The organism is Streptomyces sp. NBC_01410, from assembly GCF_045040195.1.
Taxonomy (GTDB): Bacteria; Actinomycetota; Actinomycetes; order Streptomycetales; family Streptomycetaceae; genus Streptomyces.
This window is the reverse complement of the sequence record NZ_CP109530.1, coordinates 454,851-512,521: the sequence shown is the minus strand read 5'-3', so window position 1 is coordinate 512,521 and position 57,671 is coordinate 454,851. Positions and strand designations below refer to the sequence as shown.

General features: G+C 69.0%; 43 protein-coding genes and 1 pseudogene (1 of these 44 only partly in view). 14 read left to right on the top strand and 30 right to left on the bottom strand.

Annotation, left to right across the window (positions count from 1 at the left end):
* The 5 genes in view from OG741_RS02380 to OG741_RS02360 are tightly spaced (at most 47 nt apart) and all read right to left on the bottom strand, a layout consistent with a single transcriptional unit that may run on beyond the window.
* Nucleotides 1-570: the beginning of a condensation domain-containing protein gene (locus tag OG741_RS02380; protein ID WP_405594586.1), read on the bottom strand. It extends 1,041 nt beyond the left edge of the window; the window shows 570 of its 1,611 coding nt (coding positions 1-570); the start codon lies at nt 568-570; the stop codon falls past the left edge of the window.
* Nucleotides 560-1,324: a thioesterase II family protein gene (locus OG741_RS02375; RefSeq protein WP_405594584.1), complete on the bottom strand. Its 765-nt coding sequence runs from the start codon at nt 1,322-1,324 to the stop codon at nt 560-562. Before OG741_RS02375 ends, OG741_RS02380 begins: the two co-directional genes overlap by 11 nt.
* 40 nt (nt 1,325-1,364) lie before the next feature.
* Nucleotides 1,365-2,009, bottom strand: a complete 645-nt coding sequence (locus OG741_RS02370) for an FMN-binding negative transcriptional regulator (protein ID WP_405594582.1) — start codon at nt 2,007-2,009, stop codon at nt 1,365-1,367.
* Between the two features lie 19 nt (nt 2,010-2,028).
* Nucleotides 2,029-3,387, bottom strand: a complete 1,359-nt coding sequence (locus OG741_RS02365) for a lysine N(6)-hydroxylase/L-ornithine N(5)-oxygenase family protein (protein ID WP_405594580.1) — start codon at nt 3,385-3,387, stop codon at nt 2,029-2,031.
* Between the two features lie 47 nt (nt 3,388-3,434).
* Entirely contained in the window at nt 3,435-4,922 is a 1,488-nt protein-coding gene (locus OG741_RS02360) for a condensation domain-containing protein (RefSeq protein ID WP_405594578.1), read from the bottom strand.
* 156 nt (nt 4,923-5,078) lie between these two features.
* On the opposite strand from OG741_RS02360, the gene OG741_RS02355 reads away from it, so the two are divergent.
* Nucleotides 5,079-5,282, top strand: coding sequence for an MbtH family protein (locus tag OG741_RS02355; RefSeq protein ID WP_405594576.1), 204 nt, complete (start codon nt 5,079-5,081; stop codon nt 5,280-5,282).
* Nucleotides 5,283-5,362: 80 nt separating this feature from the next.
* On the opposite strand, the gene OG741_RS02350 is transcribed toward OG741_RS02355, so the two are convergent.
* The 12 genes from OG741_RS02350 to OG741_RS02295 form a co-directional block, all read right to left on the bottom strand.
* Nucleotides 5,363-8,602 carry a non-ribosomal peptide synthetase gene (locus OG741_RS02350; RefSeq protein WP_405594574.1) on the bottom strand — a complete coding sequence of 1,080 codons (3,240 nt, stop codon included), beginning with the start codon at nt 8,600-8,602 and terminating at the stop codon, nt 5,363-5,365.
* A complete protein-coding gene (locus OG741_RS02345) occupies nt 8,599-10,419 on the bottom strand; it encodes a non-ribosomal peptide synthetase (RefSeq protein WP_405594572.1) in 1,821 nt (606 codons plus the stop codon). Before OG741_RS02345 ends, OG741_RS02350 begins: the two co-directional genes overlap by 4 nt.
* 37 nt (nt 10,420-10,456) lie before the next feature.
* Nucleotides 10,457-11,671 (bottom strand): cytochrome P450, encoded by a 1,215-nt coding sequence (locus OG741_RS02340; protein ID WP_405594570.1) that lies wholly within the window; start codon nt 11,669-11,671, stop codon nt 10,457-10,459.
* 29 nt (nt 11,672-11,700) lie between these two features.
* Nucleotides 11,701-12,474, bottom strand: a complete 774-nt coding sequence (locus tag OG741_RS02335) for a thioesterase II family protein (RefSeq protein ID WP_405594568.1) — start codon at nt 12,472-12,474, stop codon at nt 11,701-11,703.
* Nucleotides 12,471-13,763, bottom strand: a complete 1,293-nt coding sequence (locus OG741_RS02330; RefSeq protein WP_405594566.1) for a cytochrome P450 — start codon at nt 13,761-13,763, stop codon at nt 12,471-12,473. Before OG741_RS02330 ends, OG741_RS02335 begins: the two co-directional genes overlap by 4 nt.
* On the bottom strand, nt 13,760-15,571 hold the full coding sequence (locus OG741_RS02325; RefSeq protein WP_405594564.1) for an amino acid adenylation domain-containing protein: 1,812 nt from the start codon (nt 15,569-15,571) through the stop codon (nt 13,760-13,762). The genes OG741_RS02330 and OG741_RS02325 overlap by 4 nt, the downstream gene beginning before the upstream one ends.
* On the bottom strand, nt 15,568-16,329 hold the full coding sequence (locus OG741_RS02320; RefSeq protein ID WP_405594562.1) for a hypothetical protein: 762 nt from the start codon (nt 16,327-16,329) through the stop codon (nt 15,568-15,570). The genes OG741_RS02325 and OG741_RS02320 overlap by 4 nt, the downstream gene beginning before the upstream one ends.
* The gene (locus tag OG741_RS02315) at nt 16,322-18,145 is read right to left on the bottom strand and encodes a non-ribosomal peptide synthetase (protein WP_405594560.1); all 1,824 of its coding nucleotides are present in this window, start codon (nt 18,143-18,145) and stop codon (nt 16,322-16,324) included. Before OG741_RS02315 ends, OG741_RS02320 begins: the two co-directional genes overlap by 8 nt.
* A gap of 47 nt (nt 18,146-18,192) precedes the next feature.
* On the bottom strand, nt 18,193-19,488 hold the full coding sequence (locus OG741_RS02310; protein ID WP_405594558.1) for an MFS transporter: 1,296 nt from the start codon (nt 19,486-19,488) through the stop codon (nt 18,193-18,195).
* Between the two features lie 805 nt (nt 19,489-20,293).
* Nucleotides 20,294-20,824 (bottom strand): trypco2 family protein, encoded by a 531-nt coding sequence (locus tag OG741_RS02305; RefSeq protein ID WP_405594555.1) that lies wholly within the window; start codon nt 20,822-20,824, stop codon nt 20,294-20,296.
* A gap of 11 nt (nt 20,825-20,835) precedes the next feature.
* On the bottom strand, nt 20,836-23,340 hold the full coding sequence (locus OG741_RS02300) for a CHAT domain-containing protein (RefSeq protein ID WP_405594553.1): 2,505 nt from the start codon (nt 23,338-23,340) through the stop codon (nt 20,836-20,838).
* Between the two features lie 492 nt (nt 23,341-23,832).
* Nucleotides 23,833-25,980: a hypothetical protein gene (locus tag OG741_RS02295; protein ID WP_405594551.1), complete on the bottom strand. Its 2,148-nt coding sequence runs from the start codon at nt 25,978-25,980 to the stop codon at nt 23,833-23,835.
* Between the two features lie 461 nt (nt 25,981-26,441).
* Here OG741_RS02295 and OG741_RS02290 point away from each other — a divergent pair, with 461 nt between their 5' ends.
* Nucleotides 26,442-27,296: a GNAT family N-acetyltransferase gene (locus OG741_RS02290; RefSeq protein ID WP_405594549.1), complete on the top strand. Its 855-nt coding sequence runs from the start codon at nt 26,442-26,444 to the stop codon at nt 27,294-27,296.
* 53 nt (nt 27,297-27,349) lie between these two features.
* Nucleotides 27,350-27,778, top strand: a complete 429-nt coding sequence (gene tpg / locus OG741_RS02285) for a telomere-protecting terminal protein Tpg (protein WP_405594547.1) — start codon at nt 27,350-27,352, stop codon at nt 27,776-27,778.
* A gap of 359 nt (nt 27,779-28,137) precedes the next feature.
* Here the strand turns inward: tpg and OG741_RS02280 are convergent, their stop codons facing one another.
* The 4 genes from OG741_RS02280 to OG741_RS02265 form a co-directional block, all read right to left on the bottom strand.
* On the bottom strand, nt 28,138-28,680 hold the full coding sequence (locus tag OG741_RS02280) for a GNAT family N-acetyltransferase (RefSeq protein ID WP_405605355.1): 543 nt from the start codon (nt 28,678-28,680) through the stop codon (nt 28,138-28,140).
* Between the two features lie 450 nt (nt 28,681-29,130).
* Nucleotides 29,131-31,188: a phosphocholine-specific phospholipase C gene (locus OG741_RS02275; protein ID WP_405594545.1), complete on the bottom strand. Its 2,058-nt coding sequence runs from the start codon at nt 31,186-31,188 to the stop codon at nt 29,131-29,133.
* 521 nt (nt 31,189-31,709) lie between these two features.
* Nucleotides 31,710-32,054: a hypothetical protein gene (locus tag OG741_RS02270; protein WP_405594543.1), complete on the bottom strand. Its 345-nt coding sequence runs from the start codon at nt 32,052-32,054 to the stop codon at nt 31,710-31,712.
* Nucleotides 32,055-32,333: 279 nt separating this feature from the next.
* Nucleotides 32,334-32,735 carry a hypothetical protein gene (locus OG741_RS02265; RefSeq protein ID WP_405594541.1) on the bottom strand — a complete coding sequence of 134 codons (402 nt, stop codon included), beginning with the start codon at nt 32,733-32,735 and terminating at the stop codon, nt 32,334-32,336.
* A gap of 165 nt (nt 32,736-32,900) precedes the next feature.
* Between OG741_RS02265 and OG741_RS02260 the strand changes: the two genes are divergently transcribed.
* A complete protein-coding gene (locus OG741_RS02260) occupies nt 32,901-35,072 on the top strand; it encodes a hypothetical protein (protein ID WP_405594538.1) in 2,172 nt (723 codons plus the stop codon).
* A 173-nt stretch (nt 35,073-35,245) separates the two neighbouring features.
* Here the strand turns inward: OG741_RS02260 and OG741_RS02255 are convergent, their stop codons facing one another.
* Both OG741_RS02255 and OG741_RS02250 read right to left on the bottom strand, forming a co-directional pair.
* The gene (locus OG741_RS02255; RefSeq protein ID WP_405594536.1) at nt 35,246-36,274 is read right to left on the bottom strand and encodes a TolB family protein; all 1,029 of its coding nucleotides are present in this window, start codon (nt 36,272-36,274) and stop codon (nt 35,246-35,248) included.
* A gap of 100 nt (nt 36,275-36,374) precedes the next feature.
* Complete coding sequence (locus tag OG741_RS02250; protein WP_405594534.1) at nt 36,375-37,655, bottom strand: MFS transporter; 1,281 nt, start codon at nt 37,653-37,655, stop codon at nt 36,375-36,377.
* An 893-nt stretch (nt 37,656-38,548) separates the two neighbouring features.
* Between OG741_RS02250 and OG741_RS02245 the strand changes: the two genes are divergently transcribed.
* A complete protein-coding gene (locus OG741_RS02245; protein WP_405594532.1) occupies nt 38,549-40,045 on the top strand; it encodes an alkaline phosphatase family protein in 1,497 nt (498 codons plus the stop codon).
* 119 nt (nt 40,046-40,164) lie between these two features.
* The gene (locus OG741_RS02240) at nt 40,165-40,302 is read left to right on the top strand and encodes a hypothetical protein (protein ID WP_405594530.1); all 138 of its coding nucleotides are present in this window, start codon (nt 40,165-40,167) and stop codon (nt 40,300-40,302) included.
* Between the two features lie 128 nt (nt 40,303-40,430).
* Here OG741_RS02240 and OG741_RS02235 read toward each other — a convergent pair whose 3' ends face one another.
* From OG741_RS02235 to OG741_RS02225, 3 genes are all read right to left on the bottom strand, one after another.
* On the bottom strand, nt 40,431-40,979 hold the full coding sequence (locus OG741_RS02235) for a hypothetical protein (RefSeq protein WP_405594528.1): 549 nt from the start codon (nt 40,977-40,979) through the stop codon (nt 40,431-40,433).
* Between the two features lie 42 nt (nt 40,980-41,021).
* Nucleotides 41,022-42,590: a PucR family transcriptional regulator gene (locus tag OG741_RS02230; protein WP_405594526.1), complete on the bottom strand. Its 1,569-nt coding sequence runs from the start codon at nt 42,588-42,590 to the stop codon at nt 41,022-41,024.
* Nucleotides 42,591-43,454: 864 nt separating this feature from the next.
* On the bottom strand, nt 43,455-45,059 hold the full coding sequence (locus tag OG741_RS02225; RefSeq protein ID WP_405594524.1) for an FAD-binding oxidoreductase: 1,605 nt from the start codon (nt 45,057-45,059) through the stop codon (nt 43,455-43,457).
* 65 nt (nt 45,060-45,124) lie between these two features.
* On the opposite strand from OG741_RS02225, the gene OG741_RS02220 reads away from it, so the two are divergent.
* Both OG741_RS02220 and OG741_RS02215 read left to right on the top strand, forming a co-directional pair.
* The gene (locus OG741_RS02220; RefSeq protein WP_405594522.1) at nt 45,125-45,763 is read left to right on the top strand and encodes a TetR/AcrR family transcriptional regulator; all 639 of its coding nucleotides are present in this window, start codon (nt 45,125-45,127) and stop codon (nt 45,761-45,763) included.
* 69 nt (nt 45,764-45,832) lie between these two features.
* The gene (locus OG741_RS02215) at nt 45,833-46,009 is read left to right on the top strand and encodes a hypothetical protein (protein ID WP_405594519.1); all 177 of its coding nucleotides are present in this window, start codon (nt 45,833-45,835) and stop codon (nt 46,007-46,009) included.
* Nucleotides 46,010-46,129: 120 nt separating this feature from the next.
* Here OG741_RS02215 and OG741_RS02210 read toward each other — a convergent pair whose 3' ends face one another.
* Complete coding sequence (locus OG741_RS02210) at nt 46,130-46,528, bottom strand: DUF6221 family protein (protein ID WP_405594517.1); 399 nt, start codon at nt 46,526-46,528, stop codon at nt 46,130-46,132.
* Nucleotides 46,529-47,004: 476 nt separating this feature from the next.
* Here OG741_RS02210 and OG741_RS02205 point away from each other — a divergent pair, with 476 nt between their 5' ends.
* A complete protein-coding gene (locus tag OG741_RS02205) occupies nt 47,005-48,537 on the top strand; it encodes a M28 family metallopeptidase (RefSeq protein WP_405605353.1) in 1,533 nt (510 codons plus the stop codon).
* A gap of 67 nt (nt 48,538-48,604) precedes the next feature.
* Here OG741_RS02205 and OG741_RS02200 read toward each other — a convergent pair whose 3' ends face one another.
* The gene (locus OG741_RS02200; protein ID WP_405594515.1) at nt 48,605-50,185 is read right to left on the bottom strand and encodes an alpha/beta fold hydrolase; all 1,581 of its coding nucleotides are present in this window, start codon (nt 50,183-50,185) and stop codon (nt 48,605-48,607) included.
* Nucleotides 50,186-50,366: 181 nt separating this feature from the next.
* Between OG741_RS02200 and OG741_RS02195 the strand changes: the two are divergent.
* Both OG741_RS02195 and OG741_RS02190 read left to right on the top strand, forming a co-directional pair.
* Nucleotides 50,367-50,565: pseudogene (locus OG741_RS02195) on the top strand (response regulator transcription factor); the annotation flags it as partial.
* 181 nt (nt 50,566-50,746) lie between these two features.
* Nucleotides 50,747-52,102 carry an FAD-dependent oxidoreductase gene (locus OG741_RS02190; protein ID WP_405594513.1) on the top strand — a complete coding sequence of 452 codons (1,356 nt, stop codon included), beginning with the start codon at nt 50,747-50,749 and terminating at the stop codon, nt 52,100-52,102.
* Nucleotides 52,103-52,153: 51 nt separating this feature from the next.
* Here the strand turns inward: OG741_RS02190 and OG741_RS02185 are convergent, their stop codons facing one another.
* Both OG741_RS02185 and OG741_RS02180 read right to left on the bottom strand, forming a co-directional pair.
* Nucleotides 52,154-53,389, bottom strand: a complete 1,236-nt coding sequence (locus OG741_RS02185; RefSeq protein WP_405594511.1) for an ATP-binding protein — start codon at nt 53,387-53,389, stop codon at nt 52,154-52,156.
* 539 nt (nt 53,390-53,928) lie between these two features.
* Nucleotides 53,929-54,522 carry a CGNR zinc finger domain-containing protein gene (locus OG741_RS02180; RefSeq protein ID WP_405594509.1) on the bottom strand — a complete coding sequence of 198 codons (594 nt, stop codon included), beginning with the start codon at nt 54,520-54,522 and terminating at the stop codon, nt 53,929-53,931.
* Nucleotides 54,523-54,608: 86 nt separating this feature from the next.
* On the opposite strand from OG741_RS02180, the gene OG741_RS02175 reads away from it, so the two are divergent.
* The 3 genes from OG741_RS02175 (at nt 54,609) to OG741_RS02165 (ending at nt 56,780) form a co-directional block, all read left to right on the top strand.
* Entirely contained in the window at nt 54,609-55,400 is a 792-nt protein-coding gene (locus tag OG741_RS02175) for an MBL fold metallo-hydrolase (RefSeq protein WP_405594507.1), read from the top strand.
* A 189-nt stretch (nt 55,401-55,589) separates the two neighbouring features.
* Nucleotides 55,590-56,429, top strand: coding sequence for an NADP-dependent oxidoreductase (locus OG741_RS02170; protein ID WP_405594505.1), 840 nt, complete (start codon nt 55,590-55,592; stop codon nt 56,427-56,429).
* A gap of 120 nt (nt 56,430-56,549) precedes the next feature.
* Nucleotides 56,550-56,780: a hypothetical protein gene (locus OG741_RS02165; RefSeq protein ID WP_405605351.1), complete on the top strand. Its 231-nt coding sequence runs from the start codon at nt 56,550-56,552 to the stop codon at nt 56,778-56,780.
* The last annotated feature ends 891 nt before the right edge of the window (nt 56,781-57,671 follow it).

Here is a 57,671-nt window from a genome sequence, read left to right as displayed (position 1 = left end):
CTCCAGCGGCTCGACGACATCGCCCCAGAACAGCTGCATCGACTCCGAGTAGCCGCCCAGGTCGAAGGAGCTGCGCAAAGCTGGGTGACGTTCCATCAACTCCTGTAGTGCCGAACGGAAGAGGCCCTCGTCGTAGGGCGCCGCCACCCGGAGTCCGATCAGGTCGTGGTAGAGGCCCGGGTCCTCGGCCATCTCGCACTGGAAGATCAATCCCGTCTGGAGCGCCGACGCGGGCAGCGCGGCCAGCACCCCGGCGGGCATGGCCGCCTGGTCCTCGGGATCCACCAGGCCGCCTTCTGCGTGCGCACCGGCCTCGCCCGTCTCCTCCGGGTCCCGGCCGTCCGTGGCCGCTGAGCGCACATGTTCCACGAGCTCCTCGACCGACGGGTTCATCAGCAGGTCGATCAGGCGCAGCGGCATGCCCTGCGTCGTGGCCCGCGCCACCACCCGTACGGCGGTGAGGGAGTCCCCGCCAACCGCGTAGAAGTCGTCGTCCGGCTGGATCTGCTCGGAGCCGATCTCCTCACGGAAGATCGCGAGGAGTGCGCTGGTCGCCAGTTCAGGATCCATGGACCGGCTTCCTTCCTGCCAGAGATTCGGTGACGGCCTCCTGCACGGCCGCCAGGACAGCGTCGCGGTGCTGTCGCAGGTAGAAGTGGCCGCCCGGGAACATACGGATGCGGACAGGCGCGGTGAAGTGGTCCTGCCAGGCGGCCAGCCGGGACTCGGTCACGTCGTCCTCGGTGCCGCCCAGGGCGAGCAACGGCACGGACAGGCGGCCGAACGTCGGCACATAGTCGCGCAGGAGCCGCATGTCGGTGCGGATCGTCCCCAGGAAGAGCTCGCGCAGTTCGGGGTCCTCCAGCAGTCCGGCGGGGGTCCCGCCCATGTCCAGCACACGCCGCACCAGCCACTCGTCCTCGGACTCGTCGGGCTCGGGCCGTGCCTGATTCACCGGCGGCCGAGCCGAGACGACCAGCAACTCGGGCACCGGGTACCCGCCGTGTTCCAGCCAGGCGGTCACCTCGGCTGCGATCGCACCGCCCATGCTGTGTCCGAAGAGCACGAAGGGCTGCGGAGCCATGGCGGCGATCAGCTTTGCGACCAGGGAGACGAGTTCGGGCATCCGATCGATCCCGGGCATGCCGATCAGCTGCTCGCGCCCTGGCAGTTGGACGGGCTGGACGTCAAGCGTGGTGGAGGCCCTGACCCAGTCCCGGTAGGCCGAGGCACCCCCGCCCGCGTGCGGGAGGCAGAACATGGTGGCCCGGGCGCCCGGTAGTCGGTCGTCCCAGAAGGGCAGGAGGGGGTGAGCGGTCTTCATCGGCAGTGTCCTTGTCGGCGTGCGGTCTGGGGACCTGCGGTCAGGTGTAGTGCCGCATGGCGGCGGCGACGTCGCGCCCCGGTCCACTGTTCGAGCAGCCGAATGCGTCGGCCACGCGGTCGCGGATCTCGTTAGGCTTCTCCTGGCTGAGCTTGAACATCGCGTCGGCCTTCGTGACGTCGAGGCGGAAGGCGCCCACACCGGGCAGGATCCGCTCGAAGTACGGGACGGACGCGGTCATGTCCCAGCCGGTTCCGTGATCGCGTTCGTACGTCCGGACGGTCGCCCGGATCACGTCGAGGGTCTCGTCGGTACCGGTCAGAGGAGTGATCGTGCCGCGCACGTGCACGGCAACGAAGTTCCAGGTGGGGGCGGCGGGGCCGGCGTCGTAGACGGTGGGGGACACGTAGGCGCCCGGCCCCCGGAAGACCAGCAGGGCGCGAGGTGCCGAGGCAAGGGCGGCCCAGTGCGGGTTGCTCCGGTTCAGATGGCCGTGGAAGCGGATCCCCACCAGACCGGTGTCGCCGGTGCCCTGGCCGAGGGTGGATTCCACCGGGATGATCGGAAGGTGCGTGGCCAGTGGACCGTCGGGGCCATTGCTCACCAGTGTGGCCAGCGGATTGCCGCGGATCACGTCGAGCACCCAGGCGGGGTCCTTGGGTCGGTAGTCGTTGGGAACGTACATAGGGGGATTCCTTCCGCGCTCAGGGGCGGTGGGATGCGGCGAGCCGCCGTCCGGCGGCGATCGACTCGGTGATCTCCCAGGCCCGCCCGGAGATGTTCGACAGCAGAGAGGCGGAGATCCCGTGGGTGTGCTCCGTACCGCCCTGGAGATAGATGCCGGCCCGTACCCGGGGTGCCGTCTCCACGCGGTGGTCGCGGGCGACGCGCAGGGTGCCGGAGCTGGTCCGCTTGCACAGGTCACCAACCGGCCCCAGGGCGGCCGTCGGGTCCATCGGGTCGTAACCGGTCGCGAACACTGCCACGTCCACGGCGAGTTCCTCGGTACGGTCGGCCATCTCCCGGGTGATGCGCAGCAGTACGCCGTCCCGGGTCTCGGTCGCCTCCATGACCCGGCTCATCGGGAGCATCGTCAGACGGCGTCGGCCGCGCACCGACTCGCGGTACATGCGCCGGTACAGGTCATTGATCAGAGTCAGGTCCACGACCGCGTAGTTGGTGTTGGCGTGGTAGGCATAAAACTTGTCCTTCACACCGGGCGGGGAGTCGTAGAAGTCGTCCACTGCGTCCGGATCGAAGACCTGGTTGGCGAACGGCGAATCGTCGGCGGGGCTGTAGCCGTACTGCGGAACCACCCCCGTGACCTCGGCCCCGGGGTAGACGGAGTGCAGATGTGCGACGATTTCGGCCGCGCTCTGCCCGGCGCCCACCACCGCGAAGCGCCCGGGCTCCCGACCGTCCAGCCCGGCGAGCCGGTGCAGCAACTCGGAGCTGTGCCAGATCCGGTCCGAAGCGGTGATTCCCGGAGGCATCCGCGGCACCAGGCCGGTCGCAACCACGAGGTTACGGGTCCGCAGGGTGGTGGCGCGGCCGGTGGCCACCTCGCGGGCGGTCACGTCGAAGGCACGGACCTCGTCGCCGTCCTGGACGGGTGTGGCACCGACCACTTCGGTGCCGTACGTGACCATGTCGGTGAACTTGGCGGCGGCCCACTCCAGGTAGTCGTGGTACTCGAGCCGGGTAGGGAAGAAGTCTTTCTGGTTGATGAAGGAGACCAGCCGGCCTCGCTCGTGCAGATAGCTCAGGAAGCCGTACGGGCTGACTGGATTGCGCAGGGTTGCCAGGTCCTTCAGGAAGCTCACCTGCATGGTGGCGTCCTCGATGAGCATCCCCGGGTGCCAGCCGAAGCGCGGCTGGCGTTCGATGAAGGCCGTCTTCGCGTCCTCCCACGGAGTTTCGCGCAGCGCGACGGCGAGGGCGAGGTTGGCCGGGCCGAAGCCGACGCCCATGACGTCGTACGCCGCCTCGTCAGATGCGTCCTGCTCGCCCGGCCCTGCCGTATCCGTATGCCCCACGGTCCGTACCGCTCCCGCAGTTCCCACCGCAGCCTCCGTTCTTGCCTTGATCGATTTCCGAACCGTCCGGCGTGTCAACCGGTGCCGGCGCTCCAGTCGTCCAGCAGGGTGGCCAGTTGGCGCGCCGAGAAGATCGGCACGCGCGACAGCCGCATCCCCGGGTCGGCTGCCACCGCCGCCAGGAAGTTCGTGTAGTGCTCGGAGAACGCGTCCGCCGTCGCCGCCTCGAACAGGTCCTGCGCGTACAGCAGCCGTCCCGTGACCGTCCCGTCGGCCCGCTCGCTGAGGTGCATCTCGGCGTCGAAACGGGTCCGCACCCGGCCCTCGGCGAAGTACTCGGCGCTCACTCCCGTCAGGTCGAGGAGGTCCGCCGCGGTGCCGGTGCCGCTCGCGTCCAGGTCGAACCAGACCTGGACCAGTGGATTGCGGCTGAGGTCGCGGAGGGGGGACAGCTCCCGCACGATCCGGTCGAACGGCACGCTCTGGTGTGCGTGTGCTGAGAGCAGGGCCTCCCGCGCCCGGTCCACCATGGTGCCGAACGCCGGGTTGTCACCGAGCCTGACGCCGATCGGCAGGGAGTTGGCGAAGAACCCGATGAGTCCCTCGTATACGACCTTCGCCCGTCCGTTGACCGGGCAGCCAACCGCGAGGTCGGGCACGCCCGTGTAGCGCGACAGCAATCCCTGGAAGGCGGCCAGACAGGTCATGAAGAGGGAGGCACCGCGCTCGGCGGACAGCGTCCGCAGCCGGTCCGCGGTCTCCGCATCGATCAGGATTGCCGCCTCGCCCGCCCGGTAGGTCGGCTCCTTCGGCCGCTCGTGATCGGCGGGCAGCTCCAGTACAGGCGCCAGGCCGCGCAGCGTCTCCCGCCAGAAGCCGAGCTCCCGCTCGTACCCCGCTGTGTCCGTCAGCCCGCTCTGCCAGGCGGCGAAGTCCGCGTACTGGGTTTCGAGCGGGGGCAGTCCGGGTGTCTCGGCACCGGCCTCGCCCCGGTAGGCCGCGGAGACCTCACCCGCCAGGATCGCCAGGGACTCCCGGTCGAAGGCGATGTGGTGCACCACGATGCCCAGCACATGGTCGTCCGGCCCCAGCCGGGCCAGCCACACCCGCAGTGGGGCCTCGTCGTCGAGCCGGAACCGGTGGTCGGCCTCCTCTCCGGCGAGTCGCAGGGCGGCGTCGACCGGGGAGGGCGCCGAGCCGAGGTCGTGCCGCGCCACCAGCGTTTGCCTGTCGGCGGCATCGGCGTCCAGCACCCGCTGGAACGGCTCGTTGTCATTGTCGGTCGGGTAGCAGGTGCGCAGCACCTCGTGCCGCCGTACTACGAGCCGGACCGCGCGCTCCAGCGCCTCGGTGTCCAGCGGGCCGCGTAACCGGTAGGCGGTCGGCACGTTGTAGGCCAGGCTGCCCCGGCTGAGCTGGTGGATGAACCACAGCCGGCGCTGGGCCGGTGCGAGCGGCGGGCGCTCGGGTCGTGGGTCCGGTGCCTCCCGGGCGGGCGCCGCCAGCCCGGCCAGCCGCTGCTCCATGAGCACACGGGCGGCGTCAGAAAGATTTCCCGTCACGTTCCGCTCCACTTCCGCTCGGCAATTCGGCAAGCTGGACGCTACGCCACTCGAACAAGCGGTGCAAGAGATTTTATACCCCTCGACAATTATTCGCCCGGCTGACTACAATCGCTTGCTGGAGATGTCCGGCATGATTTGTTCTGGAGGTTTGAAATGGCCGACGACCGCGTCTACCAGGTTGTCGTCAACCACGAGGAGCAGTACTCGATCTGGGACTCCGAGATGGACGTCCCAGCAGGCTGGAGCCCTGTTGGAGTGTCCGGAAGCAGGGCGGAGTGCCTCGCTCACATCGACCGGACCTGGACCGATATCACCCCTCTGAGCGTGCGGACGAAGTATTCTCAGATGTCTTCCTGAGGCAGCTTTATGGCATTTCAAGGGCCGCCGCGGCACAATGCCGCGGCGGTCCCTTTCCGTGCTCCGCCCTGTGTTTCGCGCTAGGAATTCAGGGCTGCATTGATCTCGCTCTCGGTCATGTTTGAAATTGATTCAAGCACGAGATGTTCGATTTCAGCGCATTGCTCGGTGACCGTGCGGAAATCGAATACGGCGCGCACCGGGAAGTCGATCCCGAAGACCTCCCGGACCCGTACCGACAGCCGGGCCGCCGACAGGGAGGTACCGCCCGAGGCGAAGAAGTCGTCCTCGACGCCGGGCTCGTGCCCAGGGAGCACCTCCCGCCACAGGCTGTGCACTGCCGACTCGGCCGGGGTCCGTGGTGGCACCGCCGTGCGTGGCCCGGCCTCCGACGGCGCGGGCAGTGCCATGCGGTCGATCTTGCCGGTGGCCGTGAGCGGCAGGCCGTCCAGACGGACGAAGACGGAGGGCACCAGGTACGAGGGAACCTCCCGGCGCAGCCGGGATCGCAGCTCCGCGTCGGTCGGACCGGGAGATCCGCACACCAGGTAGGCCGCCAACACCGGGCCTCCGTCTGCGCCCGCCGCCGAGGTCACCACCGCCTCCCGGACCCTGGGGCAGCGCAGGAGTACGACCTCCACCTCGGCCGGCTCCACCCGATAGCCGCTGATCTTCAGCTGCCCGTCCGCCCGGCCCCGGAACTCCAGAGTGCCGTCGGTCAACCACCGCACCAGGTCCCCGGTGCGGTACATCCGCGCTCCCGGCTCCGTAGTGAACAGGTCGGGCACGAACCGCTCGGCGGTCAGCGCGGCCCGGCCCAGGTAGCCGCGCGACACCAGGTCCCCGCCGAGCCAGAGCTCGCCGCGCACCCCGCGGGGCACCAGGTTCAGCCGGCCGTCGAGCACATAGGCCCTCACCCCCGCGATCGGCCGGCCAATAGAGCGGTCCGGCCAGGGCTGCGCGAGTGCATCAGTGGCGGTGGCGACCACGGTGTTCTCGGTCGGGCCGTAGTGGTTGAACACCGGGACGCCGGGGGAGTCACCAGTGCGCGGCCGGAACACATCGCCGCCGGTCAGCAGCCGCCGCAGCCGGGTCCGCCTGCCGAGCGGCTCCCGGATCAGATGTTCCGCCAGCGGTGTGGGGACGAAGGCCGTGCCAGTGCCCGAGTCGGCCAGCCGGTCGAGCAGGCGGGACGGCGTGCGTACCTCGTCCGCCGAGCACACTTCCAGCCGCGAACCGCTCGCCAAGGCCGGCCAGATCTCCCAGGCTGCGGCGTCGAAGGAGGTGCCGGCGGTCTGTGCCGTGGCCTCTCCCGGGGCCACCGGGTACCGGTCCAGGTGCCAGTCCAGTAGCCGGGTGAAGGTCCGGTGGGTGACGCCGACGCCCTTCGGCAGGCCGGTCGAGCCTGAGGTGTAGACGACGTACAGCAGCCGGTCGGGATCCGCCGCCGTGGCCGGGTCCTCGACCAGGTCCTCGGCCGTCGGTTCCTCCGCCCTGCCGTCGGGGCCGCCGCTTGGGCCGTCCGCGCGGAGGAACTCGTCGACGCGCACCAGGCGGTCCCGGGTCACCCCCGTCAGTTCCTCGGCCCCGGCGTCCCCGAGCACGGCCGTCGCGCCGGAGTCGCGCAGCAGATATGCGATCCGCTCGACCGGCAACTCCGGATCCACCGGCAGGTAGGCCGCTCCCGACCGGACGACGGCCAGCAGGGCGCAGACCAGCTCGGGCCCGCGCGGCAGACAGACCGCGACCACCCGTTCCGGACCGGCCCCGCGCTCCCTGAGTACCTGGGCGATCCGCCGTGACCGCTCGCTGAGCTGACGGTAGGTCAGCCGTCGTCCGTCCTGGGCGACGGCTACCTCGTCCGGGATCCGGGCCACCGTCCGGTCCACGTACGCGCCCACCGTCGTCGGACCGCGCCGCACGGTCGGGCCGGTGCCCAGGTCCAGCAGTTCCGCACGCTCGGCCCCGGCCTCCGTGAGCGGGATCGAGTCCAGCGGGCGGCCCGGGTCCGCCGCCGCTGCGGCGAGCAGTGCGACATAGTGCCCCGCCAGCCGCTCGGCCGCCGCCTCGTCGAACAGGTCCGCCGCGTACAGCAGCCGCCCCGTAACCCCCGTCCCCGAGAGCAGCAGATGGAGTTCGGTGTCGAATCGGGTGGTGGTCTCAGCGACTGGGACCGGCCGGACCCGGACACCCGGCAGGATCAGCGCCGACCGGTTCAGTTCCGGATCCGCCAGGTCGAACCAGTGCTGGAACAGCGGATTGCGGTTGGCCTCGCGGGCCGCCCCGAGCCCGTCCACGAGCTGGTCCAGCGGCAGTTCCTGATGGTCCAGCGCCTCCAGCACCCGGTCCCTGGCCTGCCGGGTCAGGTCGTCGAGCGACGGTGACCCGCCGAGCTCCCCACGCAGCGGCACGGAGTGCGTGAAGAACCCGATGACCGACTCCACCGCCGGGTCTTCGCGGCCCGCGAACGGCACGCCCACCAATACGTCCCGGACATCGGCATACCGGCCCAGCAGGTGCTGGTAGGCAGCAAGACCGACACAGAACAGGGTGGTTCGGTGCGCTTCCGCGACCCCGTACAGGGCCTCGGTGACCTCCTTGGGGATTCGGAAGTCGACCCGCCCCGCCCGAGGGCTGAGCCGGGAAGGACGCGGACGGTCCGACGGCAGTTCCAGCACCTGCGGTACGCCGTCCAGCGTGCTCCGCCAGTGAGCCAGCAGCCGTTCCCGCTCGGCGGCCCCGAGCCCGGTCCGCTGCCGGGCCGCGTGGGTGGCATAGTCCGGGCCGGGCGGGAGCGCCGGCGCTGGGCGGCCGCCCGCCAACGCCCGGTACCGCACCGAGAGTTCCCGCTCGAAGATGCCCCGTGATACCCCGTCGAAGGCGATGTGGTGCACCTGGACGTGGAAGAGGAAGCGGCCCTCGCCAAGCCGGAACAGCGCAGCCCGCAGCCACGGTGCCACCGTCAGGTCCATGGGGGTGTCCAGCATCGTCCGTACGGCGTCCTCGGCGGCCCGCTGTGGCTCCGGCTCACCGCTGAAGTCTCCACGCTCCAGCCGCACCGTCGTGGTGACCTCGACGACCGGAACCGGCCGCCCTCCGGCGGCGTCGATCCGCGACCGCAGCACCGGATGCCGCTCCGCCACCGCCCGCAGCGCACGCTCCAGCAGGTCCGCGTCCACCGGGCCGTCCAGTAGACGGCTGAACGGTGTCAGATAGCCGACCTCGCCGGGGGAGAGCTGGTCCAGGAACCAGAGCCGTTCCTGAGCGAAGGACAGGACGGGCTTCCCGGCCGGCTCGTCGACCGCCGTCCGTATGGTCATCCGCGCTCCTCACGCAGCCGTCGTATTTCCTCCGCCAGTCCGGCAGCGGTCGGCCGCTCGAAGACCGCCCGCAATGAGAGTGGCACCCCCAGCGCGGCGCGCAGCCGGTGCACCACCTGGGTGACCAGCAGCGAATGCCCGCCCAGCCGGAAGAAGTCGTCGGTGACCCCGATCCGGTCCCGGCCCAGGACCTGGGCCAGCACCTCCGCGGCGGTCCGTTCGGTCTCGTCGCGTGGCGCGGTCCACTGCGGCCCGCCGCTGTCCGGGAGCGGCAGCGCCTTGCGGTCCACCTTTCCGGTGTCAGTCAGCGGGAACTCCGGCAGGAAGAGGAAGGTGCTCGGCACCATCGGCGCCGGAAGCCGCAGCCCGAGGTACTCCCGCAGTTCGCCCGGGGGCGGCGGCTCGCCGATGGCGATCAGGTACGCCGCCAGGAAGGCACCCTGGCCCTCACCGATCCGGAGCACGACGGCCCGTTCCACATCCGCGCGCTCGCGCAGCAGGGACTCGATCTCTCCCGGCTCGATGCGGTAGCCGTGCAGCTTGATCTGGAAGTCGGCTCGGCCCAGGTACTCCAGCACCCCACCGGGCCGCCATCGCCCCAGGTCCCCGGTGCGGTACATCCGAGCACCGGGAACCACGGCGTACGGGTCGGGCCGGAACGCGCTGGCCGTCAGGCCCGGCCGTCCCGCGTAGCCCCGGGCCGGCGGGCCCCCGCCGACATAGATTTCCCCCTGCACGTTCGGCGGTACTGGCGAGAGGTTCGCGTCGAGTACGTAGATCCGCGCGGCGGACATGGGTCGTCCGGTCAACGGGTGGTCGGGCCACTCGGCGCCCGGCGCGGTCAGTCGGGGAGCGGTGACCACGTTCACCTCGGTCGAGCCGTAGTGGTTGTCGAGGAACATCCCGGGGGACTGGTCGCACAGTTCACGGATCGCCGGAGTGATCACCTGCCGGTCGCCGGTGGTGATCAACTCGCGGAGGGTGGCCACCTGGTCGGGTGCGGCCCTGGTGTGCCGGGCGAGTTCGTCCAGCGCCACCACCGGCAGCAGGACCTTGGTCACGGCGTGCTGCTCGATCAGGCCGGCGAGCGCTGCTGTGTCGTACCGCTCCAGCTCGGTGGCGATCACCGCACAACCGCCCAGCCACCAGGTGGACATGAGCTCCAAAAAGGCGACGTCGGCGGTGACGGGGAAGTACTGCAGGGCGACCGGACGCTCGGCGTAGTGTTCCCGGCACCAATCGAGCAGGGTGATCTGCGGCCCGCTCTGCATGGCGATGCCCTTGGGCCGTCCGGTGGACCCCGAGGTGTAGATGACGTACAGCAGTTGGTCCGCCTCGCCCGCCGGACCTGCGACGGCCGAACCACTTGGATTTGCAGCGGCCGGCACCGGGCGCTCGCCGTCCAGCTCGTACACCAGGGCCTGCCCCCAGCCCTCGGCGTCCAGCCCCGCTGACACCGACCGGTCCGTCACCACCAGCCGCGCCCCAGCGTCGGCCAGCGCCGACCGGGACCGCTCAGCCGGGTGCGCGGGGTCCAGCGGCAGGTACGCCGCGCCCGCCTTGACCACACCCAGCACCGCGACGGCCATGCCGGTCCCGCGCTGTACGCACAGCCCCACCACGGTCTCGGGCCCGGCCCTCAGCGCCCGTAGGTCACGCGCCAGGGCCTCGGCCGCCTCGTCCAGCTCGCGATAGCTGAGCGCTGTGCCGCCCGAAATGACGGCGGGCTCGTCCGGGGCCTTGGCGGCCCAGATGTCGAAGCCCTCCAAGACCGTACGGGCCGTCCGGCCCAGGTCCGCGTGCTGCTCTCCTGCCATGGCGCACTCCAGATCTACGTCTGTCATTGTCGGGGGGTCAGCGAGCTGCGGTGGTGGGCAGCGACACCGGCAGCGCACGCGGCCCTCGCAGCATGGGCCCGTACGTCCACACCACGTCGTCGAAGGGGACGGCCAGCTCGATCCCGTCGAGTCGGCGGAAGAGGATGTCGAGGGCGATCTCGCCCTCCAGCCGGGCCAGATGAGCGCCCAGGCATAGGTGGGCCCCGTGGCCGAAGCCGAGGTGACCGGGGCTCTCGCGGTCTGCGCGGAAGACGTCCGGGTCGGGGAACCGGGCCGGGTCGCGGTTGGCCGCGGCCAGCGAAACCAGCAGCGCGTCCCCCTTGCCGATCCGCACTCCGCCGAGGTCCATGTCCTCCATCGCGTAGCGGTACACCGTGGACTGGACCGGGGCGTCATAGCGCAGCAGCTCGTTCACGGCGGACTGCCAGCCGATCCTCCCCGCGCGGATCGCCGCGAGCTGGTCGGGGTGCTGGAGCAGCCGGTAGACCGCCGTACCCAGGAACTGAACGGTCGTCACATGTCCGGCGCCCAGTACTGAAAGGATCATCGCCGCGAGTTCGTTCTCGTCGTGCAGTGCCCCCGACTCCAGGCCTCGGACCAGATGGGTGCCAATGTCGGGCCCCGGGTGAGTCCGCTTGTACGCGGCCAGTCCGGCCGTGTACTCCAGCAGTTGGGCCAGCTTGTCCACGTCCAGCGGGTCGGTCAGGCCCGCGTGGTAGAAGAGGTCCAGGCAGTGTGCCGGGGACTCGCGCTGCTCCGGCGGGATCCCCAGCACCTCGTGGATGATCGCCACCGGGACCGGCAGCGAGAAGTGCTCGACGAGGTCGCAGGCGCCGAGGCCGACCATGGCGTCGACGGCCTCATGAGTGATGCGGGCCATCATCTCCCGCATCCGCTCGACCGCGCCGGCGCTGAACGCTCCCGCCACCAGCCGCCGCAGCCGGGCGTGTTCGGGCCGGTCCAGGTCGAGCAGTCCGCGTGCCGGATCCCATTGACCGCTGCCGAAGGAGGCCGGGGCGCCCACCGAGTTGCGGTCGTCGTTGCTGAGCCGCGGGTCCACCAGGCAGGCACGGGCCAGCTCGTACGTGGTGACCAGCCAGGTGGTGCCTTCGCGGTGCGGGGTGTACACCTCGCTGACCGGGGCGTGCTCGCGCAGCCAGGCGTAGTTGGCGTACGGGTCGGGGTCGCCGGTCTCCTTGAGCGAGCCGGATACATAGGGGTTGGGAGCCACGGGTTCCTCTCCTCTTGTCCTCTCGGTGTTCAACGGGGTGCCGCGGCGGCCACGGCGCCGGCCATGCCGTCGGCGAGCTCGTCGACCAGTGGGCCGGGGGCGCGCAGGAACGCGTGGTGGTCTCCCGGCAGCACTCTGCGCTCGCACTGCCCGGCCGGGGCGCACGCCGCCCAGCCGGTCATGCGCTCCGGCTGGATCTCCTGGTCGTCGCGCCAGCCGAGCAGGCGGATACGGGTGGGCAGAACGACCGGCCCGGGGGTCCGGTACGCGCGGTTCGCCGCCAGGTCTGCCGTCATGACGTTCAGTCCCAGGTCGATCAGATCCGGCACCGGCTCCGAGCCCATCAGCCGTGTGAGACCTTCCAGTTCGGTCCGCAGCTCCGTCTCGTCCATTGCCAGGTAGCGGCCATAGGGGCCCTCTTGCGGGGCCACTTGAGAGGAGACGAAGAGCAGGTTGGGGACGGGCAGGCTGAGTTCGGCCAGTCGGTGCGCGGTCGCGAAGGCCGCGAGGGCGCCCCCGCAGTGGCCGAAGAAGCCGAACGGTCGGTCGAGGTGGGGCAGGAGGGCCTGGGCGAGCTGGTCGGCCATTGCCTCGTAGGTGCCGAAGTGTTCCTCCCGCACCCGGTTCTCGCGGCCCGGCAACTGGATGCGGCAGATCTCGGCCGGCCCCACCCGGTCGGGCCACCTGTTGTACATCGACGCGCCGACCCCGGAGTACGGGAAGCAGAACAACCGGGCCGCGGCGTCCACTCTCGGTGTGCGCAGCAGCCATTTCTTCTTCGGCGGGTTCTGCCGGGGGGTCATGCGAGTACCTCCGGACGGGGCAGCGGCGCACGGGCTGCCAGGGCTTCGACCGCGCCGTCGCGCAGCACGGCTGTCACGGGCAGGGAGCTGATGCCGGCCACGAAGTTGGACTTCAGATGCCGGACCGGCCCGGCGGGCCGGAACTCGGCCACATGCCGGACGATCTCTTCGAGCATCACGCGCAGGGCGATACGGGCAAGCGGCGCCCCGATGCAGTAGTGCGGCCCGAAGCCGAAGGCCACATGCCGGTTCGGGCTGCGGTCGATGGTGAAGCGGTAGGGGTCGGGGAAGACCGAGGCGTCCCGGTTCGCCGAACCCAGCCAGGCCACCACGGCGTCGCCGCGAGCGATCCGTACGCCGTTCTGCTCGGTGTCCTCGACGGCGTGCCGCATGAAGTGGTTGGCGGGTGAAGACCAGCGCAGCCCCTCCTCCACCGCACTGGTCACCAGCGTCGGCTCGGCCTGTAGCCGACGGTACTGGTCAGGGTGCTCCATCAGCGCCACCACGGTCGCCGCGAGGGCATGCGGGGTGGTGACGTTCGCCCCCAGCAGCAGGCTGTAGCAGTTGTAGACCAGCTCGTCCTGGCGCAGCGGGCGCCCGTCCGCCTTCATCCGGAGCAGGAAGCCGGTGAGGTCGTCGCCGGGCGCGGCCGAGACGGCGCGTACCCGTTCCGCGAAGTACTCGAACAGCTCGTGGTGGGCGGAGACCAGGGTCGTGTGCCCCGCGCCCTCCTGGAACGCCGGGTCTTCGGGGGCGATCGCCATGGTGGTCAGCCGGGCGAGCCGGGCCCAGTCCTTCTCGGGCAGACCCATCAGCGACCCGGTGAACGCCATGGGGAAGGCCATACCCGCCTCCGCCAGGTCCAGCGCGCCGTCGGCGAGCGGCGCCAGAAGCCGCAGCACCACTTCGCGGATGCGCGGTTCCCAGTGCCTGAGGGCGCGGGCCGACAGGGCCTTGCCCATCGGCTCGCGCAACGCGGTGTGCACGGGCGGGTCGCTGGCCGCCATCATCCGGCCGCCGGCCGGGTCCGTCGACCCCAGGATGGACAGCAGCGTGCCGCGCTCCGATGTGTACCGGGTGTGGTCGCGCAGCACGTCGTTGACATCGCGGTACGAGGTCACTGACCAGAAGGACCGGCCGTCGGGCAGGGGCTGTCGGTGAACCGGGGCCCGTTCGCGCAGCGCGTGCCAGAGGCGGTGCGGGTCACCCGAGGCGTACAGCTCGGGGTCGACCAGGTCGATGGTGTCCAGGTCGATGTCCGCGGTATGTGCCGGGCGGCCGATCCTCATCGGGTCACTTCTCCCAGTTCCTCGATCAGTGTGGCGAGTTCGGCGATCGTGGGGTTCTCGTAGAAGGACCGGGCAGTGAGGAACACGCCCTGGACCTTGCTGATCTCCCCGGTGATGGCGGCGGCGACGAGGGAGTGTCCGCCCAGGTCGAAGAAGTCGTCATCCACACCGACCTGGTTGATCTCCAGCAGGTCGCACCAGAGCTGGGCCAGCCACTGCTCCAGCTCGCTCTCTGGCAGTCGTAGCGGCGTGTCGGTCTCGGGCCTGGCACTCTCCTCTCGTGCGGCGAGGGCGCGCCGGTCCACCTTGCCGGTGGCGCCGAGCGGCAGCTCGTCCAGCTGGACGAAGGAGCTGGGCACCAGATGGGCGGGCAGCCGTTTGGCCAGGGCACGTCGCACGCCGGGCAGGTGCAGTGGCTGGTCCCCCGTCAGATATGCGATGAGGGCGCGTTCTCCGGCCGACCCGGTTCGGGCGACGACGGCGCTGTCACCGACGTCGGGCAGCGCGCGCAGCGCTGCCTCCACCTCGCCGGGTTCCACCCTGAATCCCCGGATCTTGACCTGCTCGTCCACCCGCCCGTGGAACTCCAGCACCCCGTCCGGCCGCCGCAGGGCCAGGTCGCCGGTGCGGTACAGGCGAGCGCCTGGGGTGTCCGAGAAGGGGTCGGGGACGAATCGTACGGCGGTGGCCGCCGGCCGACCCAGATAGCCGTGGGCCACACCGCTGCCGCCCGCATACACTTCGCCCACGGTGCCGTCGGCCACGGGGCGCAGCCGTTCGTCGAGCAGATGCACCTCGGTACCGGGGATCGGGCGTCCGATGGGCACCGGACCGGGCGAGACCGCCTCCGTCATGGCGTGGCAGCAGGTGAACGTGGTGTTCTCAGTGGGGCCGTAACCGTTCACCAGCGTCATTCCGGGGAAGGTCGCGAGCATCGCGTCCACGTGCCGGGGCGAAAGGACATCGCCGCCCGCGAGCAGCCTGCGGACCCCCGCCAGCCGGGTGTCGGGCCGTTCCGCCACCAGGTGGAACAGGCCGGCGGTCAGCCACAGCGCGGTGACACCCTCCGCCTCGACCACCTCGGCGAGCCGATCCGGGGTCACCTCGCCGGCCGGGAACACCGCCAGCCGTGCGCCGTTGAGCAGTGGCGCCCACAGCTCCAGCGTCGACGCGTCGAACGCGGCAGGCGCCAGGTGCAGCACCACGTCTCCTGGCCCGACCGGCAGCACGTCGCTGTCCTGGACCAGGCGCAGTACCGCGCCGTGCGGCACCATCACGCCTTTGGGCTCCCCGGTGGTGCCCGAGGTGTAGGCGAGGTACGCCGGGTCCCGGTCGCCACCCGCGGGGGCGGCCGTCAGCGCGGCGGCGGTGTCGGCCAACGGGCCCGCGGCGTCGAGGGAGTCCACGTACACCGGCTTCACCTCGGCGAGCAGTTCGGCGGGCGCCTCCGGTCGAGTGACCAGCAGTCCGGCGCCGGAGTCCCGCAGCAGCGACGCTGCCCGTACGGCAGGCTCGCTCGGGTCGAGTGCCACGTGGAAGCTGCCGGTCTTCAGCACAGCGAGCAGGGCGACGACCAGCTCCGGCGAGCGCTCCAGCCGGACGGCCACGGGGTGGGCCGGCCCGGCGCCGAGGCCGCGGAGCCGGGCGGCCAGCGCGTCGGCCATGGCGTCCAGCTGTGCGTACGTCAGGACGGTGCCGGCGCAGCTGAGTGCGGGGCTCCGGGGGGTCGTTCGGGCCTGGGCCGAGAAGCGGCCGTGCACGGTGGCCCGGCCGTCGTCGCGGATCACGGGGGCCTGGTACTGGTTCATGCCGTGTCCCTTCCTGGCGGGTTCGAGACGTAGGTGCCGGGGCGGGCGAGCGCGGTCCAGGTGGCGGTCGCGCTCGCCAGCAGCTCCCCGGCGGCGTCGTAGAGGGCGCTGTTCACCCGGAGCAGCCGGCCGCTGATGTCAGCGCGCCGGGCCATCACCACGCACGGTTCACCGGCCCGCGGCGGGCGCAGCACGACGGCTGTCATCCGGTTCAGCAGCCGGGGACGGGACAGCGGGTCGTCTGTCCAGCCGCCGGGACAGTCGAGTGCACTCCACACGAGCTCAGCTGGGACTGGGGCGCCGTCGGCCCCGTCCTCGGCGGCCGGGATCCAGGGGCTGGCCACGGTGCCCGGCAGCCCGTCCACCGGGCCGGGTGCCAGCCCCAGGCCGTCCTGTGCGGGGCGGCTGTCCCCGCACGCGAAGCAGGTGGGGAAGGGGTGGTCGGCCCGGCCCATGAAGCGGGCCGAGGCGCGTTGTGCGGTGGCCGGGTCCACGGCGGGCGGCGGATCGGCGGGGGTGCGGCCGGGCGCGACCGTGGCGACCAGCCGGGTGCCATGCGTCACCGTCGACCGGCGGGTGCCGGCAACGAAGGCCAGCGGCTCCTCCAGAGGGACGGGTTCTGCGAGGGTCACGGTGGCGATCGCGCCCTGGTGCGCGGCCGCGAGAGCGGCAAAGCAGCCGGATACGTACCCGCCGTGCCCGGAGTCGGGCGGCCCGTTGTACCGGGCCGGGACCCGGAGCTTCCGTTGCTCAGCCAACGCCGGCCCCTTCCTGCTCGGCCACCGCCACGTCGACGACGGCGGAGAACCGCGCCACGGTCGGCGCGTCGAACACCGTCCGGGCCGACAGCCGTACGTTGAACCCGGCCCGGACCCGCGCGATCATCCGCATGGCGAGCAGTGACTGTCCGCCCAGCGAGAGGAAGTCGGAGTCGCGTCCGACGCGTTCCACCTGGAGCAGGTCCTGCCAGATCCGGGCGACAGCCCGCTCGGTCTCGGTGCGCGGGGCCTGGTACGGGGGCTCGCTGGGTTCGGTCGGCGGAGCCTGGGCGGCCTGCCGGGCCAGCTCCAGACGGTCGATCTTCCCGCTGGTCAGCCGGGGCAGAGCCGGGTGCTGCCGATAGGTTTCGGGGATGGCGGCGGAGACCAGGCGCTGTGCGAGGAAGCTGCGCAGCGCGGCGTCGTCGGGTGACTCCTCGCCGGTCACCAGGTGGGCGATGAGGCGGACACCGCCGTGCTGCGGGTCCTCCACCGCGACCACGGCCGCCTGGCCGACCTCGGGGTGCAGCAGCAGGGCGTGTTCGACGTTGGAGGGTTCCACCCGGACCCCTCGGATCTTCACCTGATGGTCCACCCGCCCCAGGAACTCGAGCGCTCCGTCCGGCCGTTCGCGCACCAGGTCACCAGTCCGGTAGAGCCGGCCGCCGGGGGCGCCGTACGGGTCGGGCACGAAGCGCGCGGCGGTTGCGGCGGCCGCCCCCGCGTACCCCCAGGCCACGCTGGCACCGCCGATCAGGAGCTCACCTGGGGTACCGACCGGGACCGGAACACCAGCGTCGTCGGCGATCACGGCATGCACGCCGTCGAGGGGGCGGCCGATGGGAATGGCGTCCAGCGCCTCGTCCCCGGGGCCGATCTCGTGGGTGAGGACATCGATGCAGGTCTCGGTGGGGCCGTACTGGTTGAAGATCCGGGCACCCGTCAGGTCCAGCACCCGGCGGATCAGGTCGCCGGGCAGCCGCTCGCCCGCGATCAGCAGATAGCGCAGGGCCGCCAGGGCGGAAGCCCCGCCTTGGGCTGTGAACTCCCGTAGCAGGGAGGGGACGGAGTGCATCACGGTGACCCGGTGGTGGTCGAACAGGGCTGCCAGTTCCCGGGGTTCGGCCTCGGCGCCGTCGGGGGCGACGAGCAGGGTGGCGCCGAAGCAGAGGGGCGCGAGCACTACCCAGAACGAGCAGTCGAAGACCAGCGATCCCCAGTGGACGACTGTGTCGTCGGAGCCGATGGGGTAACGGGTCTGCCCCCAGAGAAAGCGGTTCTGCACAGCGTTGTGCGGCACTTGCACGGGCTTTGGCCGTCCCGAGGAACCGGAGGTGTGCAGGACGTACGCGAGGTCCGTCGGCCCCGGACCGGGCGGTATGGCCGGCTCCGGTGTCCGGTCCTCCGACAGCAGGTCGTCGATGCGCAGTGCGTCGGGGAAGAGAGCCGCTCCCTCGGCATCGGCGAGGACAGCGGCGGGCGCGAGCCGCGCCACGTTCTCGCGTACGGCCGTGGCGGCCTGGCGTACGTCGAAGGGCGCCACGGCGGCGCCGGACGCAAGGACGCCGACCAGGGCAAGCACCTGGTCCGTAGACCGGACGGAGCACAGCGCCACTGTGTCTCCCGGGCGGATGCCCGCGCCGCGCAGGACATGCGCGGCGCGGGCGGCCGCCGCGGTCAGTTCCGCATAGGTGAACCGACGAATTCCGTCGGTCAGGGCTAGCGCGTCGGGTTGGTGCGCATTCGTCTCACATATCAGATCCCAGACTGTTGCCTTTGAATGGGCATGGCAAAGAGAACTCTGTGCACTCACCATGGTCCCCGTTTCGGGAAGCTGTGGCGGAAAGGAGAAGAGGGAATGGGTCAGGTTGTCGTTGTGTCGAATGTAGTGGGATCAGCGGATTCGGTCGGATTCGCCGTGGAGCTCTCCTCCGGACCGAAAATCGGCGCATGCAGATTTCGTACGGCCGGCAACATCAGTACGACGGAATTCGCAAGAATTTGCCAGCCGACACCGACGGCCAATACCAGGCCGATGCTGGTGAATTCGGCCAGCGGACCTGCGAGGGCGAGTCCGATCGGTCCCACCGAATAGGCGCCGAAGGTCACGTACGACATCACCCGGGACAGGCTGTCCGCGGGGACGTGCTGCTGGATCGTTGTCATCCAGAGACTGTTGAACACCGCGCTCGACACACCGGCCGCGAGCGCCGCAGCGCACACCGTCCACAGAGGGGCGCGGACCGCGAGGGCTGCTGAGGGCGCCGCCCACAGGAAGGTGATCAGGGTGGTCACGACCAGCGGACGGGACGGCCGCCGACCGAGCAGCAGCAGGCCACCGAGCAACGAACCGCCGCCGAAAGTTCCGACGATCAGGCCCCATGCCTCGGGTCCGCCGTAGTCGCGGTCTGCCGAGACGGGGCCGAGCACCAGATAGGGCGCCCAGACGATCAGGTTGAACAGGGTGAACTGGAGCGTGACGGTCCACAGCCAGGTGTGGGCCGAGAAGGCCTGCCATCCGGCCCGTAGTTCGGCCAACATGGAGCTGTTGCCGAGGTCAGGAACCCGGTTACCGACCCGCAACATGAGCAGGGCGCCGATGCTGATCAGGTAACTGAGTGCGTCCACCAGCAGGACGGTGGCTGCCGACGTGACCGCAACCAGTGCGCCCGCGAGGGCCGGCCCGGCCACACTCGCCACCGAATAGGCCATCCCGAGCAGCGAGTTGGCCTCGGACAGCCGCTCCTTCGGGGCGATCTCCGGGACCAGACCGTCGAACGAGGGCCGGAACAGGGCCTCGCCGACCCCACCGCAGGCGGCGAGGGCGAGGACTGCCCATAGCGGCGCGGACCCGGCCAGGAACAGCACCGCCAGGGTGCCCTGACTGAGGGCGCGGACAGAGTCGGCCATCAGCATCACCCGGCGTCGCGGCAACCGGTCGCCGAGCACGCCGGCACCCAGAAGGAACAGCACCATCGGGACAATGCGGGCGGCGAGTACGAGGCTCAGATCGGTGAGCGACCCCCCGTTGTGCAGAACCGCGAAGGCGAGCGCAACGGACGCCATGGAGGTGCCGAGGTTGGATGTGACATAGCCGATGAAAAAGACAGAGAACTCACGCTCGCGAAAAACAACGAAACGCTGCCGGAACCCCGTCAACGGCCGACACCGGCCGTCATGGGAAAGGAACTCTGCCGGGCAACTGTATGCGCTAACACAACAGTCCTTTCGCGAGGAAACACTGGCGATCTTGCTTCGACGACGGGAGCGTATGCAGCCCTAACAACCAACGTCAACTGGCCTTCGTGCACAGCGTGTCGCTTGGCTTCCTCTTCCGTGAACCAGGGCGAAAATCGGCCACAGTGGTGCCGTCACGCTCCGTCGTCGACCGACCGGTTTGCAGTCCAATTTCAGGCTGCATTGACCGAATACGCCCTCCGGTCGGTCTCGGGCGTGTGCGGAGAAGTCGTCGCCCTGACACCCGGTGGCGAAGAAGGCACCTTGGCTTGAATTGCGAGGATGGGAGTGTCTGGGGCGTATCCTTGACAGCGGTCAAGGTGGCCTTTGTGGTGAGCGAGACCGCAGACTACGAGGAACATCCTCTGCCATCCCGGCGCTCAGTTGCGCTTCGCCGACGCCGAGTCCGACACCTGTGGCTGAACTGCTCCGCGGCCAGCACCTGGCACGTGCCGATCACCGCACTAAGGACCGGAGAGGATTCGAAGTGTCGTCGCCGCACGTCGAGTTGACAGACTCGAAACCCTGGCGGAGGAGATCGGAGGGCGAGCGGTTCGGCTGGATGTCACAGACGCCCAGTCGGTTGCGGGGTTAGCCGAGGCGGTGCCCTTCTGCAGAGTGGTGGATGGCTTCGTACGCCCGGGCGTGCGCCTGACAGGCTGTCTGCAGCCGGATGGTGCGGGGCACTGATGCGAACAGGATCTTGCGTGGAGCGCGGGGACGCGCTTCAGGCATCCGGCTGGAGCACCAATGCCGGGGGAGCCACCGTAATGAGCAGAGTGTGCGTCACTTCCTCGTGCAGCGTGCCGTCCAAGCCGAGAGAGACGTTCCCGTCCTCAGTGATCGCGAACTCGAGGCTGACCGTGCTGTCTTGGAGCTGGAACGGGTCCTCGCCCGCACCGGCCGAAGCCATGACGCGGCGGATCATCGTGATCGCATCGACCAGCACACTGTCCACGGTTCCGTCACGAAGCTCGTGCTGCTGTGCCAGATCAGGGGGGACAAGGGTCATTTCGATGAGGTGGGTGTCCCGCTTACTCACCGAGCGCCCGATCTTGAGTTTCATGCCGAGAAACGGCAGACGAAAGTTCCATGAGCTGCCCGCCGTCGCGGCGGCAACGGCATGAAGGGTGAGTCGCACCGAGGTGATGCGCAGATCTCTCTCGGTGTCTGTGACCGACATGTTCGACTGCGTCACCGCACTCTTGACCGCGGCCACCATGTCCTCCACGGGGACGCCGTCGTCAGTTACGTTCATGCTTCCTCGCATCAGGTGTGGGTGGGCACGACCGCGGCGGGGTTGCCGTAGACCGTGTACGCCAGCCAGGTGGGATCCGCGGCATCGTGTCCGGCGTGACAGCGTGCCTGGTGTGCCGCAGCACCGAGCGGCTCGCCCGCGGAGAGAGACGCGTAGAAGGCTTCTGCGAACCGCTGGGCGCTGTCACTGCGAACCGCCCACAGCGTGCCCACAAAGGCACCGGCACCGGCTCCCATGAACTGCTGCGCCCACCCGAGCATCTGGGTGTATTGCGGGACCACTCCGGCGGCCCGGCATGCGTTGATGAAGACAAGCGGGCTGCTGCGTTCCAGGGCGCGGCGTGCGACCGCGCTGTTCAGCAGGGCCGGGACGAACGGGCCGCCCTCCAGGGCGATCGATGAACCACTTCCGCCGGTGTCGAAGGTGTTGTGGCAGGTGAAGTGCAGTGGCCCCGTCGTGCCGGCATCGATCACCGCGAGAATGTCGTCCAGTGTGTTGACGATCTTTCCGTTGCCGAGGATCCGGCTGATCGACTCGATCTCGCTCGAGCCGTTGACGGGTACCCGCGAGGAGATGACGTAGTGCGGCTCGTCGATGGGCAGTGCGGGCGAGCGTGGCTGACCCAGGCTGTTTCTCAGGACCGGAAACTGTTCGACCATGAACCCTTCGTCGCGCCCCGGCGCGATGGGGTAGAGCAGCTCCCACGGGATGACATCGTGCTCGGTCGCGATACTGAACGCCGTGATGTGATCCCGCAGCTTCCAGAACTGCTCTTTGATCAGGTCCGGAACCATTTCGATCCACAGACCGACGCCTGTCTCCTTCATCCAGCGCCGTGCATGGCCGCCGGTGTAGTCCCCACGGCCCGCTGCCAGTCTCTGCAACATCGCGAACGCCCGCTCCGTGGCCACTTCCGGGTTCGCCGTGAGGGCCTGGGCGAGAACGGCGCCGTAGATGCACCGGTCTGAGAGCAGCCGGAAGGTGTACTGGCCGCCCACGCGGTCGACGAGCAGCGTGACTTCACCGGGGTTGCTGCGAATCTCCCCCACCGTGGCGGCGCTTGGGGACCCCACCTCGTAGGGGCCGTCGGACTCCACCGACACCTCGAGGCCGATCTCCGTGAGAAAGGTCCCGCCCGCCCAGGCAGTCACCCGGACGCGGTGCAGGCCCTCTTCCCGGGCCAGAAATGCGAAGCGCGCCGGGGCCGGGTCACCCGACGGCGCCACAGTGATGGTCTGCTCCAAAGGTCCTTGAGGGTCCAGCCCGGCAGGCGCCTGCACAATGACGGTCAACGGCGTGCCCTCGCCGCCCGGTTCGAACCCCCGCAACGGGGCCGACACCTCGTTGTCAATGGAAGAAGGGCTGGTCGGCACCCGTACGATCAGACTCACCGGCCCGGACAACGCCGCGCGAGAGGGCATCTGCGCCACCAGGAATCGGCTGGTCACCGGAGTGATCGGCGCTGTCTCCTCAGCCGAGGCCTCGGCCGAGGCCGAAAGCACGACCGCCCTCGAGCCCATTGCGTACTCTGCCCGTACGACGTCCCACTCACGAACGTGGTCGGCAGCATCGGCACGTGTCCACCACTCGACGGCACCGGCCGGCCTTCCGGTCCGCGCGAGGTAGCCGGCCAGCACCCGCATCGCCTCGACGTCACCCGTGACAGCCATCTCGTGCAGTTGCCACTCAACCCCGTCATCCCGCGCCCACTGAGCGGCTCGGCCCAGTCGCACTGTCAGCCTCGCGGCCAGAGACGAGGCGACACGGGCGTCGAGGGTGTCAGCACCCTCCCACCACTCGATGGCCTCGTCAGGGCGACCGAGTCGGGCAAGTGCTTCCGCGACCCCTCGGACGTGCCGCGTCCCGCGGACGCGCGCCGCACGGTGCAGCTCCTTGCGTGACACCTCCTGGCGCGTATCCGCCGCAGCGCGGGCCACCAGCTCCGCCACCGCTCTGACGTCACCACTGTCTGCCAACTGCCGCAGCTGCTCCTCGGCTTCGGCCGCGCGTCCTGCGCTGTCAAGGGCCGCGACGAGTGCCCATCCGACGGTGGCACCGGCGGTGGCGGCACAGGTCAGCCATTCGACGGCTTCGGAGAGTCGCTCGGCGGTGCCGTCGGCCTGCAGGCGCTCCGCCAGCTCCAGCATCGCCTCTACGTCACCGCCCTTGGCCAGCCGTCGTAGCTGCTCCTCGGCTTCGGCCGCGCGTTCTGCGCTGTCGAGGGCCGCGACGAGTTTCCACCGCAGGGGGGCGCCGGCGTTCGAGGCAAGGGTCAGCCATTCGATGGCTTCGGAGAGTTGCTCGGCGGCGCCGCCGGTCTGCAGGCGCTTCGCCAGGTTCCCCATGGCGGCCACGTCACCGTTCTCGGCCAACTGCCGGAGCTGCCGTTCGACCTCGATGGCGCCCAGGTAATCCGATAGCTCGTCCAGCGCGGTCTCGTCTCCAGCGGCAGCCGACTTCTGCCACCAAGCGATTGCTTCGTCGTGACGCCCATCCGCAGCCAACGCGGCGGCCAACACACGCATCGCGAAGGGGTCACCCGCCGCCGCGAGCCGCCACCGCCAGTCCTGCCCTTCCCGACCTGCCCCACCGCCCGACACTCGCCCTCACCCCATGCCGCATCGTCACTGAAGGTAGACGGAGAATCACAGTAGGGCGATACGGTCGGCTTCACGCAGTTTTGCTCAAAGCGGGGGCACGAATGGATAACGTCGCACGAGTGACCTACTGAATCGCGTTCTTGAGGCCCACGGTGGTCTCCAACGCTGGCAAGAGGCCAACGGTGCCCCCGGTGGGCGCCGTTGCCGTTCTTGACGCGCACCAGGCCACGAGGAAGACCACCGAAGGAGTGGCGTCCGCGGCGATGACGAACCCCTTGTCCTCACTGTCTGCAGCAGCGAGGACAAGGGGACTGGCGTTCCTGCCACCTGGGGGCTCTGAGCTGCACAACCGGAGTCCCCACATGTGTGTCTAGGTTCCCCTTTCCGCAAGGTCGCCGACGTCGACCGTCAGGACGTGGTGACCGTCATGTCGTCGACGACGAAGTCGGTCCGGAGAGAGGCGTCCTCGGTGCCGGTCAGCCTGACCGTCACCGTCCGTCCCCGCCAGTTGGACAGGTTGTAGGAGCGGTAGACGTAGCTGCCGACGGCGTCCCTGTTGGACAGGGTCGCCAGCGTGGTGGTGGTGCCACCGTCGATGACTTGCACCTTGAGCGTGTCGTATGCCACCTGTTCCGTCTCGAAGGTGCCGATGCGGTTGTAGAACCCCAGCGTTGCTCCATTGACGTTGCTCGGGATGGTGATCTGCTGGGACAGGGTTTGCGTTCCCGCCTCGCCCCAGCCGCACAGCCAGGCGTACCTGGTGCCCCAGTGGGCCGGGTACGTCCCCCAGTTGCCGATGACCGACCCGCCCAGCGACGACGTCCAGCTCCAGCCGGGCGTGCCGTTCTCGAAGCCGGAGTTGAGCAGGCCGGCCCGGTAGTCGATGGTGTGCGCGTACGGCAGGCTGCGGGCGAAGTCCGCCGTGCTCAGTCCGTTGACGGGGCGGTCGTCCTTGAAGTATTCGCCGAAGCTCCACTGCCCTTGCGTCCGCAGCAGGTTGATCGTGCTCGCCAGTCCGCCGTCGACCTGGTTCCACAGGTCGATCAGGGAGCCGGCCACGCGGCCTTCCACCGCGTCACCGTTGTGCCAGTTGGTGCTGGAGTTCGGCTGGCCGGAGTTGAACCAGGTTGAGTTCATCATGCTGACCGAGGAGCCGCTGGGCCAGACGAACAGGTTGTCGCCCTTGACGCTGCCGGCGACAGCGTTGGCGAATCCCTCGGTCCAGGCGCACTGGGTGGACAGAGCGATCCAGATCTGGTGCCCGGCGCAGTTCGCGTCGGACCACCACCAGTTGTACAGCTGGTGCATCAGCGCGTGTGCGGATTCGTGGATCACGAGGTGCTCGGAGTCGGGGTCGTTGTCCCGCAGCCTGATGTAGCTGGCGGCCGCGTTGGCCCCGGGATTGTAGTACCCGCCGTCGGCGTTGCCGGCCCACCACTGGACTGTGATCTTGCTGCAGGGCGGGTTCTCGTTGGAGGTCCAGCAGCCGGTGCCGGAGCTGCGCCACCACCAGGTCAGATTGAGGGTGTCGAAGGCGTGCCAGGCGCGCATCTGGGCTGCCGCCGGCGCCGTCCAGCCGAAGTTCTGGTTGGTGGAGACGTTGTACCTCGCGGGCGTGGAGGTCGAGTACACCCACCCATTGCTGTCGGTCACCTGCCAGACCGAGCTCTCCGACCGGAACTCCACGTACATCAGGTACATCGTGGCGACCGGCAGGGCGAAGCAGAGATTGTAGTGGCCGCTGTTGTCGGTCAGTCCGCTCGCATAGACCTGCTGCGCGTCATTCGCGGTTCGCCGCCCCCACACCTTCACGGTGAGGTTGCGGCCGCCCAGCCACGCCCCCGCCTGGTTGGTGAACTCGAAGCCGCCGCTGATGCAGATCGGATCGCCGGCGGCCTGGGCAACGCTGCCGGTGCCCCCGCTGGTCTGCGGAACCTTCGCGAACTTCTTGCTTACCGAGGTCGACTTCGAGCGCCGCTCGCCCGAACTTCCCGGGAGCGAGGTGATGTCCACCCCCGACCGGGAGACGCTCTCGCCCGGCTTGTTCGTGCCGACGGTGAGCAACACCGAACCGTGGGCTTCCCGTTCCGGTGACGGAGAGTCGACGTCGGTGAGGTTGGCCTCGATCTGGGCGGGCCCCTCCGCCGTGGCGCGGACATGCAGGGTGAGGGTCCGCTTGTTGGTGTCGAGGCCCACCACGCCGTTGGCGTCCCGCCAGGGGCCCACCGGCCGGGGTGCGCTCAGGGGGGAACCCTCGGTGATGAGCTGGAGGGTGTCGGGCACCCGGACGGTCAGTCGGGCGTGGGTGACCTGGACTTGGGAACGGAGGCTGACCCGGAGGGCCACCGTCTCACCCTTGGCCGGGAGCTTGTCCAGCTTCAGATCGACCGCGACACAACTGGCCGGGCCCTCCGACCTGGGGCTGGCCGGGACGTTGAGCGTACATTTCGGGCGCGCGGACTGTGGGACGGCGGTCGCCGTCGACGCGAGCCCACTCGGTATGACGACGGCCGCCGCGCCGATAACGGCGACCCATCGCGCGAACTTCGGGATCATCTCATTTCAGTCCTCTGCTGAGACGGGAGCTCCGGGTGGGGCTGCCGGGACGTCGGCACAGCATGGACCCACGGCAGTTGAGGGTGCAATATCACATCACACAGAACTTTGCGTCGTTCAACCAGCACGCGGTGTGAGGACGCCCCCGCCGGCCATCGGCGGGGCGGGGGAGCGGTGGTCGGGAAACCAGCCGCCAATGGGTCCCGGGCGGCAAGGCGCACGCCGATCTCGTCAATCTGGTGCCCGATGTTCTGGGCCAGGGCGAGTCCCGTGCTGTCGTGGGCGCCGACCGCAGGAAGAGACTGCGGCGCGTCGGCACAGGCACTCACACGACCGCCAGGTGCTCGGTCGCAGTTGTGCCGAAGCACGCTCCATTTCACAGTAGGCAGGCTTGTCGTCAGCGAGACCGCTCGCGATGTTTCCGGGCGCGTGACCGCACCACCCCGTGATGGGATGTGCGCATGAGTGAGTCGTCCCTGCGTGACCGCATAGAGCGGTACTACGCAACCGTGCCGCTGCTGTTCGCCGAAGCCGAGGAGTTCGGTCCGCTGTGCCTCTTCGTACGAAAGGAGCCCGGCGCGCCGTACTACGGCGGCCCCAGTCATGCCCGCCCCACCTCGGCAAGCTCTGCGGTTGCCACCGCCGCCGACATCGCCCGGGTGCGTGCCCGGCAGCGCGAACTCGGCGTCCCGGATGCCTTCGAGTGGCTCGCCGAAGTAACGCCTTCGCTGCGCATCCGTATCGAAGAAGCGGGGCTCCCGGTCGCGGAACGCCCGCTGATGGTCCTCGACCCGGACCAACGGCTGCCCTCGCAGCCCCTTGCCAAGGGCGTCACGATCCGGGCCCTGGCTGCAGACGATCCCGCTCTGCCCGCCGTCCTGGCCCTCCCAGGGCTGGCCTTCGCGGCAGAGGGCACGGCGGTGGGATCGGCGGGCCGCACCGAGCTGGCGATGGCAGCCGAGAAACTTGTAACAGACGGCACGGCGGCAACGACCCGCCCTTCACTCCGCGCCGGCCACAAGACGCTGGTCGCGGCTTTTGCGCCGGACGGCACCCCGCTGGCGGCAGGCCACTACCACCCGGCCAACGCAACCACCGAGATCGGAGGAATCTGCACCCTCCCCACCGCCCGCCGCCAGGGGCTCAGCGCTGCTGTTACAACGGCCTTGGCCACCCACGCCCGCGACCACGGCATACGCACCGTCTTCCTCGCCTACGCCGAGGACGAGGTGGCCCGCATCTACGCCCGCCTCGGCTTCCGCCCAGCCGGCACCACCCTGCTGATCGCCAACCAGCCGGCTCGCGGCCAGTCGTAAGCCGACGCGCGGGCGCGGACATTGTCGACAGGTCCGCGCCCAGACCATCGGGCATGACGACCGACGACACGCAGCCGCCGGGCCCGAAGCGGAGCAAAGTCCTGGACGCCCCGGCACGCGCGGAGCGCGCCGTGTTCACCCGTCCCCGCCCGAAATCCGCGCGGGCCCAGATGAAATTCCTCCTCACGAAGGCGAAGGGCTCCATGAAGGCCCTAACCGAGCGTCTGGGCGTCTCGTGCCGCACAGTCGAGCGCCACCGCTCCGGCGACCTCACAACACCCCAAAAGCGCCTCCGTGCCGCCCTGGTGGAGGAGACCGAATCCGAATGGCAACCGCAGGTCAGGGCACAAGCCAGGGAGCATGCTGCCACCACTGGGGGCAGGGTGCCGGGGGAGAGGGACGAGCAGCAGAGCGTCCATAACCCGCTGATGGGCACTATCCAGGACGGCACCGACGCCGTGATCGCGCCAGCCACGCTGTGATCATTTCACTGCTGACGCGCTGGACCTCGGGTCTTCACCCAGGCTCCCTGCGGCCCGCGAGCCGACGACGCCACCAAAGGTCAGCGCGCCACTGCCGGCGGTCGGCCGACGTCCAGGCGGTTCCAGAAACGCTTGGTAACGCTGCAGCGCACGGTCCGTAGCACCGGGGTAGACGTAATAGTCGGCCGACAGCCTCTCTACTCGATGTATCGCAAGGCTGGTGCGGGCAGAGAGCCCGTGTATCCGATCCGGCGGCGGGCCCTGCCCGCCGCCTCGCTGATCGCGCGCAACCGACGACGAGCTGGAGATCGCCGCTCTGATCGTCCTGGGGATCAGGTCGAGTGCCTGCGGGTAGGTCCTCAGGCCTCGGGGTCGCGCAGGCCGACGCAGTCAAAGGTCCAAAAGACCTCTGAGTAGACGAAGGTGCCCGTCATCCACGGCTCGTGAGCGGACAACCGGGCGACCTGGAACGCGGCCTCAGGAATACGCAGCGACGGCGAACGGAAGCCCACCGCGCCGGCACCCTCGAAGCCGCGCGTGCCGTAGTAGCGCGGCGAACCCTCCAGGAATACCAACGGCACGCCCTGGCCGTCGGCCGCCGCGAGGGCGTGCGCGATGAGCTGAGTACCGATGCCCTGGCGCTGGAACTCCGGGACCACGCCCAGCGGTGACAGGGACAGGACGTCCACGACCCGGCGCGGAGCGTCCAACCGCGTCGCGCTCAGCAGGACATGCCCGACGACCCGGTCGTCAACGGTGGCGACGAAGGACATCGGCGCCAACGCAGCCTCCGCAACGCGAAGTGCCTCCACCAGCCCGGGAACCCGCTCGCTGTCACCGAAGGCGCGCGTATGAACCACGCGCACGTCTCGGTGATCGTCAGCGATCTCTTGCCGGATCACCAGCCCGGCACCACCGGGAGCGATCCGGGAGCCTTCAGGCGCATCGTGTGACGTCATGGCCGCGAGGGTAGATCGCGGGGCGGCTCGTGCGCGACGCAATTGCGCAGCAGGTCGATTCTGCCAGGCTCTCACCCAGGGCAAGGAGCGAAAGGAACTGCACGTCCGGCGTTGAGACCGCCACAGCCGTCGGGACCGTTCCCTGGCGCATGAGTTCGACGTACTCCGCGACGCGCTCCCTCGCGTTCCACGTCGGGGGAGCCATGGGCACGCCGAACTCATAGAGGTGAGCGGACGCGCCACCGTCGGGCCGCCCAGCGCCCTTCGGTGCGAGCTTTGAAGTTGCGATCCTCAGCCACCCTCCGGCATGCGCAGACGCGCCGCCCCGAGCACCTCGCGGTGCTGGAGCGGCGCGTGCTTCCGGCGGCCGAGGACCGGATCAGCCGGTGAGGATCAGTTGGTGAGGATGCCCGGGTCGGACAGGCCCGAGGCGCCGGTCTCGACCTTGCCCGCGAGGCGGCGGAGGAAGTTGGACGAGGTGGTGGAAGTGACCGTCACGTCGTACCAGTTGCGGCAGGCGCTCAGGTCGACGGAGTGCGTGACGGTCGCGCCCTTGCGGACCGTGAAGGTCTGGGGGGTGCCGGCGTAGGCGTTGGTGACGGTGAGGTGGGCGTCGGCGGTGCCGGCGTTGGTGAAGGTCAGGTCGAGGTTGCCGGTGGCCGCGTTGTGGCGGGCGGCGACCTCGGGGCCGGCGGTCTTGCCCGGGTTGCGGAAGCGGCGCAGGAAGCCGTTCGGGCCGTGGGCGGTCAGGTCCGTGACGCCCTTCGAGTACCGCGAGTTCCAGGTGTCCGCGATCGACTTGCCCGCCTCGGTCGTGTACGTCCAGGGCGCGTCGCTACGGTTCGCCGAGGTGACGTAGAACTGGGCGCCCGCGGCCGGGCCGCCGCTGAAGGTGAGCCGGTAGTTGCCGGTGCTGGGGTCCGCGGAACCGTCCACGTGCGGCGCGTACGCGAGGGGGCGGGTGGGCTTGGCGCCCGGCTCCTGCCGGGGCATCGTACCGACGGCCGGGGCGGGGGCCAGGAAGTCGGGGTGGCGGTCGCGGTCCGGCGGGAAGTACCCGTCGGTAGGGGGCAGCTCGACCGGCGTCGCCTCCGTACGCGCGAAATCGAAGGCGGAGGTCAGGTCGCCGCAGACGGCACGCCGCCAGGGCGAGATGTTGGGCTCCTCCACCCCGAAGCGGCGCTCCATGAAACGGACGATCGAGGTGTGGTCGAAGGTCTCGGAGCAGGTGTAGCCGCCGGTGCTCCAGGGGGAGACGACGAGCATGGGCACGCGGGGGCCGAGGCCGTAAGGTCCGGCCACGTAGCCCGTCTTGCCCGGGAAGTGGTCGAGCGCCGTCGGGGTGGTGGACAGGCCCTGCTCGGGTCCGGACGGTACGTACGGCGGCACGATGTGGTCGAAGAAGCCGTCGTTCTCGTCGTAGGTGATGAAGAGGGCGGTACGGGCCCACACGTCGGGGTTCGACGTCAGGGCGTCCAGTACCTGCGAGATGTACCAGGCGCCGTAGTTGGACGGCCAGTTGGAGTGCTCGGAGAAGGCCTCGGGCGCGGCGATCCAGGAGATCTGCGGGAGCTGGCCTGCCTGGACGTCGGCGCGGAGAATGTCGAAGAAGCCGTCGCCATTCTTGGCGTCGGTTCCGGTACGGGCCTTGTCGTACAGCGGGTTGCCGGGCTGGGCTCCCCGGTACTTGTTGAAGTACAGCAGGGAGTTGTCACCGTAGTTGCCGCGGTAGGCATCGTTGATCCAGCCCCAGGAGCCGGCGGCGTCCAGGCCGTCGCCGATGTCCTGGTAGACCTTCCAGGAGACGCTGGCCGCCTCGAGGCGCTCGGGGTAGGTGGTCCAGTCGTACCCGGCCTCGGCGTTGTTGAGGACCGGGCCGCCGCCCGTGCCGTCGTTGCCGGTGTGGCCCGTCAACATGTAATAGCGGTTGGGGTCGGTGGAGCCGATGAAGGAGCAGTGGTACGCGTCGCAGATGGTGAAGGAGTCCGCGAGCGCGTAGTGGAACGGGATGTCATCGCGGGTCAGGTACGCCATGGTGGTGGCGGTCTTAGCGGGCACCCACTGGTCGTACTTGCCCTCGTTGAAGGCCTTCTGGCCGCCCGCCCAGTCGTGGTTGAGGCCCTGGAGGAATTCCATGCCGAGGTCGTCGCCCGGGGGCCGGAACGGCAGGGTGACCTTCTTGCCTGCCGCCTGGTTCCAGACGGACTTGCCGCTGGGCAGGGTGACCGGGCGGGGGTCGCCGAAGCCTCGTACGCCCTTCATCGCGCCGAAGTAGTGGTCGAAGGAACGGTTCTCCTGCATCAGGACGACGATGTGCTCGACGTCCTGGATGCTGCCGGTGGTGCCCTGGGCGGGGATGGCGGCCGCTCGGGCGATGCTGTCGGACAGCATGGTGAGTGCGGTGGCGCCACCTGCCAACTGCAGGAAGCGGCGGCGGTTGAGTTCTGCCATGGTGAGTCGACCTCTGCGGGTGAGGGAGCTGGCGGGGGGCGCCCCAAGGAGAGCGCGCGAGGGGTACCGCCCGGCGGACGCCCCATGACTGCCCGCGGTACGGCGGGCAAACGCCCTGCGTCGGAACTGACGGCTGAGTCCGCGTAGCACATCGTGGCCTTCTCATCGAGTCCGAACGCCTCGGCGCGGTTGATGTGGTTCGGGGCTTGGAGTCGTGGTCTCTTCGAGTTGGCGGTCGACGCGGAGTCGCTCCAGCGTCGCGGCCTGTCCGCGCATCGCGGCGCTGATCCAGTACCGACATGTGACCGCTGGCGGCTGGTCGCGATGGACACCGGCCCCTGGCCGCTGTTTTCCCAGCCGCGCGGGCTTGCACGGATCCCGCACCGGTCAGCCGTGGATCCCGGGCCCCGGATCGTCGGCTGGTCCGCCGTCGCGGTAGTCGCTGAGCAGGACGGCCACGGCGTGCCCACGAAAGGCCGACCGGGCCAGAGCCAGGACCGGGCGGCAGCGAACCCAGCGCGTCACTGGTTCACCGCGTCGAAGGGCTCGTCGTGCCAGCGCCAGCCGGCGGTGCCGTCGTCGTGGATGTGCAGCATGAACTCAGCGACCCGGCTGCCGTCGGGAAACGTCATGGTGAGCGCACTGCGGATCTGGTTGTAGCAGGCGTCGGCCCGCTCCCAGTCCTCCTCATCGACAGCCCGCTCTTGCTGAATGAAGAGGGGACGGAACTCTTCAAAGCCAGGAAGCGTCTCGACTTCGGCGTGGGCCCAGGGCATGTCGGCGCCGGTCACGGCCAGCCGGGCGATCTCCTGGTCGCCGTGGTGGAGCCGCCAGATACTGCCGGTGGTCAGGTTCGGATTGGTCATAGCCCCATGATGGCGATCACCACTGACAGGCGGGCGAGTCATCTTCGGGTGAGACGCCGACTTCCCCATGTCTCACCTGAAGTTGTCCGTCAAGCCGCGCTTCCGTGAGGGTTCGAGCCGCTGTAGGTCTCCCCGCCTTCGGCGGAGGTCGACTCGCTGGCCAGCGGCTTCTTTGCTGTCTCACAGCGGCGGCGCAAGGCTCCGTCTCACGATGCCGTGGCCCTTCCTCGATGCTCCGGCCGATGCACTCGAACCGGCGGCCGACTGACCCCCGGCGGGCTACGCGTTCCGTGTGTCGGCGAACTTGTCCAGTTCGCGCATCGCCTCGGCGTGGGCGCTCATCCGGATACTCACACTGCCGCTCGTGAAGAGCGCCACACCAGCGACCGACACCGGCACGGACAGCCCGAGCACAGCCAGGGCTTCAGGCCAGTCGCGTTCGTTCTGACACCAATCCCCCCTTTTCAGCCCGTCGTTGGCCGTACCACGTTCGGTCAACAACCGCGACTCGCACTCCGCGGGGTAACGGTCGCCGGGTTTCTCATCGACCTCGTACGGCGTGAGCAGCAACAGGGCACACCACGTCCACTGGAGCGTCGCCACAGCCAATAGACCGATACCCCAGGCGCGTATTCGCCCGGCCCTGTCGCGGAAGTCGAGGTCGTACTCACGTGATCGCATTGCCGACGAATTTAGCAGCGGGGTTCTCGCAGCTAGCAGGGCTGTCCCGCACCTGTCGGTTCGCGGGTGAGACGATCTTGCTGGGCCAGGTGTGATCACAGCGTCGGAGCGCGCACCAAAAAAACTCCTGTGCACCGGCTCGCACACCTCTGCGATCATCCCCGAATGGCGCACAGTCTCGAATCGCTGGTCATCCGGCACACCCACCGCCTTTCCTCCCCCCACGGCTCCGCCGGGGAAGGAGCCACCGCCGCACGGCAGTTCGACGCGGCGCTGACATCCGTGGGCTTCAAGCTCTCGGCGGACCTGCTGGAGCGGCTGTCGGCGCTGTCCGAGGCCGCGGTCGTGCGCATCGCCAAGCGGACGCTGAGCACCGTGAGCGAGATGGTGGGCGGCCACGTCCGGCACAACTCGTACTTCATCGACTTTCCGGCGAACGTGCCGGACACCGAAGAGTTCTGGATGCGGTGTGTGACGAAGGCGCTCGGCGACGACAAGTCGCGCGCGAACGTGCTGACGCAGCTGGCACACGGGGTGCTGGACCTGCTCAGCCTCCCCACGTACGGCCGCTACCAGCACACATACGAGGAGATGCTCGCGGCGCAGGACGAGCTGATCGCCTCGGCGGGCGACCGGGTGACTGTCCTGCACCTCGGGCGGGACCTGGACGACGAGCTCACGGACCTGTACCTGGCCTTGGCGGGCAGCACGACGCCACTGGGCGAGGACCACCTGCGCGACCTCAAGACCCTCGCCGAGCGGTGCGCGCTCGGCCCCCAGCCGGAGTCGATCCCGGTCCGGGAGAACCGGGCGGTCGTCAACGAGGCCCGTCTCGCTGTCGGCGCGGACCTCCTGTTGGACACAGTCGTTGATGTGCTGCGGCTGGCCTGCGCGCTGTCGGGCGGCGACGTGACGCTGCAGGAGCCGACCCGGTTTCGGGCTCTCTCGCGGCCGGCCCGCCGTGCGCTGCTCGCGGGCCTCGACGCCGTGGTCGCGGCGAACCCCGCCAAGCTGGCGGATGTGCACGCGCACCGCGAGCCTTTCAAGCGGCTCGGTGAGCGTCTCCACCCGCACGAGTACCCCCGCTGGCCGCACGCCGCCGATGTGTTCGCCGTAGCGCGGGGCGAGAAGGAGGCGCGGTCCTTCGACAGCCGTGTCGAGAAGCTGCTCGACGAGTTCGACGTCCTAGGTGCGGTGCAGTTGCTGACGTCCGCTCCCGGCAAGCTGTTCCGCGCCCTGGACCTCCTGCTGCGTATCGCCGCCGACCAGGAGGAGCGGGACGCGGTGGTGGCCGCCGCGGTGCAGGTCGCTCCCGAGGTCTCCGGCCGGGTCGTGCTTTCGGTCCGCGAGCACTTCCAGAACCGGGAGCGGGAGACCGACGAACCCCGGATCTTCGTCAACCGCCGGGGCAGCGGCTGGGCCACCCCCGACGTCCGGCCGCCCGTCCCCGCCGCCGACCGCGATCGTCTGATCGCCGCCCTCGACGCCGAGATGCGCCGCAGGCTCCCGGCGCCGGGCCGGCTGCTGCTCGATCCGGACGTCCTCGATGTGGCGCTCCCGCTCAGCGGCAGGGCGACCGCGGCCGGGCTCGGCGTGCTGCCGCGAGGTTCGGTCTCGGCGGTCGACGGCGACCAGCTGCGCTTCTTCGTGTACTGGAAGGAGACCGAGGACCGGACCGACTACGACCTCTCGGCGCTGCTTCTCCACGCCGACTACAGCACCGACTCCTGGCTCTCCTACACATCCCTCAAGGCTGTCGGGGGCAAGCACTCGGGCGATGTCACCGAGGCGCCTGACGGGGCCTCGGAATTCATCAACCTGTCCCTCGACCGGGTACGCAGCACATTCATCGTTCCGCAGGTCAACATCTACGCCGGCGAGAGCTTCGAGGAGGTCGAGGAGTCGTTCTTCGGTTTCATGCTGCGCGACGGCGAGCAGAAGGGCCGGCCGTTCGAGCCGCGCACGGTGCGGATGAAGTCGGATCTTCGCGGGGTGGGGCGAGTGGCGCTGCCGCTGGTGTTCCGGCGCGAGGACGACGGCCGGTGGCGCGCGAAGTGGCTGCACCTGTATCTGAAGGGCATCTCGTCGGCCAACCGGGTCGAGGAGAACCAGGTGTCGGTGTCCAAGGTGGTGCGCGCCATCGTGGAGCGCGAGCATCTGACGGTGCGGTACCTGATCGGCCTGATGTCCGGAGACACCACGGCCGTGGTTCTGTGGGACGGCGAGTCCGTCCCGGACGAGCCCGTCATGTACATAGGCCTCGAACGTCCCGAAGGGCTGCACCCGGACTCCCGGGTCATCACCCCCGAAAATCTGCGCGACTTGATCCCCGGCTGAGTGCTAGCGTTGCCCACGGCGAGGCCATGAAGGGGCTTCCTTCTCAATTCCTTCCTGAAACAAGTTCTTTCGCTTTCCTCGCCCTCGACGTCGCTCCGGGCGGTGCCCGCGCTCACCGCGCGAGCGCCGCCCGAGCCGTTTTCGCCGGGCGGTGGACAGGTGGTTTGCCGCGGTCAGCCGATGAAAGCCGGTGCCAAGGCCGCGCTCGCCAGCCGTGTTGGTGCCCCGCTGTCATCAGCGGGAACGGTCCATAGGTCCGTCCCGAATTTCCCGGGCCGGGCATAGACGAGGGTTGCGTCGGCGGCCCACACCGCCTGGTCGTCGATGTTGCTGTGTTCGGCCGTTGCGGTCTCGTTCATGGTCCGCAGGTCCAGCACATACAGCCGCCAGGGTGAGTCGGCCGGCAGGCCGGGCATCCGCTTCTTGTAGGCGATCCGGGTGCCGTCCGGAGAGAGCGAGGGGCATTCCACATTGCTGTGCACAGTTGTCAGCGTGTCCGCCGCGATGTCGCCTGCCGCCAGATAGGTCTGCCCGCGGGTGGACACCGTGGCGTAGAAGTGGTCATCGTCGGCGAAGGTCACGCCCCAGACATTCACATCGAGGGATCGGTACCCGTGGCCGTCCACCTTCAGGTCGTACTCCTCCAGGTTGTCCTGCAGCTTCCACGTGCGGGTGTCCAGGATGGATGTGCGCGTGGAGAAGGCTGTGTCGCCGTAGGAGTGCCCCTTGACGAAGACCGTCCATGCGACCAGGTGCCCTGACGGCGAGACCCGGGCCCGGCTGGGGACCCCTGCCAGTGGGTAGCTGCGCCGTTCGTTCAGCTGCTCGTCGAGGATCACCGCTCGGTAGCTGTTCTGCAGCGGCCCTTGCGCGCTCCGCAGGCAGATCCCGGTGCCGCCTGCGGCGAAGAAGCGCAGGCACTTCACCCCCGACGTAGCGCGCTGTGCTTCGGGCCGCTCGGCAGGTACCGAGGCGAGTTCGTCGCGGTGTGGGCCGTAGGCCGTACTGCGGAAGATCATGCGCCGCCCCGCGCCCGCAGGCGCGGCCAGGGACACGCGGCCGTCCGCGACTGCCGGTCCGCCCGGCTGCGGACGACTGCGGCGGTCGGCTCGTTCGGCGGCATGGTGCACGGCGAAGACGGCGACCGAACCCAGTACGAGAACGGCGGTGAGCAAGGTGAGAAGGCGGCTCTTGCGGGTCATCAGGCCGTGCCTTTCCGATGGGGCCGGGCCGGCCATTCGCAGGGTTGGTCCACCCAGGGGTGTCGGGTGCGGGAGAAGCCAGGGCGGCTCGGCAACGGCGTCACGAAGCGCTCTCCTTCGTCACCCGGCTGCCGGTGAGGCGGAGTACGAGCATCGCGGCCGCTGTGCACACAGCGAGCGCACCCGTGGCGGTGGCGAGTGCGATGCCGGTGCCCCAGGCGGACCAGAGGGCGCCGAAGGCGAGTGAGCCGGTGAAGCGGGCCAGCGCCTGGCCCGTACCGACCAGGGCGAGTCCCGTGCCGCGCTGGGCCGGAGGGAGGGTGTCGGCCGCGGCCGCGGCCAGCACCCCGTCGGTGGCGGCATAGAACGCCCCGTGCAGTACGAGCACCGGCAGGACCCCCGTCCAACCGTCTGAGAGCGGCACCAGCAGCAATCCGTACCCGACGAGCAGCAGGAGATGGCCCATGAGAAAGAGCCGGCGTCGGCCTATCCGGTCGGCGGCCACGCCCAGCGGCACGGCGAGCACCAGAAATGCTGCGGCAGTGCCCAGGGGCAGCAGGGGCAGGAGATGCCCGGGAAGACCGAGTCGGCGCTGAATCAGCAAGTACAGGAAGGAGTCGCTGACTGTGGTCAGCCCCAGCAGTACCGCGCAGCCGGTCAGGCGCCGCAGTCCACGCAGCCGCAGCAGCCCCAACGCGGCCCGCCATCCGCGCTCTTGCCCGGACGGCGGGGCAGCAGCGGGCACTGTCCCCCGTTGCCCGGGGACGAAGAGCAGCAGGATGAGCACACCCAGTGCGGCAATGCACCCGCTCACCGCGAACACTGCGTCGTAGCCGTCAACCGCCAGGCTCAGCAGGGCGAAGGCGACCAGGGGTCCGAGCAGCGCCCCGGTGGTGTCCATGGCCCTGTGCACACCGAAGGCCCGGCCCCGCTGTGCGGGCTCGGTGGCCAGCGAGATCATGGCGTCCCGGGGGGCGGTACGCAGCCCCTTACCGGTGCGGTCCACCGCCAAGACAGCACCGATGAGCGGCCCGGTATGGACGAGCAGGAGCAGTGGCTTGCACAAGGCGGACAGCCCGTATCCCGCGGCGGCTACGGCCTTGTGGCGGTTTCCGCCCTTGTCGCCGAGGTGTCCGCCGAGCAGCCGTACCAGCGCGCTGGCCCCGTTGTAGATCCCGTCCAGGAGTCCGAAGCCGAGCGGGGACAGGCCGAGCCCGGTCACCAGGTACAGCGGCATGATGGCGGTGACCATCTCCGACGACACATCGGTGACCAGGCTGACGGTCCCGAGCGCCAGCACGGTGCCGGGAACGGCAGACCGCCGTCCAAAGCCGGTGCGGGTGGGCGGTGTAGGAGTACTCCGACTGTCAGCGAGGTACAACGGCATCACTTTCTGGCGCGGGCCGTCCGTTGGTCAATCAGCGTGATGTGCGGGAACCGCTGTGTCGAGCCCCTGGAGTCAGTGACTGCCGCGGTTCCGACCAGCTGGTCCGGGGCGCAGACGATGGCAGGACCTCTGCTGCAGCACGCCCGGAAAGCCTGAGGGTGGAGTAGGCGTGTGAAGTGGAGGGCCCGGACGCAGGGTGCCTGCCTGCGACGCCGTTGAATGGAACGGAAATTGAACGGCAGAGAAAGTGAATGGAACGGAACGCGTGGAGCGAGCCGGCGGATCCTGAGGAACGATCCGATCCTGAGCCTCGAACCGTCCGATGAACGGGCGTTGTCCGGCCGAGCGGGGACAAGTAGCTCATGCCGCGAGCCCGGGGGCCGGTCCCTGGTGGCGGCGGGATGACGCTGCCGTCGCACCAGATCGCCTCGGTTAATACACGCCCAACATCTCGTTGCGCTATGCGAATTCGAGGGCGCCTATTGAAACAGTCTGAGCCGGGGAATAAGGTACGGCCGACCGATACCCAGTTCGGCAGTGGCGTTGCGGCGGAAACCGTCATATTCGCCTCATCTGCCTCGACGCCGCCAGCACGCCATCCCCGAACTGACTGCCCCCGCACCGGTGATAGACGCGCGACGTGCCCGCAATCGAGGGCCGGCCGCGTCCCCCAAGGCCTCGGGTGAGCCAACCACCCTGGGCCACATCCCCCCATCTTTTCGCACGCGGCCCCCACGAGGAGTGGAGACATGGCTGGCTCCCGCAGACGCAGACCGTTCAGGTTTCTGTGTTGGTTGATCGCGCCGATGGCGTTGCTCGTCGCGTTCGTCGCTGTACCTTCAGCTTCGGCCGCTACGGACTCGATCACCCTTGACAAGACGACGTACATGCAAGGGAACACGATCAACGTCACGTACACCACCACAGCCAACAACAACAATTGGGTGGGCATTTACAAGGCGGGTGACACACCTGGATCGGCCGCCGCGATCAAGTGGGCGTATGCCAACAGTTCCTCGGGGACGCTGACCTTCGCCGTCAGTGGTGCCCCGGGCACGACCGAGGGGGACAGCAACCAGGCGGCAGGCACCACCCTGGTTCCGGGGGAGTATGTGGCCTACCTCCTGTGGAACAACGGCTACTCCCAACTGGCCAACCGCCACTTCTGGGTGGGGCCCACGCTGAGCTTGGACAAGTCCAACTATGCGGCCGGGGAAACCATCACAGCCAAGTACAGCGTGCCGGACCAGTGGGGCCCGAAAAACAACTGGATCGGCATCTACAAGGAGAATGACACGCCCGGATCAGGTAGTTCCGTCGCCTGGAAGTATGCGACCGGCGCCTCGGGGTCGGTGACACTCTCGACGAGCGGACTGGCGTCCGGGGGCTATGTGGCCTACTACCTCTACAACGACGGATACAGCAACGACCTGGCCACCGACCCCAAGCTCGGGGATCTGTACAGCGTACCGGTGCACTTCTATGTCGGCTCGCCCCCCTCGACGGCGGGCAAGGTTCCGGCGCTGGACCACGTCTTCATGGTCATGATGGAGAACAAGGCACCCAGCGACATCTTCGGCACAAGCAACAACAGGCCCAACTGCGCCTCTCCCAGCACGGCGCCCGCGCCCTACCTGTCCCAGCTCGCCTGCAGCAACATCACGCTCACGAACTCGCACGGCCTCATGCACCCGAGCGACCCCAACTACGTCGCACTGGCCTCCGCCCAAGTGGGCATCCAGGGCAACAACTTCTCCTACGTGCACAGCGTCGGAGGCACCAACACGAAGCACCTCGGCTCGATCACCGAGGACGCGGGCAAGACCTGGAAGGGCTACATCGAGGGCACGAGCAGCAGCTGCGACCTCACGGCCAACGCCCCGTATGACCCCGACAACCTGCCGTTCCTCTACTTCAAGGGCGTGGGGAACGACACCACGTACTGCCAGAACCATCTGAAGCCGATCTCGCAGTTCTGGACGGACCTCCGGAGCACGTCGACCACGCCCAATTACGTGTGGTTCGTACCCAACAGCAACAACACCATGCACAACAACTGCAGCCCCAACATCCAGACGTGCGTGAGCGCCGGTGACAACTGGATGAAGAACAACCTGCCGACGCTCCTGAACTCCCCCGCGTTCAAGACACAGAAGTCGCTGCTGATCATCACCTGGGACGAGGACAGATACTGGACGTCCGCCAACCCCATTCCCACGATCATCGTCGGCTCCCCGAACCTACTGAAGGCGGCCGGATCGACGTCGAACACCTACTACAACCACTACAACGTGACCCGGACGGTCGAGGATGCGCTCGGCCTGACCCGCATGACCGCCAACGACGCGAACGCCATTCCGATCTACGACATCTGGGCGTCGTGACCGGGCGCCTCACCACGTCCTGGTGAAACTCCACACCCGCGGCACCGGCATCGACACCATGCTCGATGCCGGTGCCGCGGGTGTGTCCGCTGCCGTGCGCCCGATGATGATCGGCGTCCGTGCGGTGGTTGATCTACGTGCTGGCGCATGGGCTGAAGTTGGCGGAGCTGCGGTTGCGGGGCAGCGCGGCGAAGGACGTTGAACTGCTGGCGCCGCTGCACCATCTCGCGGTGCGCGAACGTGGCACCGGGAGCTGATCGCGGCAAGTGGACCTACCCGCACAAGGGGCCTGGTTGCCCGAGCCGCCCCAGCGCTGCGGCCAGTGCGCTGAGGAGGAGTCGCAGAGCGGTCTCGAGGAGGTGGGGTTGGGGGCGGTCGCCCGCTGTCATGCGGGCACCCCGGCCTCGTCCATGACCACGGCCATCACACCCGGGGGAAGGGCCGGGTTGGCACCCGCGCTGGAGGCCAGCTCGGGCAGGGCGAGGGCGGCGGGGAGCCGGGGGAGCGGCAGGCGCGGGTCGCGGGCCGCCGCCTGGCGCGTCCAGACGTCCGGGTCGTGGCTGAGCCGCTCGATCAGATCGGGGCCGGCGGCGGGGTCGCGGACTGCCAGCAGTCGGTAGATCCCATCCGGATGGTCCGCGAAGCGGGCGGCGAGTCCCTCGCGGGGGAAGCGGTGGTGGCCGGTCGCCATCCAGGCGGAGAACGTCCCGCCGAGCCGTGCGCACACGCTCATCAGGACCTCCTCCGGGGTGTCGGGGTGATACACGGCCAGGTGGGTGCGCACAAGGACGTCCGCGTCCTCGGCCAGAAGCCGCAGGAGATCGGGCGGCAGATGGGGGCTGCGGGCCGCGGCACGGCGCAGCAGAGGATGGGCGGAGGTCGCGGCCCGGTGCAGCACGTCCTGATCGGCGATGCCGGCCGCCACCCAGTCCACGTCACTCCGTTCGTGCGCTTTGTGCGCAGCCCCTTCGGACGCTTACGCGGCATCGACCTTCCGGGTCAACGTGCCGTCATCCTGCCACGGACCAGGGTGCCTCAGCACATGGTCACCGAGAGCCCACACCACGTCAGGGACATGGAGCCGGTCCGCGGCGACGGCGATGTCACCGAACGCCTCGAGGTACGTCAGCAGGGACTTGGCGTACTCCGCCTGCTTCTCCGTGTCGTGGCGCAGAATCGCGGCCACCGAGCCCAGCCGCAACCGCGGGTCGCGGACGGCGGTGTCGCCGAGCTCCAGAAGGATCGCCTGGCAGCGTACGTCCTCGATGGACGCGATCCGGCAGCCGTGATGCCCTGTTGCGAGCACGGACAGCACCCGGTCGGCATCCTGACGTGAGCGCGGTACCTCCGTGAGGTGGGCCACGGCCGAGCCGATGCCCGCGCGCAACCGGATACGCAAGGACGCCTCTGCCCTGCCCAGGACGGTCCTGGCCAGCGCAACCGCCCCGTGCGCTTCGGGCAGCCCGTCCGGCAGCGGAAGCAGGGCGTAGACGACGTCGCCCTCCACCACACAGGAGGAGCGGGGTGCCATCGTCTCGGCACAGGCGGCAACCAGGTCGGCCGCCTGAAGGCTGACGACATCGGCGGGGGTCTCCGGCGAGGACGGCAGCCAGAAGGCGAGTACGGTCATGCGGCCGCGCTCGATGCCGAGCCTGGCCGGAGGCGAGGAGTCGAGCTCACCGGCCATCAGGGCGCGCAGCAGTTCACCGCGTGCCTGGCGTTCCCGGTGCGTGGCACCGCGGAGCCTGAGCAGTTGCAGTGCCGCACTCTGGGCGGCCCCGCACAGAACTCGCTCCGTCTCGGGACCGAACCGTGTACCCGGGGACTGGAGCGCCCAGATGGAACCGAGCAGTTCCGTTCCTGCCCGCACGGCCACCGCGAGGCGGGGCAAAGGGGAGAGGTCGTCGATCCGGATCACGCCCTGGGTGACCTGGACTCGTCGCCACGCCTGCAGAAAGTCATCGGAAGCCTGCCGCCTGAGGATGGCTTCGCGGCGCAGGTCGTCGATCGGCTGGCCGGGGAGATTGGAGTAGGCGAGCACCCGCCTCTGCGGGTCCTCGATCGTGACGGCACCGCCCACCCTCGCCGCCACGGCATCGGCCAGCGCCGCGAGGTCACCGACCGCGTCAGCAGTGGAGGAGCTGTGTGTGCCATGCCGGACCTCGCCCAAGGCGGCGCCCAGCAGCGCGTCGACATGCCGCCAGGGGATCTCCTCGGCGATGTCCACTACGGCGACTCCCGCCGCGGTGGCGGTCTCGACCAGCGGCTCGGCCAGTGAACCACGTGTTTTCAGCGCGATCGCCGCAACACCCGCGTCGGCGAGAGCGGGCAGCGCGTCGAGCAGTGCGGTGCCGGCGGGACAGATTCCGACCGCGATCAGCAGAGCGCCCCGGTGCAGGGGCCCGGCTTGCTCCGTTAGATCCAGGACCGCGTGTGCGGTCACCTGGACGTCGGCCTGCGGCTCAGGGGTGAGGAGTCTGGCTTCGTAGGGTTCGAACAGAGCGAGAATGCCCTTCAGGGACAACTGAGCGTACTCCTCTGTCATCTGACCCCTCTTCCCTTCCGACGCACCGCACGTGAGCGGAGTCCCGCCCCCGCCTGGATTCCGGATCGAAGAGGATTCGGCTGCGTCCGGCAGGGGCGGGATTCACATGTGGCAGGTGGCTGCCAGAATGATGAAGACGGCGGATCCGGCCGCAACCGTGAAGACGAACGCGCCCCAGGCTCAGGCGCCGAGAATGCGTCCCACCGCTGCACTGTCCCATTCAGCGGCCCAGGCACTGCGACCGCCGGCCTTCGGCGCTGTTCTCGTCCGGGGTTCCTCGAACGGGCTGTGCTGCTCCCAGGCGTATTTCGAACCGATCGTCATGGAAACGTCCCAGTCTGAAGGATCTTTCCTTCGGTCGCCATCCCCTCAATCACCATCATTGAGCGGTTTCCGTCATCGAGCCACGGCAGGGCTGTCCTGGCCGCCACCGCGGACATTGTGAGTCGGGGGTGTGGTGGCTGGGTTGGTGTCATCGGGGATGGTGGGTTGTCGGCCTGGTACGACGCGGCTCCTACCGCTCCTGCTCCAACGAGCTGCTGGGCCACCTGCGCCCTCGTCATCGGCGGCGACCGTCCGCACCAGCGCCCCCGTCACAGTTCGACCATGCCGTGGCCCGTATCGCGGGCCGGTTCCGACGGGTGGAACCCCGGGCAACTGCCCGTGCGTATCTCTTCGGACTGCTGTCGGGCGTCGGGCGAAAGAACTGCCGGCGGTCCGCGTCCCGTTGTGCGAGCTGGTGGAAGTACCTGGACCGGCCTTTGACCGGACCCCGTGTCAGGCGGGGTCCGGTCCACGGTGGTCACGCTGTCGCGATTTTCGCGCACACCCGGCGGTTGTGTTCGTGGCTCTTTGCCCCGGCTTTCAGTTGATCAGGAGTCCCGGGTTGAGAATGCCGTGGGGATCCAGGGTGTCTTTCGCGGCTCGGAGCGCGGCCGCGAACACGTCGGGGCGCTGGCGGTCGTATGCCGGGCGGTGGTCGCGTCCGATGGCGTGGTGGTGGGTGATGGTGGCTTTGTGGCGGTGCAGCACTTCGTTGGCAACCGTTTTGAGTTCGTCCCAGATGGCGACTTCGGAGCCGGGGCGGCCGGCGGCGAGGACGGTGAAGTACGGTGCGGCGCCGTCCGGGTAGACGTGGGTGATGCGGCAGTTGATGGTTGCGGGGTGACCGGTTGCCACGTGGGCGGCGTTGCCTACTTCGGTGCGGACGGCATCGATCAGTTGCGGCAGTCGGTCCCAGGTGACTGCCGTTTCGAATGTTTCGACGATGGCGCCCATGCGGGCCAGAGCGTCCCTGAGGTAGGGCATACGCAGGAAGGCGATGCGCCATGCGTCTGCGGCCGCGTCGGCGGGCGTGCCGGGCTCGGTGGCAGGATCTTCGGCGTGTCCATGGTGGGAGCGAGCAAGTTCGATGGCTTGTCCGAGACGCTGGTCGACGGGGGCATGGGCCGACTCGAAGCCGAGGATCAGTACGGCGGATCCGTCGTGGGAGGCGCCGGCCAGGGCCGCTTCACCGGGGTCGAGCAGGCGGCAGTTGGCGGGGTGGAGGTCGGACTGGGCGATGGACCGCAGGCCTCGTAGTGCGTCGCCGAACGAGGTGAAGGTGACGGAGGCGGCGGACTTGAAGGCGGGTTTCTCCTGAAGCCGCATCCATGCCTCCGTGATGATCCCGAGAGTGCCTTCGGAGCCGAGGATGAGTCTGTCGGGGGAGGGGCCCGCACCCGAGGCGGGCAGCCGCCAGGATTCACTGGCTCCTATGGGTGTGATGGCACGCAGTGACTCGGTGAAGTCGTCGATGTGAGTGCGCAGGGTGGCGTAGTGGCCGCCTGCGCGGGTGGCGAGCCAGCCGCCCAGCGTGGAGAACTCGAAGCTCTGCGGGAAGTGGCGCAAGGTGAGTCCGTGGGGACGCAGTTGGGCTTCGAGGGACGGGCCGAGCGTACCGGCCTGAATGCGCGCGGCCAGGCTCTCCTTGTCGATCTCCAGTACCCGGTTCATACGGGTGAGATCCAGCGAGACAACTGCGGCGTGCGCGTCACCGCGATACTCGATGCCGCCGGTCACGGAGGACCCGCCGCCGTAGGGCACAACGGCAGCTCCCGCCTCTCCGGCCCACTCGAGCAGGTCGGCTATGTCCTGGTCGGTCTCCGGATGGGCCACGAGGTCGGGCACTCTTCCGGACCGACCTCGCAGGGCCCGCATCACGTCCCGGTATGCCTTGCCCATCGTGTGCGCAGCGCGTTGCTCCGGGTCTGCGGTGACCAGGTGGCTCAGGGAACGCCGGACCGCGACGGCCGGTGCCGGGACATGCAGTGAGGCTACGTCCGGCAGCGGCAGCGGACGCGCGAGTGTGCCCGGCAGTTGCCCGCCGAGGGCGATGCATTCGGCTTCGCCGAGCTGGGCATCGGCCCAGCCCCACCCCCACCAGGAGCGCGCACGGCGGGGTGGGTTCGATGACTCTGATCCGGTCACAAGAAGCTCCCGTCACCATCGGTAATTTACCTAGAGGTAAATTACCGTAGGGTAAAATTAGCGCTGTGTCTTCACCCCACCGCAGAGCCGGTACGAAAGGCGTCCCCCGGGAACGCCGCAAGCAGGACATCCTGGGCGCCGCGACCGAGGAGTTCGGCCGACGCGGCTACGAGGCGGCCTCACTGGCAGCCATCGCACAGCAGGTCGGTGTCACCAAGACCCTTCTGCATCAGTACTTCGGCACGAAGCAGGACCTGTACATCGCCTGCCTCACCCCCATCGGTGAGCGACTCCTCAGCGCGATCCGCACCGCCATGACAGGGAGCCGTAGCACTGCGGACGTGCCCCTGGCGGTGCTGCACGCGGTCTTCACAGCCCTGGAAGGCAGCCGGGAAGCATGGCTCGTCCTCTACGACAACCGGCTTCCACCGGACAGCGAGGCCGCCCGCCTCGCAAAGGAGTACCGGGTCGGCATCGACGACCTCGCAGCCGCAGGATCAGCCGACATCCTGCGAGCAGCCCGTCTCACCGACCCCCTTGACGCCGACGCCCTCAAGTACGCCTGGCGTGGCCTTGTGACCGCACTCGTCAACTGGTGGATCCGGCACCCCGAACAGTCCCCACAAGCCATGGCCGAACGCTGCGCTCGCCTGTTCACCTCTGCCGGCATGGCCTTCGGCACCGCACACGCCCCAGAGTCGTGAGCCGCAGCGAGGGGATGAGGGCCTCAGGTCCGGTGGTCTGTCTTGCGAACCGGCCCGCAGACGGATCGTGTGCGCGGCGCATCGGGGCACCCGGCTCGACGAGCGTCGGTTCGCGGGCGGCTCGCGCTGCCCTGCGCGGACAAGCAGCTCATCGCCGAGCTCACCAACCTGGACAAGACGCTGACCAACTACGGCTTGGGCCAGTTCAAGCGTATGGCCGAGGAGTTCGCCGGCCAGCACGTCTGACGCACGGCCACGGACCCGGAGATCTGTCGGGGCCGCGGCGGCCGACCAACACGGCAGCCGCACGACTCGCGCTCTCCTCCGTGCAGCACAGCGGAGGGCGTCGGCATGCCGGTACGAGCGCTACCGGGTGAACCGGGGGAGCCATTTCGCCTTGTAGCCGGGATGCCAGGCGTACTCGGCGGCCAGTTGCCGCACCGCGAAGCCGAGTCCGACTGCGCGGCCGGAGGCGAAGTCGTCGGCCGGCCGGTCGACGTCCCGGTCCGCCACCTCCAGATACTCGCCGAGCAGGACGCGATTGGTCTCGTGGCGGGCCAGCGCGCGAGCCGGGTCGTGCAGCGCGATGTGCTGGTCGTAGTTGGCTCCTCTCACGGTGAACGCGATGCCGGACGTCCTGTCATGGACTTCACCGGGCGCACCCGCCGGGCACCTCCAATTCGCGCCGCCGGCGTTCAACGCGACCTGCTCCTCCTCGGCAAGTCGCGCTTCGATGAAGGCCACCATGTCTGCGTTGCCGGCCATGCGCCTGAGCTTCCTCTCGTGACGTGCTGTGCGGACTACGAATTCATTCTGGGGGACCTGGGACCGCGTGATCCAGCCCGCAGCGGCTCACCGCCGCCACCGGTCCGCATCGAGATAGTGCACGTCCTCTGACAGGCGCGGCTCCCGCGAGGAGCGGATACGCGCCGATCGGCTCGGCGGGGGTAAGAGCGGACGACAACCAGGGGGACACGGCTATGGCAGCGGGCGACGTCGCCCGGCCAATGTACGGGCGCACAAGCAGGAGATGAAACGTGCGGCAAGAGCGGCACCGGCCGCGAAAAAGGTTCTGATCCAGGACATGTTGAAGTGGATGCTTCGGCTCCTCGTGCCAATTACATGAAATAAGCCGTCAGTTACGGCTCAGGTGTTCCCAGAACCCGCAGAGATCGCTAGCTTCCCCTCAACCTACGTTCGCACCGGGAAGGACCTCTGTGAACGCATCCCATCGCAGAGCCGTGGCCACTATGGCCGCAGCCGCACTCGCCACCCCGCTCCTGCTGGCATCGGCCTCTCCCTCCGCAGCACACCAGGACCCCGCCGACCGGGCGGCTAAGGAGGCGTCGAAGCTGGCACGGAAGCTGGTCGAAAGGTCGTCCGCGCAGGACGCCTTCAAGCACCTGCAGAAGTTCCAGCAGATAGCGGACACGACCGCCGGACACCGCGCCGCCGGCTCGCTCGGGCACGACGCGTCCGCCGCGTACGTGTACCAGCAGTTGAAGAAGCTCGGGTACGACGTCTCGTACCAGCGCTTCGAGTTCATCTACACCGAGACTCTCGCCCAGAAGCTCTCGGTCGTATCGGCCGCGCCCCGCGACGTCGCCATCCAGGCGATGACGTACACCAAGTCCACCCCGGTGGGCGGCATCAAGGCCGATCTGGCCGCGGTGCCGGTGGACGCCACCACCGGCTGCGAGGCCACCGACTACGCGCCGGGCACCTTCACCGGCAAGATCGCACTGATCAAGCGCGGCGGCTGCACCTTCGCCGCGAAGCAGGCCGCCGCGGCCGACGCGGGCGCGATCGGCGCGATCGTCTACAACAACACCGAGGGCGCGCTCTCGGGCACCCTCGGCGACGCGGCCGCCGGGAAGATCCCGACGGGTGGCATCACCCTCGCCGAGGGCGAGAAACTCGCTGCGGACCTCTCCAACGGTCCGGTGAACATCTCCTTCGAGATCCGCCAGCTGCAGGAGACGCGCAGCACCAACAACGTCATCGCGGAGACCCGCCACGGCAACGCGGCCAACACCGTGATGCTCGGTGCGCACCTCGACTCGGTCACGGCGGGCCCCGGCATCAACGACAACGGCTCCGGCTCGGCGGGTCTGCTCGAGGTCGCCGAGGAGCTGGCCAAGGCGGAGAAGCGCCCCGCCAACAAGGTGCGCTTCGCCTGGTGGTCGGCCGAGGAGGTCGGCCTGCTCGGCTCCGAGCACTACGTCGCGAACCTGAGCGGCCTGGGCAAGAAGGAGATCAAGCTCTACCTGAACTTCGACATGATCGCCTCGCCGAACTTCGGGCAGTTCGTCTACGACGGCGACGACTCGGACGGCGTCGGTGCCCCGGCGGGCCCGACGGGCTCGGCCCAACTCGAGCGGGACATCAACGAGTTCCTCGACAAGCGCGGCACGCCGCACGAGGGCACGGACTTCACCGGCCGTTCCGACTACGGGCCGTTCATCGAGGTCGGCATCCCGTCCGGCGGCACCTTCACGGGCGCTGAGGGCATCAAGACGGAGGCGCAGGCGGCGAAGTTCGGCGGTGCGGCCGGCGTCGCGTACGACGTGAACTACCACGCCAAGGGCGACGACCTCAGCAACATCAACATGACGGCGTTCAAGGTGAACATCGGCGTCATCGCCAACGCCGTGGGCACCTATGCCCAGGACCTGAGCTCGCTGCGCAAGCCGGTCGACTCCGTCCCGACGGACGGTGACGCGGGCAGCGGCGGCGGCCTGCACGACGGTCACGACCACGAAGTGACCGAGTAACACTCCCCGGGGCGGCGCGCCGCGGGCTCATCGCCTGCGGCGCGCCGTCCCGAAGAGCGACAGTTGTTCAGAAGCGGCTGACCATCCCCGGGATGCCGTGAGGCGTCGGAAGCGGCAGCGGATTGGCGCTGCTGCGCTCGCGTGCTGCCGGAGCGGCCTGGCAGGTCACCTCCTTCGCCGGCAGCTTGCCGGTGGTCAGGTAGGCCGTGGCGGTCTTGTCCGCGCACGACTTGGAGCCGTAGATGCCGTGTCCGACACCGCCGACGACCGTGACCATCTTCGAGCCCTTCATGGCGCGGCGCATGCCCTGACCGCTGGTCAACGGTGTCTGGGGATCCCACTCGTTCTGCAGGATGAGCGCGCCGACCTTGTTGTCGATCGTGGTGGCAGGCTCACTGCCGTTCTTCTTCCAGAACGCGCACGGCTTGATGTTGGACGCGAAGTCGCCGTACAGCGGGTACTTGCCCTTGTCCCGGATCGCGTCGCTGCGGTACTGCTCAGGATCGCGCGGCCAATTGCGAGTGTCGGCACATACGACGGACCAGAAGCCGGCGTCGCCGTTGTCCGAGGGCACGGTGCGGCCGAACGACGGCGGGAGCGGCGTGGGCGTCTTGGGCTCTCGGACAGCGGACGGGGGCCTTCCGGCGGCGGCCTTCTTCAGCTCGACGACCGACTCGGCGGCGTCGCGCACGCTGAAGAACATGTCGCGGCTGCTGGCGCGGATGTCGTCACCGGTCAGCACAGCGCCGTCGAGGTCGATCGGCTTGCGGTCGGCCTGGGCGACCAGGTCGTAGAAGGTCTTGCGGACCGCCTGGGGCGTCTGGCCCAGTTTGTACGTGGAGTTCCGCTTGGCGGTCCACTCAGTCCACCTGGTGAAGGCGGGCTCGGTGCCCTCCGCCCAGACCTGGATCATGCCGCGCCAGACCCGAGCCGGGTCGACAGCGCTGTCCAGCACGAAGCGGTCGGAGCGCTCGGGGAACATCTGCGCATAGACCGCGCCGAGATAGGTGCCGTACGAGTATCCCAGGTAGGAGATCTTCTTCTCGCCGAGCACGGCACGGATCACGTCCATGTCCCGGGCGGTGTTGCGGGTGGTGATGTGGCGCAGCTTGTCGCCCTGCTTGGCATTGCACTTCTCGGCGACGGTTCGGGCCCACTTCACGTCCTTGGCGAACGTCTCGGCCTTGTACGCCCGTTCCCAGTTCTGTTCCTTGGGCGTCAGGCCGCAGCTGACGGGGGAGCTCTGGCCGATGCCTCGCGGGTCGAAGCCTATGAGGTCGTACTTGCCCTTCACGGTCTTCGGCAGCTCGCTTGCCAGCTGCTGCGGCATGTCGACGCCCGGACCGCCTGGGCCACCCGGGTTGAGCAGGAGCACACCGCGGCGTTCCTTCTTGGTGCTCGTCTTCAACTTCGATATGGCGAGATTGAGCTTCTTGCCGCCGGGGCGGCTGTAGTCGAGCGGCACCTTGATCATGGCGCACTGGAAGGCCGCCGGCATCGCTGTGTCACAGCGGTGCCATGCCGGCTTCTGCTGAAGGTAGTGGCTCAGGGGATTTTCTGCGGCGGATGCCGTAGCCGGTGCGAGCGCGGGAACCAGGGCGGCGACGGCGCTGGCCGCTACGAAGGGGGCTATTCGACTGCTTCGCACGTGGGGGGCTCCTCGGGGTTGGTGCCTGATGGGACGCACCAACCCTTTCGTGTAAGGGAGTTGGGCGAATCCATCAACGAGGCAAGGTTTCTCCGACCGAGGACGGACAGACAGGCGTGACGGATGGTCCCGGAGTCGCACAACCACGACCGGCTCCGCGACGTCTTGCTGAAGCGGTCTTCGCCGGCTGCGCCCCGACGTTGTCGTGATGGACAATCAGATGCCGTCTCCTGGACGGCATCGAGGCCACCCGGCAACTGGCCGGACCCGGCAGCGAGGAACCGGCCAAGGTCTTGGCTGTCACCACCTTCAACGTCGACGAGTACGTGTACGAGGCGCTGCGTGCGGACACGAGCGGCTGCCTGGTCAAGGACGCACCTGGGCCGTTCTCACGCTTCAGATGTCCTGGATTGGCCTGGCGGCGGGTCTCACCGTCTCGGCGTCACGCATGCGTTCTTCGATCGCCGGTGGCGGGTGCGCTGGCTGTTGGAGCACATCGGATGTCGCAGTCGGCCTATACGGTCGTTCCTGCAGCTTGCTCTCTGAAAGGATCTCTTCAGCATGAACTCCCCGGACGGCACGGGACGCCGCCGACTGCTCGGCTCTGCGCTCGCGCTGGCCACCACCGGGTGGCTGGCATCCTGTACCGCAAGCAAATCGGGGCGAGCCGACGGATCCAGGCGCGATGGCTTCAGCAATGCGGTGGACCCGGTGGCGTACTTGCGCACTTCGTGGTCGACGGATCCTTTCGCCCGCTGCTCGTATTCGTACCTCGCGCCCAGCACGCTGGGCGCGAGTGCACGCACCCTGCTGGCCGCGCCAGTGGCCGGCCGGTTGTACTTCGCCGGCGAAGCGACGTCCTCAGAGGCACCCTCCACAGCGCACGGCGCCTTGGAGAGCGGACGCCGCGCAGCCGCCGAAGTCAGCAACGACGCTGAGAGCGGGGAGCACATCGTGGTCATCGGGTCCGGGTTCGCCGGGCTCGGCTGTGCCCGCGCCCTTTCCGACGATGGCTTTCAGGTGACGGTCCTTGAAGGTCGCGACCGGGTCGGCGGTCGTGTTTGGACGCGACATCTCGCAGGAGCCCCGGCCGAGATGGGCGCCTCGTGGATTCACGGCTCCTCGGGCAACGCGATGACCAAGGTGCTCAAAGAGACCGGCGACCCCAGCTACGCGTTCGACTACGACAATTCCACCGGCGGGGACGAGCACGCGATGGGGGAACTCGCCCGCTACGAGAAGAAGCTGGAAGACGTCGAAGACCCGGACACCGTCACCGTGGCCTCGGTGATGCCCCGCCGGCCGTCGGCTGCATTGCGCAATGCGCTGAACATCAACTATCCCCTGGATTTCGCTGCCGAGCCCCGGCAGCTTTCGGTGACCGCCACCTTCGAGGGCCGCGACCTCAAAGGCCCCGATCTGCTGCTGCCGAGGGGCTACGACCGCCTGCTCGCCCACGTCCGCGGTGACATCCCGGTGCGCACGCAACAGGTCGTCACCGGCGTGCGGCACAGCGGGGATGGGGTGACGGTGACCTTGAAGAAGGGCGGCATCGTGCGCGCCGACCGCGCGGTGATCACAGTCCCGATCGGCGTGCTCAAGGCAGGAACCATCGACTTCGATCCAGCCCTGCCGAACGCCAAGCAAGAAGCCGTCAGTGCGCTCGGAGCCGGCCTTCTGGACAAACTGTGGCTCGAATTTCCCAAGCCCTTCTGGGACAAGGACATCGACGTCATCGAATGGTTCGACCCGGACAACCCTGGCCTGTGGTCCTGGTGGGTCAACGGATACAAAGTCTTCGGCAAGCCCGTCCTGCTCGGTTTCAACGGCGGCGACCACGCGCATAAACTCGCCCAGGCGTCCGACGACGAGGTCGTCGAGAGCGCGATGAGAGCACTCCACCGCATGCACGCCTGAGCGGCCGCGCACGGATTGGGCAACGGCCCGGGTCGACGCCGAGGACGGCTATCAGTTCGGTGTGGTGCTGGTGGGCAGATTGAGCACGGCGGTGGTGCCGCCGCCGGGGGTCTCTTCAAGGCGGAGGGCCCCGCCGTGGGCGGTGGCGATCCGCTGGCAGGTGGCCAGTCCGATGCCGGAGCCCTCTACGTCCTGGTGCAGACGGGTGAACATGTCCATCACGCGCTGCCGGTCCTGCGGCGGGATGCCGCGACCGTTGTCGATGACAGCGATGTCCCATCCCTGCCGAAGGACTGGGGCGGTGATGATGATCCGGCAAGGCTGGGCGGGGTTGCGGAATTTCAGGGCGTTGCTGACGAGGTTTTGCAGCAGCACTCGCAGCTGGGTCGGGTCGGCGACCACGGTGGGCAGGTTCCCGACGGTGACACGCGCGTCGCAGGTGCTGATGGGGCGATCGAGGTCGTCGATGACGGCGTGGGCGAGCGCGTTGAGGTCGACGGGTTCGAGGTGGAGTTGTCCGCCCGCGCTGGCCAGGGCGAGCACGTCTTCGATCATGGTGCGCATGCGGTTCGCGGAGTTGATGACCCGTTGGGCGCAGAAGGAGGCGTCTGGGTCGTTGGCGATCGCCGGGATGTCGATGAGGTTGTCGGCGTGGCCCAGGATGCCGGTCAGCGGGTTCTTGAGGTCGTGGCTGACCTGTCCGGCGAACTGCTGCAGGGCGCAGTTGGAGCGTTCGAGTTCGGAGCGTGCCGCATCGGCGGCTTGCAGTGCCTGCTGAAGCAGCGTCTGGTGACGGTGCAGGTCGAGTACGTCGACGACCATGCGGGCCAGCTTGTCCAGCGCGCCGCGCTGCGAGACGGTCAGCTGGCGGACCTGCGTGTCGAAGACACAGAGGGTGCCGAGGACTGGGCCTTCGGGGGTGCGAAGTTGGGAGGCGGCGTAGAAGCGGATATCGCCGAGGAGGCCGCTGACGTAGGGGTTGTCCGCGAACCGGGGGTCCAGCGTGGCGTCCGGGACGAACACCGGGGCCGGCTCGACGATGGTGACCGCGCACATGGAGTCGCTGCGCGCGCATTGCGTCGGTTCGAAGCCGATGGCTGCGATCAGGTTGGCGTGCTCGGCAGAGATGATGTTGATCAATGCGTGGGGGACCTGGCAGGTATGGGCGGCGAGTTCCACGATCGACGCCAGGTCCGGCGGGGCCGGTGCCGTCAGGATGCCGTACCGCTCAAGGAGACGGAGGCGCTCCGGCTCATCAGCGGTCACCGGGAACGATGCTGTGGCCACGGTGGTCGTCCCTTCCCTGCCTGGTGGTGTCGAAAGATCGTTCTCCATACGACGCCAGCAGCCACGGTGGCAACCTGCGGATCACCCGACGGACCGACTTTGATGGATGCCCAGGTGTTGAGCGACTCGCTGACTTGGGGGAGCTTTCGGCCGTAACCCGCGACGCAGAGCCACAGAGGACGCCGGCGTTCACGACGCGTTCGCCGATGTTCTGGACTCCGCCGCGGCCGCCGTCATGAACGGCGTCGATGATCCGTACGAACTCGACGAGCGCCTGGAGGGCGACCATCTGAGCGGCGCGGCATCTCAGGTCCGCGACGCCTTCCGTTGGCTGTAATCGGAATCGGCAGCTCGGCCTTGGCGACTCGATAGACGACTGCGGCCACGTCCAGGGCAGCGCCGACCCCAACGGCGAACACCGCACCCACCCGCACCCCTTCCGCATCACGGCAAACGGCCGCCAAGCCGTCGCGGACGCCGCCTGACGCAACTGGACCGCCTGGCTTCGTTTGCGATATCGGACAGCCGTGGCTGCAGCGTCAGTGGGAGGTGGCGCGGCGTGCGTAGGCGCGGGCGGCGCGGGCGCGGTCGCCGCAGCGGGTGGAGCACCAGTGACGGCGGCCGTAGCGGAGCAGGTAGCGGTTGCAGGGTGCAGAGCCGCAGGCGGTGAGGCGGTCCGCGTCGGGGCCCGTGAGCAGGTCGGAGGCGTCAGCGGCGAGGGTGGCCAGGGCGTGGTCCAGGATCGCGGTGGTGGGGTGGGGGGTGGCGCGGTAGGGGCCGGTCTTGTCGTCCCACTGCAGCAGCGGGGCGGTGGGGACGCGGGTCATCGCGTCGTTGATGGCCCTGACCGCGGTGGGGAGGGCGGGCAGACCTTCGGCGCGGGAGGCGAAGAGCGACCTGATCTGTTCACGCAGCGAGCGCAGCTGTGTCGCGCACATCTCCCGCATGCCGGCGTCGACCGGAGCGAGACCGCGTTCCGTCAGCCATTGGTTCGCCTGCGCGGGAGTGCCCACAAGATCGACCGTGTGCCCGCCGGCCAGCGCGATCGCGCTGTTGGCAAGGGCGAGAGAGAGGTGCTCTTCCTCGCCCTGTGCGGGCGTGAGGCCGGGCTGTTCGATCACGGGCTCCTTCATGTTCCTCATGGTACGGCTTGCGCGAATCCGTGAGAAGCGACTACGGTCGTCTCACGGTTCGACGATACCTATCCGTGAGGTGCTTCGTGTCTTCTCTCCCTGCAACGACCAACCCTTTCCCTGTCCGCGTCTTTGGCGGCCCGACCGCCCTCTTCGAGTACGGCGGCCTGCGTTTCCTGACCGATCCGACCTTCGACGCCCCGGGCGACTACGCCCGTCCCGGCGGCGCGTTCCTGACCAAGACCGCCCCCTCCAGCGGAGCCCCTGCCGACCTCGGCCCCATCGACGTGGTTCTGCTCTCGCACGACGAGCACCCCGACAACCTCGACACCTCGGGCCGGGCACTGCTCGCCGACGTCCCGCTCACCCTCACCACCCCCGGCGGCGGACAGCGCCTGGAGGGGAAGACCAAGGGTATGGCCGACTGGGAGTCCATCGAGCTGAACCGCCCCGACGGCGGCACGATCACCGTGACCGGCGTCCCCGCCGTCCACGGCCCCGGCCCGCGTGAGGCGGTCGAGCCGATCACGGGCCAGGTCGTCGGCTTCATCCTGACCGGAGAGGGTCTGCCGACCGTCTACGTCAGCGGCGACAACGCCTCCCTCGACGCGGTCAAGGAGATCGCCGAGCGCTTCGCTTCCATCGACACCGCCCTCCTCTTCGCCGGCGCCCCGCGCTTCCCCGTACTTTTCGACAACCAGCTGATCGTCCTGAACAGCGCCCAGGCCGCCGAGGCCGCCCAGCTCCTCGGCGCCCGCCGCGTGGTCCCCGTCCACTACGACAGCTGGGCCCACTTCACCGAAGGCCGCGGCGAGCTGATAGCCGCCTTCGCCGCCGCCGGTCTGGCCGACCGTCTGGACTGGGGGCAGCGAGACTGACCTCCGGCGCCTGAAGTGTCAACGGCGCGAGACCTCCACGCCGCTCACAGCCGGGGGCCGGCGGCCCGCCGGGCTCCGGCCGCGGACCGGGCTGCGTCGCAGGGCCGGTCAGTGGGCCCAGGCGCGCAACTGGGCGGCTGCCTCGGGCAGGGAGAGGGTGCCGTTTCGAAGGCCTGGAACAGTTGGGGCATGCCCCCGGCGGGCGACCATCCGTCCTCGTCGACGATCCGTGCTCGGTCGGCTCATCAGAAGGTGGCGGTGGCGGACCTGTTCCCGTCGACGTTCCCGTCCGGGCAGGGCAGCGACCTCGCCGGGGTCATCGAGGAGGTCGGCGCCGGGGTTGCTGGATTCTCGCCCGGCGACGAGGTGATCGGCTTCACCCAGAAGCGGGCCTCCCAGGCCGAGCTGGTCCTGGTCGAGGCCGGTGACCTCACGCGCAAGCCGGAGAAGGTCTCATGGGAGGTGGCCGGCAGCCTGTACGTCGTCGGCGTAACCGCATGGGGGGCGGTACACGCCGTCCAGCCCAAGGAAGGCGAGACCGTCGTCATCTCCGGAGCCGCCGGGGGAGTCGGCTCGCTCGCCGTCCAGCTCGCGCGCCGTACCGGGGCCACGGTCATCGGCCTGGCGAGCGAGAGCAACCACGAGTGGCTGAAGAGGCACGACGCGATCCCGGTCGCGTACGGCGAGGGCGTCGCGGACCGCATCAGGGCCGCCGCGCCCAGCGGCGTGGACGCCTTCATCGACACCTTCGGCGACGGGTATGTCGAACTGGCCCTCGCCCTCGGCGTCGAGACCGATCGGATCGACACCATCGCCGATTTCGCGGCCGCCGAGAAGCACGGGGTGAAGACTGACGGAGGGGTCGCGGCCGGGCCGGGCGCCAAGGTGCTCGCCGAGCTTGCCGGCCTGATCGCCGACGGACACCTCGACGTGCCGATCGCGAACGTCTACCCGCTGGCGCAAGTCCGCGAGGCCTACACCGAGCTCGAACGCCGCCACACCCACGGCAAGATCGTCCTCAGGCCCTAGTACTCCAGGGAGCCTTCTCCATTTGTACTGGTCAACGGCCTGGTGGGGGAGTGCGGCGAGGCTGTGGCATGGGTGGGATGGCTTTGAGGTGGACGTTCCGTCACCGGAGCCGGCCAGCCGCTGACCCCGGCAGGCCGTTCCGGAGCCGCTGGGCCGGCCAACTGCCAACCCGGGCAAGCCGTCACCGCTGGGCGGCTTGCCGGCCCGGGACAGGACGGTGACCACTACTACGACCCGGCCAACCCCACCAGCGGCGTGATCGTGCCGGACACCAATACCAGGATCGCTGTCCTGAACGAGGCCGGCGACGGCCACCACGTCGTCCTGTGGGTCGAACCCTCCGACGGCTGACGGCGATCGGTCCGGCCGCCGCGGGCACCGCCCCTCACGACGCACGACCTGACGAGGTGGCAGGCGGTGCCCGCGGCCCGGCCGAGCAGGACCCAGACGACTCCGTCCGGAGCCCGTCGCCACGTCTCCTGCAATCCAAGGCGAGCTGGAACTGCGCAGGCTGCTGAAACGCGGAGTTTGACTGAGCACGCCACTCAGCGAACGGGCGTCTCTCTCACTCACTGTTGCTGGGGCCTGCGCCAATGCAGGCCATGGTTTATGTGTCCGATTCGCTTTTTCGAACGGTCATTTGTTGTCATTGCGGGCGGTAGATCTCGAAATAGGCTGACTCCGGCGGGAGTTGGCCGGGAGCCGGGTTTGCGCTGGGCTGAACCGGACCAGGTGGGGAACGACCTGTCCCGAGAGCGCTCACGCGATTCGTCGGACAGCCCCGGGTACGCAGAAGGCGTTGGGCAACAACTCCGCCGCAGCGAGGGCGCCCACCGTGGTGGACGCCCCGTCGCTTCCGTGTCCGCTCATCCGTCTCTGTTCCCCGGGTCCGCGGCGAGTTCCATCAGCGAGCGGTCCGGCAATCCGAGCAACTCGGCGGGTTCCACGTTTCGTCGTCAGGGCGTGCTGGGCACCCCGACCACTCGCCCTTCCGGCGGCCACCGCCGAGCGCTACCACAACTGACGGGCACGCAGGGCAGAAACCGCACCAGCACGGCTTGATCCAGGGCGCATGACCTGTTTTCGGTCAATGATTCGCGATCCGCGAGCCCACGGACAACCCAGGGTGGGTGCCTCCTCCTTTCACAAGATGGAGGACCGTCTCGCGCCCGGAGTCCGTCGCGTCGCATCCGGCCCAAGCGGCGTTCCGTGCGCCGCTGTCCGTCCACCGTCCCATCAGGC

Bases quoted from the DNA above. Each gene is read 5' to 3' on its own strand.
- OG741_RS02190 (WP_405594513.1), top strand. From the start codon at position 50,747: ATGAACTCCCCGGACGGCACGGGACGCCGCCGACTGCTCGGCTCTGCG.
- OG741_RS02345 (WP_405594572.1), bottom strand. From the start codon at position 10,419: ATGGCAGGAGAGCAGCACGCGGACCTGGGCCGGACGGCCCGTACGGTC.
- OG741_RS02370 (WP_405594582.1), bottom strand. From the start codon at position 2,009: ATGTACGTTCCCAACGACTACCGACCCAAGGACCCCGCCTGGGTGCTC.
- OG741_RS02270 (WP_405594543.1), bottom strand. From the start codon at position 32,054: ATGACCAATCCGAACCTGACCACCGGCAGTATCTGGCGGCTCCACCAC.
- OG741_RS02260 (WP_405594538.1), top strand. From the start codon at position 32,901: ATGGCGCACAGTCTCGAATCGCTGGTCATCCGGCACACCCACCGCCTT.
- OG741_RS02180 (WP_405594509.1), bottom strand. From the start codon at position 54,522: ATGAAGGAGCCCGTGATCGAACAGCCCGGCCTCACGCCCGCACAGGGC.
- OG741_RS02290 (WP_405594549.1), top strand. From the start codon at position 26,442: ATGAGTGAGTCGTCCCTGCGTGACCGCATAGAGCGGTACTACGCAACC.
- OG741_RS02325 (WP_405594564.1), bottom strand. From the start codon at position 15,571: ATGAACCAGTACCAGGCCCCCGTGATCCGCGACGACGGCCGGGCCACC.
- OG741_RS02230 (WP_405594526.1), bottom strand. From the start codon at position 42,590: ATGACAGAGGAGTACGCTCAGTTGTCCCTGAAGGGCATTCTCGCTCTG.
- OG741_RS02245 (WP_405594532.1), top strand. From the start codon at position 38,549: ATGCAAGGGAACACGATCAACGTCACGTACACCACCACAGCCAACAAC.
- OG741_RS02265 (WP_405594541.1), bottom strand. From the start codon at position 32,735: ATGCGATCACGTGAGTACGACCTCGACTTCCGCGACAGGGCCGGGCGA.
- OG741_RS02170 (WP_405594505.1), top strand. From the start codon at position 55,590: ATGCCCCCGGCGGGCGACCATCCGTCCTCGTCGACGATCCGTGCTCGG.
- OG741_RS02350 (WP_405594574.1), bottom strand. From the start codon at position 8,602: ATGACCATACGGACGGCGGTCGACGAGCCGGCCGGGAAGCCCGTCCTG.
- OG741_RS02315 (WP_405594560.1), bottom strand. From the start codon at position 18,145: ATGGTGAGTGCACAGAGTTCTCTTTGCCATGCCCATTCAAAGGCAACA.
- OG741_RS02295 (WP_405594551.1), bottom strand. From the start codon at position 25,980: ATGATCCCGAAGTTCGCGCGATGGGTCGCCGTTATCGGCGCGGCGGCC.
- OG741_RS02210 (WP_405594517.1), bottom strand. From the start codon at position 46,528: ATGGCCGGCAACGCAGACATGGTGGCCTTCATCGAAGCGCGACTTGCC.
- OG741_RS02330 (WP_405594566.1), bottom strand. From the start codon at position 13,763: ATGAGGATCGGCCGCCCGGCACATACCGCGGACATCGACCTGGACACC.
- tpg (WP_405594547.1), top strand. From the start codon at position 27,350: ATGACGACCGACGACACGCAGCCGCCGGGCCCGAAGCGGAGCAAAGTC.
- OG741_RS02355 (WP_405594576.1), top strand. From the start codon at position 5,079: ATGGCCGACGACCGCGTCTACCAGGTTGTCGTCAACCACGAGGAGCAG.
- OG741_RS02275 (WP_405594545.1), bottom strand. From the start codon at position 31,188: ATGGCAGAACTCAACCGCCGCCGCTTCCTGCAGTTGGCAGGTGGCGCC.
- OG741_RS02255 (WP_405594536.1), bottom strand. From the start codon at position 36,274: ATGACCCGCAAGAGCCGCCTTCTCACCTTGCTCACCGCCGTTCTCGTA.
- OG741_RS02305 (WP_405594555.1), bottom strand. From the start codon at position 20,824: ATGAACGTAACTGACGACGGCGTCCCCGTGGAGGACATGGTGGCCGCG.
- OG741_RS02335 (WP_405594568.1), bottom strand. From the start codon at position 12,474: ATGACCCCCCGGCAGAACCCGCCGAAGAAGAAATGGCTGCTGCGCACA.
- OG741_RS02375 (WP_405594584.1), bottom strand. From the start codon at position 1,324: ATGAAGACCGCTCACCCCCTCCTGCCCTTCTGGGACGACCGACTACCG.